The sequence below is a fragment of the Geomonas paludis genome (genome assembly GCF_014193585.1).
GTDB classification, from domain to species: Bacteria; Desulfobacterota; Desulfuromonadia; order Geobacterales; family Geobacteraceae; genus Geomonas; species Geomonas paludis.
Genome location: NZ_BLXY01000004.1, coordinates 229,395 through 271,611, shown reverse-complemented (window position 1 = coordinate 271,611; position 42,217 = coordinate 229,395). Strand labels below are relative to the sequence as shown.

The window sequence follows — 42,217 nt, the reverse complement described above, 5'->3', positions numbered from 1 at the left end:
TGTTGAGTGCCACGACATCGTGGACAGATTTTGATGCCAGGACATCGTGGACACTCGTTCCCTCAACGTAATTTGTAGTCGAATTCCTCGACCTGGATTCGGTCTTGGAAAACTTTCAGTTTCTGCTCTTTGACATCGATTGTAGCCACTGCGTATTCGCGCTTTAGCTCTGGCGGAACCGGAAACGTCTCGCCAAAGACGTTGAGTTTAAGGTCGCTCCGGATCAGGCGCACTAGATGGTAACGCCCCGTTTCCGGCTTCTTCAGCCGATGCCGGGGAGCCTCCTCCTCTACAGGAAACCGCAGTTTCTTATTGGAGGCTGTGAGCGCCGTCAGAGGCGTTTTGCCGCCGAGCTTGCTGTATCGGTAGCTGCTGTTGTGTCGGTGCTCAAATGCCAGTGATCCACTTCTGAGGTCTTCCTCCGTTGCCATGGTGACCTTGGCGAGAAACTTCTGCTGGTAGAGGTCATTGAACTGCTCCACTACTCCGTTTCTCCACGGTTCCGCCATGGGTATGAACCATGGCTCAACGTCATTGTTCAGGCAAAGCCTGATCAGCGGCCCCATGCCCCGGGGATGCGCAAGACTGCCAAAGAAAGACATGGCATTGTCGACTTGTACATTATCCGGTATTCCCAGCCGCCTCCATATGGCCCAGAAACCGTCGATGATGTCTTGGCCAGCCTTTGTAGGCGATGAATGCAAGCCACATCGGCCAGTCGCCGTATCGACGACATTTAGACCGTAGAAGCGAACAGGGCCTTTCAGGTAACAAGGGCCCACTAGATCGGCCTGATGAGTTTGGTTGGGCAACGACGACGGCAAACTAGGATACGGGGTTCCTTTAGCTTCATACTTGCCGGTGCGCCGATGGGTCAGCTCATTGCGGCTGAGGATACGATTGATGGTGCGGAGTGAAGGCAGCGGGTGGACGCTCAGGTCTTCCAGCTCCCACAGTATTGCCTGCGCACCACAGAAGAGACCACGNGATCGGCCTGATGAGTTTGGTTGGGCAACGACGACGGCAAGCTAGGATACGGGGTTCCTTTAGCTTCATACTTGCCGGTGCGCCGATGGGTCAGCTCATTGCGGCTGAGGATACGATTGATGGTGCGGAGTGAAGGCAGCGGGTGGACGCTCAGGTCTTCCAACTCCCACAGTATTGCCTGCGCACCACAGAAGAGACCACGGTTGTACAAGCTGAGCCGCACAAGCTTCACGCTTTCCTCAATCTCATGCGGTGTGCGGTTAGCAACGGTCAGAGGACGTGTGGATTTTGCTTCGCTCCAGGAATCATCCTCTTCATGATGGCGATCGACCCACTTGTACAGCCAGGCTCTCGATTTACTCAGTGATGCACAAATTGATTCGGGGCACTCCCCGTTGAGATATCGCTGTACCGCTAAGATCCGTTGCTGCGAAATTTCATCCTTCATGGACACCTCCAACGTGGTTTCGGTGTCCACAGGATTACGCGATGGCTATTCGATTGTCAGAGAACTTTGTCTACGATGTGGTGGCACTTATTTGTGTCCACGATGTCGTGGCACTCAACATCTAGGTTCTACGTTAACTGCCGAAACCGGAAGGCGGAACACGGAGGACACGGAGAAAGGCCACAGAGGACACGGAGGAAAGAATAGGTTTTGGTCCCCCCCCCAAAAAAGCCTTTCCTCTGTGCCCTCTGTGCCCTCTGTGGACCTCCGTGTCCTCTGTGTTCCGGGTTTAAAACGAAAAAGGGCGGAGTCATCGATTGACTCCGCCCTTTCTTTTTACCGTTGCCACCCGGTCTATTCGAGGTTGTCCTCGATCCTGATGTAGGTGCTCTTGGAGCGGATCACCTCAAAGGTGTCGATCTCGGCCAGGGCCTTCCTCACGTCCTCCTCGCGGGCATCGTGGGTCATGATCACGATGGGGACTTCATCGGCGCTTCTCGCACTCTGCAGCATGGAGGCGATGCTGATGCCGCGCGCCCCCAGGGCGCCGGCGATGCGGGCCAGCACGCCGGGACGATCGAGCGCCTGGAAACGGATGTAGTACTTGCTGATGATCTCGCCGATGGGCTTGATGGGCAGCGTGGTGACCTTGTCGTCCAAAAAGCCCAGCGGGGCGCAGCGGCGGGTGATGCCGGCGCACAGGTTGCGGGCCAGATCGACGATATCGCCAACGACGGCGCTGGCGGTGGCTTCCATGCCGGCACCGCGACCGTAGAACATGACCGGGCCGACGAAGTCGCCGGTAAGACGGATGGCGTTGAAGACGCCATGGACGTCGGCAAGCGGGTAGTCGATGGGGATCATGGTCGGGTGGACGCGCGCCTCGATCTGGCCGCCGTCCATCTTGCCGATGGCCAAGAGCTTGATGCGGTAGCCGAAGGTATGGGCGAAGTCGACGTCCTCGGAGGTGATCGAGGTGATCCCCTCGGAATAGACGTCCTTCAGATCGATCTTGGTGCCGAAGCACAGCGACAGGAGCAGGCAGAGCTTGTGCGCGGTGTCGACCCCTTCGATGTCGAAGGTGGGATCGGCCTCGGCGTACCCCAGCTCCTGGGCGCTCTTCAGTACTTCGGCGAAATCAGCACCCTCCTGGGTCATCCTGGTAAGGATGTAGTTGCAGGTGCCGTTGACGATGCCGAGCACGGTGGAGAAGCGGTTGCCCGCCATGTTCCCCTTGATCGCGGAGAGAACGGGGATGCCGCCGCCTACCGCGGCCTCGAAGAGGACCTCGACGCCGTTTTTCTTGGCCGCGGCGTAGATCTCCTCGCCGTGCACGGCCAAAAGCGCCTTGTTGGCGGTGACCACGTGCTTGCCGTTGCCGATCGCCTTGAGGGCGAAGCTGCGGGCCGGCTCGTAGCCGCCGATCAGCTCGATGACCACGGAGATCTCCGGGTCGGTCAGCACGTCGTCGGCATTCCTGGAGAGGGTGATCCCCTCGGTGCAGACGCCGCGATCGGTGGTGATGTCGAGGTCGACGATGGTTTTCAGAGAGATCCGGGCGCCGGTCTTCTCGGTGAGGAGGGCGGAGTTTTCCTTGAGCAGCTTCACGACGCCGGCACCGATGGTGCCGAAACCTAGCAGGCCTACCTTAATCTCTTCCATATTCCCTCTTTGGTCATTTCAGATTTTTAAAGCAAAGGCATTGAACAGGGATAAAAGGGATCAAAGGGATAACAACCGAAGCACATCACCTGAAGCAAATCCCCCCTGTCCCCCTTCGCAAAGGGGGGACCCTACGCCGACGGAGTTCAGCAGCACTTGGCATACCCGGCATGCCTGCTTCTGCAGTTAAGACGTGCCCGACGAGGGTGTAGGTGTTACATCCCCTTTATCCCTTTTATCCCTGTTTGTTTATGGTTTTATTCCTTGTCCGTCACCGTGGAGGCGATTTCGTCGAGGATGCCGTTGACGAAGGACGCGGAATCGTCGGCACCGAACTTCTTGGCCACCTCGATGGCCTCGTTCATGGTGACGTTCTTGGGAATGTCCGGACGGTACAGCAGCTCGAACACGGCCAGGCGCAGGATGTTCAGATCCACGCGCGCCATGCGGGCCATGCTCCAGTGCTTCGATTTCTCGGCGATGCGGCCGTCGATCTCCTGGAGATGGCTGGCGACGCCGGCAACCAGTTCGGCGGCAAAGGCATAGGCCTTGGAGTTGGCGGATAGGGTCGGGTCCTCGCCTTCGCCGAAACTCTCGACGATGCGTTTGAGCGTGGTGCTGGGGTCCTGGGTCACCAGGTCCTTGGAGTAGAGCGCCTGCAGCGCCAGTTCTCTACCTTCTCTGCGTGTGGTCAATTATTTCATCTCCCTGAACAGGTTTGCGGTCTCGATCACCGTCACGGCAGCCTCGAAGCCCTTGTTGCCGGCCTTGGTGCCCGCGCGCTCGATAGCCTGCTCGATGGTGTCGGTGGTCAGCACGCCGAAGGCGACGGGGATACCGGCGTCGAGCGAGACGTGGGCGATCCCTTTGGATACTTCGGATGCGACGTAGTCGAAGTGGGGGGTGGAGCCGCGGATCACGGCACCGAGGCAGATCAGGGCATCGAAGCTGCCGGTCTGAGCCAGTTTCTGTGCGGCAAGCGGGATCTCGAAGGCCCCCGGCACGCGCATAACGGTGATGTCCTGGTCAGCGGCGCCATGACGCAGCAATGCGTCCAGCGCCCCCTCGAGGAGCCTTTCTCCGATGAAGCTGTTGAAGCGACCGACCACGATGCCGACCTTGAGCCCCTCGGCGTTCAGTTTTCCCTCTAAATATTTAGGCATAATCACTCCAGTAAAATAGATTAAGATTGAGATTAAGATTGAGATTAAGACAAAGAGAACGGTTCGCAGTGTCACTGACCGAGGTCGTGGGGGTGCTCAACTCAATCTTAATCTTTGTCTTTATCTGCTTTTCAAATATTTTCCAGCAGGTGTCCCATCTTCTCCCGCTTGGTCTTCAGGTATTTCTCGTTGGCCTTGGACGGCTTGATCTCGATGGCAACCCGCTCCACGATGTTGATGCCGTACCCCTGCAGGCCGATCAGTTTCTTCGGGTTGTTGGTCATCAGGCGGATCTTCTTCACACCCAGGTTGACCAGGATCTGGGCGCCGATGCCGTAATCGCGCAGGTCGGCCTTGAAGCCAAGAGCCAGGTTGGCCTCGACGGTGTCGTGCCCCTGGTCCTGCAGCGCGTAGGCCTTGAGCTTGTTGGTCAGGCCGATGCCGCGACCTTCCTGGCGCATGTAGAGGATGATCCCCTTCCCTTCCTTCTCGATCTGCGCCATGGCGGCATGCAGCTGCTCCGCGCAGTCGCAGCGCACGGAACCGAACACGTCACCGGTCAGGCACTCGGAGTGGACCCGCACCAGGACCGGCTCGTCCCCTTTGACCTCTCCCTTGACCAGCGCCAGGTGTTCGAGCTTGTCGATGTCGTTTTCGAACGCGACGGCCCGGAAGGAGCCGAAGGAGCTGGGGAGCGCGACCTCGACGGAGCGGCGCACCAGCGATTCGTGCTTGAGGCGGTAGGCGACCAGGTCCGCAATGGTGCAGACCTTGATGCCGTGCTCCTTGGCGAACTTCTTCAACTCCGGCATGCGCGACATGGTGCCGTCTTCGTTCATGATCTCGCAGATGACGCCCGCCGGCTCAAGCCCGGCCAGGCGCGCGAGATCGACCGAGCCTTCGGTCTGCCCGGAGCGAACCAGGACGCCGCCGTTTTTGGCGCGCAGCGGGAAGATGTGCCCCGGGCGTGCCAGGTCGGAGGCCTGGGCGCCCGGCGCCACCGCGGTCAGGATGGTGTGGGCACGGTCCGCGGCGGAGATGCCGGTGGTGACCCCTTTCTTGGCCTCGATGGAGACGGTGAAGGCGGTGCCGAAGGAAGAGGTGTTGTCCTGCACCATGGGGGGCAGGTCAAGGCGGTCGCAGCGCTCCGCGGTCATGGTGAGGCAGATCAGGCCGCGGCCGAAACGGGCCATGAAGTTGATCGCCTCAGGGGTGACACACTGGGCCGCCATGGTGAGGTCGCCTTCGTTCTCGCGATCCTCGTCGTCAACCAGGATCACCATCCTCCCGGCTCTGATCTCCTCAATGGCTTCCTCTATGCTTGCTACAGACATTGCGTAACCTCTCCTCGTTCAGTATCGGTCGCCGGGATGCGAGGGTGTCCCACTCCAGCGGCCAAATTTGGTTGGACAACAAACTTTAGGGCGTTGACCATAACAAAATTTTCGTCGAAGTGGAAGCAAAAGCAGCTAGATGAAGCCGTTTTTAGCCAGCAGGTCCATGGTGACCCCGCCTTGATTTCGTTCCTTGCCCGCCAGGAGACGCTCCAGGTAGCGGCAGAGCAGGTCAGTCTCGATGTTCACCTCGTCCCCCACCCTCTTGGAGATGAGCGTCGTCTTGGACGCCGTGTGCGGGATGATGTTGACGCTGAAGCTGTCCGCGCCGACCTCGTTGACGGTGAGGCTGATGCCGTCGATCGCCACCGACCCCTTGGCCGCGATGTACTTGGCGAACTCGGCGGGGAACCTGAAGGAGAAGACGATGTTGTTGGCCACCTCGCGCCGTTCCGTGATGGTGGCGACGCAGTCCACGTGGCCGGAGACCAGGTGGCCGTCCAGGCGGTCCGACAGGCGCATGGCGCGCTCCATGTTGAGCGGCGCCCCGCTCTTCAGGTTCTTGAAGGCGGTGCGGTCGATGGTCTCGGGGGAGACGTCGAAGGTGACGGCGCCGCCACCTTTGCGCACCACGGTGAGGCAGGCGCCGTTGATGGCGATGGAGTCGCCGATCCTGATCTCGTCCAGGGGGAGCGAGGTCTTGACCGTGAGGCTCCCCGACGCGCCGCGGCGTTCGATGGAGACCAGTTCGCCTACTGTTTCAATAAGACCTGTGAACATAACACCTCAGAAGACGTTCAACGTTCAACGTTCGACGTTCGAGCGGCTGAATCTTCATATAGCAACGGCACGGGGACGGCACCTGCCCGGAGCACATGATTGGATGCACAGGCCGTCGCGCAGAAGCAGGCTGAAAAGTAATGGGGGGTCTAACGTCGAACGTTGAACGTTGAACCGGTTTGGGTTTTAGGCGTTCCTTCCACCAGGAGATCAACGCCGATCCGCTTTACCTTGACGTCTTCCAGCCGGATGGCGTCGGCCATGAGGTGCACGCCCTCGCCGGCGAAGAGCCCCGTGCCGGCGCCGCCCACGAGCTTGGGCGCCAGGAACAGCATGCAGTGGTCGATGAGCCCGCCCCGCACGAAGGCGCCGGCCAGGTGGTGCCCCCCTTCCAGCAGGATACTCTGCACGCCGCGATCTCCCAGCTTGGTCAGCAGGTCGTCCAGATCGACGCGCCCTTCCTTTTCCTTGCAGACCAGCACCTCTACGCCATGTGCTACGACCGCCTCAATTCCCGCTGTATCGGTGCAACAGGTGGCGATGACGGTCGGCGCCTGCGACTTCAGACTGAACAGGGCGGCGTGGCGCGGGATCCTGAGCGTCGAGTCCACGATGACGCGTAGCGGGTCCTTGCCGCCGGGGACCCGGCAGGTCAAAAGGGGATCGTCCTTGATGACGGTGCCGACGCCGACCATGATGGCGTCCAGCCTGCCGCGCAGTCGGTGCACCTCGCGCCGCGCGGCGTCCCCGGTCACCCACTTGGAATCGCCGCTGGCGGTCGCGCTCATGCCGTCCAGGGTGAGGGCGCTTTTGAGCACCACGTAGGGGCGCCTGGTCTGGATCCACTTGATGAAGGGGCGGTTCAGCTCCCGGCTCTCCGCCTCTAAAAGCCCCACCTCGACCTCGATGCCGGCTTCGCGCAGCATGCCGATGCCGCGGCCGGAGACCAGCGGGTTCGGGTCGACCATGGCGACGAAGACGCGCGCGACGCGGGCTTCGATGAGCGCCCTGGCACAGGGAGGGGTCTTGCCGAAGTGGGAGCAGGGCTCGAGTGTCACGTAGACGTCGGCGCCCTCGGCCAGCGCTCCGGCCGCACGCAGGGCATGTACCTCGGCGTGGGGGGTGCCCGCTTTTTTGTGCCACCCCTTGCCGACGATGGCGCCGTCTTTCACGATGACGCAACCGACCGCGGGGTTGGGGGCGGTCTTGCCCACGCCCTTTCTGGCTTCGACCACCGCCAGCCGCATCATGTTAAGGTGGTCCGCAAACATTTCGCTTCCTGACACTCGGTATCCCTACTCTCCCTCTCCCCCTGGGAGAGGGGCGGGGTGAGGGCGTTGCAATGGCCGCTTCAGTTTTCCTTTGTGGCAACTCCCTCACCCGCCTTCGCGGACCGAAGCGCTGCGGCGCGCAGGCCCGGCCTTCGGCCACCCTCTCCCGGAGGGCGAGGGGATGGACGGACAGGGCAGGGAGCCCGGGGACTACTTCTTCAACAGGTCCTGCAACTCGACCATGAACTCGTTGATGTCCTTGAAGGAGCGGTAGACCGAGGCGAAACGGACGTAGGCGACCTGGTCGATACCGTGCAGCTCGTTCATGATCCACTCGCCCAGGGTGGTGGTCGGGATCTCGCGCTCGCCGCTTTCCTGCATCCGGGTCTCCAGGCGGTCCACCAGCTTCTCGATGGTCTCCACCGAAACCGGCCTCTTCTCGCAGGCCTTCTGCAGACCATTCACCAGCTTGAGGCGGTCGAAGGGCTCGCGCCGGCCGTCACGCTTGGTCACCAGGGGGAGCACTTCCTCGACCCGCTCATGGGTGGTGAAACGCTTGCCGCAGGACTCGCACTCGCGCCGGCGACGGATGGCGGCGCCCCCCTTGTCGGGGCGGGAGTCGACCACCTTGCTGTCGCTGAAACTGCAGAAGGGGCATTTCATGGCTGCGGCTCCTCGTACTTCTCGACGGTGATGCCGGACTCGCGGATCATCTCCTCGGCCAACTGGTCCGGATACCCGGAGAGGTAGACCACCCGCTTGATGCCGGCGTTGATCACCATCTTCGAGCAGATGATGCAGGGCATGGTGTTGCAGTACAGGGTCGCCCCCTCGATGGAGGTGCCATGCTTGGCGGCCTGAATGATGGCATTCTGCTCGGCGTGCAGGCCGCGGCAGAGTTCGTGACGCTCGCCGGAGGGGATGCCGAGCTTTTCGCGCAGGCAGCCGATATCCAGGCAATGGGCGGTTCCCGACGGTGCGCCGTTGTAGCCGGTCGCCAGGATGTTCTTGTCCTTCACCAGGACGGCGCCGACCTGCCTCCTCAGGCAGGTGGAGCGCTTGGCAACCAGCCGTGTGATCTCGATGAAATATTCATCCCAACTCGGACGCACCATAACGAGCCCCTCTCATTTGAAATTTGGCCAGAATAGCTGTTTTCGCGAGCCCGGTCAAGCGGCGTGAGAATACGGGGGGATGGTTTCACATGAGGAGGATTCCGCCGCGGAAGCCACCGGGATCATTTTGGGGGACCCGCAGAGAGAGCCCTCCATCTCTGACCCGCTGCCGTGCAGGGCAAAGAGTACGACGGCGCCCAGCCCGACGGTACCGGCGGCGTGAAACACGGCGGCAATGCCGAGGCTTCCCTGCAGCAGCGCGCCGCAGAGCGGGCCCACGGCAAAGCCCAGGTTCAGCGCCGCGTTGAAGGTGCCGACCGTCACCGCCATGCCGTGGCGCATCCCCTCTTCCACCAGCAAAGCGCTGCTCGCAGGCTGCGAGAGCACGCTGCAGGCGCCGATGGCCAGGGTGAGCAGCAGCATCTGGTAAAATCCGGGCGCGGCCGGGACCAGGAAATAGAGCACCGACACCGCGCTCCCCCCCGCCACCACCAGGAGACGGCGCGGGGCACGGTCGGAGAGCATCCCCATGGGACGCAAGAGCAGCGTCATGGCGACGGTGCCGGAGGCGAGGATGACGCCGCTGCGCAGGCCGGTCAGTCCCAGCTTCGCCGTCAGCAGGATGGGGAGAAAGGAGCCGGTGAGTGAAATACCGAAGGCCCTGCCGAAGATGAAGGCGAGCAGCGCCCGGTAGCTGCCGGTGCGATCCTGACGCAAAAACCCGGGAGCGGCCGGCCGGGCGTGGCCCCGGGCGTTGCCGCTGCGGTCGCCGCCGGGGATGCCGCGCAGTGCGGCACAGAGGGCGATCAGGCACAAGATGGCAACGGCTGCGAAGACGCCGGCGAAGCCGGAAGCGTCCTTGAGCAGGCCGCCGACGAGCGGCCCCAGGCATAACGCTCCGTAAAAGGAGATGTCGAAGGTGGCCAGGACGGTGCCCCGCCTCTTCTCTGCCGCGCAGCTCCCCACCAGTGACAGGAGCACCGGGCGGAACAGTGCGCAGCTCACACCCTGCAAAAGGCGCAGCACGGTGAGTGTCGGTACGCAGAGATTGAAGAGGTAGCCGGTCGAGACCGCGAGGTAAAGGGCGAGACTTACCAGTACCGCGCGGCGGTAGCCGACCCGTTCGGACCAGGCGCCCAGCGCGGGGCTGCAGAGGATCTTGGCGAGGGAATAGCAGACCAGCGGCAGCCCGAGCATGAGGCCGCGGGCGCCGAGGCTGAAGAGATAGGTCGAGAAGAAGGCGTCGGCGATGCCGAAAGCCAGCGTCACGGCGAAGTTGACCAGGAACAGGGTTCGCAGCAGGTTGCGCTCCGGCATGATGTTTACCCCCGTGCAGTCAGGAACGTCTCGAAGAGCCGGTCGTGCACCTCGATGTGCTCCAGCCAGAGCCGCCGGATCTGCTCCAGCTCGTCGGCCGGCGTACCCTTCCCCAGCGCCAGGCGGTAGCGCAGCTTCGCGGTCCCGATGCTGATGGATTGGTGGCACAGCCGGTGTTCCCTCACCTTGGGAAACGCCACCAGCTCCATGTAGCGCTCCTCCGGTACGATCTGGGTCAGCGTCGCGGTCACCAGTTGATCGAGCTCGCCGGTTACGTCGGACAAGGGGTGGCGGCGCAACTGATCGAGCATCCGGTTCAGGCGGCCGATGATGCTGCGGTAGCGGCTGTCCCACTTAAACGGTTCGTCGTGCAGGATTGCTGTTTCCATCGGTTTCCCTTGCCGGCGGGGATATGCCCCCGCCGGCGAGAAAGGGGGACAGGCACCTGACGGAGCCCAGTCCCCGAGTAGTAGTGCTGCTCTGGGCAAGAAAGGGGACAGGCACCTGACGGAGCAGTCCCCAACTACTGCCGCTCGTTTTTAGAAGGTCATCTGCCACTTGGCGCCGGCGATCAGGGAGCGCGGCTCTTTCTGTCCCAGGGAGTTCTTGAAGTCGTTCAGGTAGTCGATCTCCGGGACGATGTTGATGTGCTTGCCCAGGGCGTAGTTCAGGTTGACGAAGGAAGCCATGCGGGCATCGGCGTGGGCGATCTTGTTGTCGTCCCTTACGTAGGAAACGCCGGTGTAGAGCATGGCCCGGTCGCTGGCCCGGTAGCCTACCTGGCCGAAGCCGCCGTAGGTGTGCGAGTTCTTGCCGTGCAGGGTATCGAAGTAGGCGCCGTTGGCCTGGCCGGGGTTGGCCAGCGTGTTGCCGGTGCCGTTGCCGGTCGCGGTGCTCATCAGGTCGCCGACGTTCTGGCCGGTGAAGACGTTGTAGCTCAATTCGACCGGCGCGAGCTCCACCTTGCCGTGGAAGAAGGCGAGGTAGGAGTAGATGTCGTGCTTCACCGGCGTCGAGTTGTTGGTCGAGCTGGTCACCTTGTACCAGTTGCCGGCTACGCCGCCGCCGTAGCTCCAGTTGTTCAGTTTCCCTTCGTAGCCGACCACCATCTTGGGGAGCATGGTGTCGTAGTCGGTGTAGGTCGCCGCGTAGCTGTTGCCGGTCTGGCTGTAGGCCGCGGTCACGTCGGCGTTGGGGGAGACGTTGGTGGTGTTGTTAGCCTGGTTGCCGACGCGCGGCTGCATGGCGTCGACGTAGAAGCCGTTGTTCATGGTCACCTTGATGTTGGCGTAGCGGCCGTCCCAGAGCGAGCCGTAGCCGTTGAAGCCGCCGTCGCTGTCCCAGACCTGCTGGGAGCGGAACACGTAGGGGCTCGGCGTTTTACCGATGCGCAGTTTCCCCTCCCCGAAGTCCCACTCGCCGTACAACAGCCGGACCTCCACCCCCTTGGAATAGGCTTTCGGGTTGTAAAGCCCCACCTCGGCCACGCCCGAGTACTCGCCATCCTTCACCTTGACGCCGATGAAGCTGTCCCCGAAGTTGTCCAGGCTGAAGTCGCTGTCGTGCCGGGCGGCACCGGTGGCGCCGCTGTAGAAGGAGTTCTGGGTCCAGAAGGTCCCCAGCTTGATGTTGCCGTAGGCGTTGAGGTCGATGGCCAGTGCGGGTGCGGAGCACGCCAGGGCGGCGATGCAGGTCATGGCGGCGATGTTGATCTTCTTCATGGTACTGTTCCCTTTCGATTGGTAGTCGTTGAATTAGTTGCAATACCTGCGGCTGCCGTGGCGGCGTCACCGCCACGGCAGGTATGACGCTACTTCTTCATGCCGGCGTACTTGAGCGCGTTCTCCGCGGCGATACGTCCGGAGTTGATGGCGTAGCCCGCCGTTCCCCCTCCCAGGAGCAGGTCGTAGCTGTCGCCGTACATGCCGCCTGAGTCGGTGCCAACCGCGTAGAGGCCGGGGATCGGCTCGCCTTTGGCGTTCAGCGCCTCGGTGTTGCCGGAGATCTTGACGCCGCCCAGGGTACCCAAGTGCCGCGGCAGGAGCTTGACCGCGTAGAAGGGACCGGTGGCGATGGGGCGCAGGTACTTGGACTTCTTGTTGAACTCGCTGTCCTCACGTACCGCGGCGGACTTGTTCATGGTCTCCACACTCGCCTTCAGGATCTTCGGATCCATGTTGAGCTGCTTGGCGAGGTCCTCGATGGAGTCGGCCTTGAAGGCGAAGCCGCGCTTTTTGGCCAGTTCCTTGTTGAAGGAGTCGTCGAACTTGGCAAGCTTGGTCCCCTGCAGCACCCACTCGCCCAGCGGCATCTCGATTCCCTTCTCGACTGCCAGCTTCCTGGTGGACTCGTCGAAGATGGAATAGGCGGTGCCGCCGATCCTGGTGATGGCGTTGCCGGCGTAGGGCCAGAACTCGACGCTGGACTCGTCCACGTAGCGCTCGCCGCGCGGGGTGACCCAGAAGTAAGGCTGCACCGCGAGGGCGATCATCTGGTCGGCGGGGTGGAAGCCGGGGAGGCCCGGGCGGTACGCCTCGACGGTGCCCATCCCTTCGAGCTGCGCGCCGGCCTTCTCGGCCATCCTGATGCCGTCGCCGTCCTTGCCGATGTTGCCGACCGGGATCACCTCCGGGTACGCGACGTACTTCTTCATCATCTCCTTGTTGTTGGCGAAGCCGCCGGTGGCGATGATCACGGCCTTGGCCCTGATTTTCAGCTGCTCGCCGGACTTCTCCTTGGCAATCACGCCGACCACCTTGCCGCTCTCGGTGATGAGGTCGGTGCCCGGGGTCTCGAGGAGGATCTTGCCGCCGTGATCCTGCACGTACTTCTCGAATACGTTGATCATCCTCTGGCAGTGGAAGTCCCTGGGGTTCTTGTCCGGGTAGTCCGGACCCGGGGCGATGACGTGCCAGGTGAGCGGGCCGCCGAAGCCGCCGACGCCGACGTACTCGATCTTCACGCCCAGGTTGTCGAGCCAGTCGATGGTCTCGGCGGACTTGTCCACGAAGTTCTTGGCCAGGGCGCCGTTGGCCTTCCAGTGGCTGTAGTTCATGATCAGCTTGAAGGCGAAGTCCTTGCTGACGTCGATGCCGATGCGCTTTTGCGGCTTGCTCTCGGCGGCGAAGACCCCTTCACAGAAGCTGCCGGTGCCGCCGACCTTGGCCTGCTTCTCGAGCACGACCACCTTGGCGCCCAACTGCAGTGCCTGGACTGCGGCCGCCAGGCCGGAAGTGCCTGCGCCCACCACTACTACGTCGGTGTTCATTTCCTTCTCAGCCAGCGCCGGAGCGGCAAAGGCGAAAAGGGCCACGAACACCATCGCGATACCTCGAACTCTTCTCATCGATTCCTCCTCTTTGATTTCCCCTAAGGGGGTTGGTGAGACGCGCTGTTGCCGCGTCCTGAACAGTTCGAGCTACTTGTCCTTGAATTCGAAGTCGCTGTGGCACTCGATACACAGGTACTCCGAGGAGGCATGCACGCGATGGCACTTGAGGCACGCCATCCTCCCCAGGTGGGAGTCGTGCGGGTTGTTGTGCAGCGCCTTGGTACGCTGCGCCATCTTGTCGTAGCCCTCGTGACACTCCAGGCAGACCTCGACGCCGGCCGCCGCCGTCGGCTTGTCCGTCTTATGGCAGTCGGCGCAGCCAAGCCCCTCCGAGCCATGCTTCCCTTTGATGTTGGCAGCCGATGCCTCGCGTTGCGCCGGGGACATTCCCGCCCCCAGTGCAACCAGCAGTGACAGCGCTGCGAAAAATTTCCTTCCCACGTTGATCCTCCCATTGATGGTTGTTGACCGACCGCACCGGGCCCGTTACTGTGCTGCCGGCTCTCTCGGGTCGAGATTTCGGTGATAACTCTGCTTTCGGGGTGGGAATAGCAGCGACCGTGCCAGCGAAAAAGAAATCGGATTACAAGCACTTACCGGAAAGCCTCGTATACAACGTGAAAATAACCTATCATTATGATATGGTGGCTTCTTATTCTGGTACGGTGCGAGGAGGCACGCATGCAATCGGCGGATCTGGATTTACGGGAGCTACTTTCCTTCCGTCCCGACGGGGGGACCATGTTCTTCATGGGGCGCAGGGCCATCATCTTCGATGCCATCGCCCTGGGGCTTTTGCGCAAGGAGCTGATCGGTTCGCTGGGCATGGCCGCCGCGCGCAGCATCCTCACCAGGTTCGGCTACGCCCATGGCCGGATGACGGCGGAGAGCCTGAAGCTGGAGTTTCCCGACCTCTTCGCGGACAGCTGGACCGGTCCCAAGCTGCACATGCTGCAGGGGATGGTCCGGGTCGAGGAGAACAAGCGCAGCGACGGCAACGAGGACGAACCGCTGGTCCAGTCGTTCTGGTACGACAGCTACGAGGTGGAGCAGCACCTTTTGCACCTGGGCCTTTCCGAGGACTCGGTCTGCTGGACCTTGACCGGCTTCGCCAGCGGCTACGTCTCCTACTGGAGGGGTGAGAAGGTCTATTTCATCGAGGACCGCTGCTGCGGCAAGGGGGACGCGGTCTGCCACGTCGAGGGGCGGACCAGGGAGCAGTGGGGCGAGGCACTGGAGCCGTACCTGCCCTACTTCGAGTCGGAGAGCGGCGACGAGGTGTTCCAAAACCTGGCCAAGGCACTGCGGGAAACCGAAGAGCGCCTGAAGAAGCAGCGGCGCCAGATGTCGTGTCTGAGCGCCGGGGCGGAGGAATTCGGCTGCATCACCGCGCGCTCCAGCGCCATGCGCCAGGTGGTGGAGTTGACCCGGCGCATCGCCCGGGTGGACTCGTCGGTGATCGTGACCGGCGAAAGCGGCGCGGGTAAGGAGCGCATCGCCCGGCTGATCCACGAGGAGTCGGCGCGCTCGGGGCGCCCATTCGTGGCGGTGAACTGCGGCGCGCTCACCGAGACCCTCCTGGAGAGCGAGCTGTTCGGGCATGCCAAGGGGGCCTTCACCGGTGCGGACCGGGACAAGATGGGGCTCATCGAAGCGGCTCACGGCGGCACGCTCTTTCTGGACGAGATCGGCGAGGTTTCCCAGTCCATGCAGGTGAAGCTGTTACGCGTGCTGCAGGAGCGGGAAGTGAGGCGGGTCGGGGAGAACAAGTCGCGCCAGGTCGACATCAGGGTGGTCGCCGCCACCAACAGGAACCTATCCGACGAGGTGAGCAAGGGGAACTTCCGGCGCGACCTGTACTACCGGCTGAGGGTGATCGAGGTGCGGGTCCCGCCGCTTAGGGAGCGCAACGAGGACATCCTCCCCTTGGCGCGCATCTTCCTGGAGCAGGCCTCCCGGCGCGCCGGGCGCAAGGTGACCGGATTCACCCCCAAGGCGGCCGATCAGCTCCTGCGCTACGGCTGGCCGGGGAACGTGCGAGAACTGCAGAACGCGGTGGAGCACGCGGTGGCGTTGTGCCTGGACACGAGGGCCGACCTTGAGGACCTGCCGGAAGAATTGAGATCGGCGTTGCCCAGGGCGGGCATCGTGGAATCGGTACGTCCGCTGGAGGAGATCGAGCGGGAATACATCCTCGCGGCATTGAGGGCCACCGGCAACAACAAGGCACGCACGGCGGCCGAGCTCAACATCGGCGTGGCCACGCTGTACCGGAAGCTTGCCGACTACGAGAAACAGGGATTTGTTGCCTAGGCGTCCGGCGGGAAAGTTCTTGCCCCCGGCTCCCAAAGAGTGTAAGAAATACCCTCTTTTTTTGCCGACAGCAGAAGGGACTGGCTCCGTTAGGTGCCTGTCCCTCTAGCGGAACGCACCTTTCAGCTCAGCCAGCGTCCTCAAGCGACTAAGGGGACAGGCACCTGACGGAGCCAGTCCCCGCCTGAGGCGGAGATCGTCGGTATCAGTTTTTTTTGAGGAGAGCCTTTGAACATGCAAGACACACCGCAGTTACTGGAAATAGTTGTAGAAGAAAGCGGCCTGCCGCGCGGCGGGGTGCTGGCCACGGTGGCGCTTCTGAACGAGGGGGGCACGGTCCCCTTCATCGCGCGCTACCGCAAGGAGCAGACCGGCGAGCTGGACGAGGTGCAGATCCGCGAGATCGAGGACCTGCTCAACTACCACCGCGAAGTGGCCGAGCGCAAGGCGACCGTGCTGAAAAGCATCGAGGAGCAGGGGAAACTGACCCCGGAGCTTTCGGCGCGCATCGCGACCTGCCGCAAGAAGACCGAACTGGAAGACCTCTACCTCCCCTACAAGCCCAAGCGCCGCACCAAGGCGACCATCGCGCGCGAGCGCGGCCTGGAGCCGCTGGCCCAACTGGTCCTGGCCCAGGAGTTGACGGCAGGCTCGGCGACTGACGCCGCGGCGCCGTTTATCAACGACGAACTGGGAGTCCCCGACGCGGCCGCCGCACTCGAGGGAGCGTCGCATATCCTGGCGGAACAGCTTGCCGAGGACGCCGACCGGCGCGCCATGGTGCGCGACCTCACCCGAGAGCAGGGGATCTTCGCATCGCAGCTTTTGGGCGAAGGCGCCGACCGGGAAGGCAAGTTCAAGATGTACTACGAGTACCAGGAGCCTCTCAAAACGATACCGTCGCACCGGATGCTGGCGATGAGGCGCGGGGAGAAGGAAGAGGTGCTGCGCCTCACCCTGCTCGCGCCGGAAGAGGAGATCGTGGCACGCCTGAAGGGCGGGCTGATCAAGAGGGAAAGCATTTTCAGGAGCGTGCTGGAAGCAGTCGCAGCCGACGCCTACAAGCGCCTCATAGCACCCTCCATCGAGGTGGAGCTGAGGCTGGAGGCGAAGACCAAGGCCGACGAGGCCGCCATCGCGGTCTTCGCGCAGAACCTGAGGAACCTGCTGTTGCTGCCCCCTGCCGGTGGGAGGCGCGTGCTGGGCGTGGACCCCGGGTTGCGGACCGGGTGCAAGCTCGCTGCCATCAGCGAGACGGGGCGTTTCCTGGAGCAGACCACCATCTACCCGCACACCGGCGGGCCTAAGGCGGAGAGCGCAGGAGCCGAGCTGGTGCGGCTCGTGGAGCGCCACGACCTGCGCCTGATCGCCATCGGCAACGGCACCGGCGGCCGCGAGACGGAAGTATTCGTGCGCGAGGCGCTGCGCTCGGCCGGCGTCAAGGCCGAGACGGTCATGGTGAACGAGGCGGGCGCGTCGGTGTACTCCGCTTCCGAGATCGCACGCGAGGAGTTCCCGGAGCTCGACCTCACCATCCGCGGCGCCATCTCCATCGGACGGAGGCTGCAGGACCCGCTGGCGGAACTGGTCAAGATCGATCCCAAGAGCATCGGCGTCGGGCAGTACCAGCACGACGTGAACCAGTCACTGTTGAAGAAGGCGCTGGACGCGGTGGTCGAATCCTGCGTCAACTACGTCGGCGTCGACCTGAACAGCGCCTCCTGGGCGCTCCTCTCCTACGTCGCGGGTCTCTCCGAAAGCCAGGGGCGCGCCATCGTCAAGTTCCGCGACGAGAACGGCGCCTTCCCGACGAGGCAGGCGCTCTTGAAGGTGCCGCGCTTCGGCCCCAAGGCGTTCGAGCAGGCGGCCGGCTTCCTGCGTATCCGCGGCGGCGAGAATCCCCTGGACAACACGGCGGTGCACCCGGAGAATTACGCGGTGGTCGAGCAGATGGCGGCGGATCTTAAGGTCACCGTGGCGCAACTCGCCTCCGATCCAGCCCTTTCCGCAGGGATCAAGCTGGAGCGCTACGTAACCGACAGCATCGGCCTCCCCACCCTGAGAGACATCCTGGCCGAACTGAAAAAGCCGGGACGCGATCCGCGCGAGCAGTTTCAGACCGCGGCCTTCCGTGACGACGTGGTCACTATTGCCGATTTGAAGGAGGGGATGATCCTGCAGGGGGTGGTGACCAACGTCGCGGCCTTCGGCGCCTTCGTGGACATCGGCGTGCACCAGGACGGACTGGTACATGTAAGCCAGCTGTCGCACCGCTACTGCAAGGACCCTAACGAGGCGGTCAAGGTCGGCGAGATCGTCAAGGTGAAGGTGCTCTCGGCGGACCCGCAGACCAAGCGCATCTCGCTCTCCATCAAGCAGGCGATGCCGGAGCAGGCACCAAAGAGCGCGACGCCGAAAGGGCAGCCGAAAGCGAAGGAGCAAAAGCCTGCCAACGACCTCTCCGGGTGGGAGAGGGCCGGGTTCAGGGTTAAGAAATAAACAAAACCATTGGCCACGGAGAACTTCTGAGGAAATCTGAGAAAACAAAACCTCTTGTTTGGTTTTCTCCGAAGTTCTCAGATTTTCTCCGTGGCCAGTGGTTTGCTTTTTTTGAATAAAAAAAGGGGCTGCCGGATGTGGAAACCGGCAGCCCCTTCTTATTTCATGCTCCTTGTGATGCTAACTAGCAGGCGCTTCTCAACAGCTTGCGGCCGGTCTTGAAAACGACTTCGACCTTGCCGGTCTGGCACGACGCGACGACGCCGGTCCCGAAGGTGGGATGGCTGATCAGCGTGTTGGCCTTGAACTTTCCGTCCATGCTGTAGGGAACGGCAAGATCCGGATCGAGCGGCTGGATCATCTCCTCCCAGACGGCCTCGTCGGATACCGCCGGTGCCTTGGCGGCCCTGGTACGGGGCGCCTTTACCTCTTTTTCAGCCTTTGCTCCCTTCACGGTGGCGGCCTTTGGTTCTTTTGCGGGACGATGGTTGTGCTCGCTGCCGCAGGTGTTGCATTTTACCCGCACCACCTGCCCCGCCACCATCGCTACGATGGTGTGGTTCAGCAGCGCCTTGCAACGCGTGCATTGCGAATCTACCATGTCTCCTGCAGTTAAAGCTCTTCTTTCCATTGGGCCTCCCTGACCTTTTTATGCTCAAACAAAAAGGGCTTAACCGTCGGCGGCTAAACCCTTTCCATGCGTTATCTGATTGCGGTGGCAATTCCCCGCTCATCTGCTACGTATCGTTGGTTTAAGCGTTCCTGCTATCTTCTATGTGCTGTTGAAATATAAGGGATTTCGGCCTGCGATGCAAGGGAAAAAACCGGGTAGAGAGCCCCGCTGGGTGCGCTGTTACGGGGAGCGCCGCTGCTCAGTTCGGTGAGCTGTGGCGACGGCAAAAAAGCAGGCGGGCGATTACCAATTCAACCACGATGGCAAGGTAGGCGCCGACAACGACGTCGCTGAAAAAGTGGTAGTTGGTGGCGATCAGGGCGATGCCGAGCAGGACCGAGAGCATGATGCCCAAGGGGCGGGCTTCGGGGTAGAACCGCCACCCCGCAGCCAAGAGGGCGACGATGACCAGCATGTGGCCGGACGGGAATCCCTCGCAGTGCTCTTTCATCTGGAACCAGTGAAAGCCGTAGGCACCGGGCTCGCTCAGCCAGTGACGCGTGTTGGACCGGCCGAAAGCCATCTTCAGCAGCGCCTTGGCAAGGTAGGAGGCCGGTGCGAGCCACACGATCTCTTTGGCCAGGAGTGTGGCGCGGTCGAGGATCCCCCTTTCGGAGCGGAACAGGTAGAAGAAACAGGAGACGGCGGTGGCGGCGATCACCACGCCCAGCAGCAAGTCGGGAAGATCCGAGGTGGCCCGGAGCCAGTGCCGGTTGGCGTAAAGGTAGTCCCTGACGAAAACGGCAACCGGAATGTCGAGGTAGAGAACGCAAACAGCGGTGAAGGGGAGCAGAAGAGCCCCGATCACCGCCAGCCTGCGGGATGTCGCGTCAGTCACATCGGTCATGCAGATCCTGCCGTATCGTCTTGATGTCGAACACGGCTACACCTACCACAGATGCCGTTCAATATGAAGTGCAATCTGCAGCATCCGCCCTAGTGACAGTTGTTGGCGAGGCATTGCAGGCAGTTCCTGAAGGTGCAGACGCCGCAGGCATGTTCCATCAGCACCGGGATGTTGTTGGCCTTGGCCACCTGCATCGCCTCGATCTTGACGCGGTGGGAGACCTTGTTGGTGAAGATGACCATGGCGTCAGCTTTTTTGAGCTTGGCTGCTATGTTGTTCTCGGAGGTGCTGAAAAACTGAAGTTTCACCCCGGCGCGTTGCGCTTCCTCCAGGTAGTGTTTTCCCAAGCGATCCATTCCGCCGATCAGAGCTATGCACATCTTGCCCTCCCCCGGGCGCCAAGGCCCCGGCTTTGATATTCACTTTCACGATGCTGCCAAAAAAGGGGCGCCTTGCTGCTGGTACGAATCAGCAACAGTACCAAGGCGGTCTCTCAGGCAGTCGAGCGGGTTGCATCCGGAAGCGAGACGCTGTGACATCCGGCTGCGGCACTCGCGGTGGCATTCAGCAAGGCGCAGGCTCTGCTCGGGCTTGCCGAAAATTTTCCAGGGCCCCTGGCAGGTGAAGGCCAAGGGGGCCCACCCCATGAAGCCGATCACGTCCTTGAGCGGGTACCCGAGGAACACCCCGATCTCGTGAGGAAAGCCCTCTCCCGTCACGCGCGCTTCCAGTTCGTCCAGCACCGCGTCGAAGTCGTGGACGTTGTCATAGCCGGCTTTGTCCAGGATGCTGCGCACGCTTTTCTGGGCGAGCAGAGCGCCGAGTGCCTCCTGCGAGTAGAGCAGGAGCAGGATGGAAGAGCCGCGGTCGTCGAGAACCCGCACCTTGAGCCCGCTCTCTTCCAGCAGCGCGGCGCCGTGCTCTTTCCAGAGCAGGTACAGGTTGCGCCCGCAGGAGCGGCGCTTGTTGGAAAGACAGACCAGGTTTGCGGGTTTGGCGCCTTGCAGCACCTCGGCAAGCTCCAGCGCCAGGAAGGAGGCGAGACATGCTTCGTCGGTCGGGTAAAGACCGGCGAAGTCCTGCCAGGCAGCCCTCGTCATGCGGCTTGAAGATGCTGCATCGGCGCCGTTTGCCGCTGACAAATCCTCTTTCACTCCAACAGCACTGCTCATGTCCCCTCCAAACTCCTGTCAGCGGTTGCCGCCGACTCTCAATGCCTTAAGCGATCTTTAAGTTTCTTTTACAAAAGCAGCCGCAACAGCGATAATGAAAACTGTTATCAGTTTTATAAAGAAGATCCAGTGAGATGTCAACAGCTAAATTGTGCGAGGTTTTTCGGGTGGGAATTGTTGAGACAGCGGCGGTAAAAAGTTGGGGGTTAAGAGCAAGTCGGCCCCGACCTCTGTTCCACCAGGGGCCGGGGCGTGGCTCCGTTATGTCAGTTACCCCAGGGTTCAGTGAGTTGCAGTGATTTTGTCAAAGCTTCGTCCGCGGCTGCTATGTTATCCGGATCACCCAAAACCGTCTCCACCCACTGATTAAAAGCGTGGACACGGCGCACTTCAGGGAGCGGGGAAACCAAGAGAGTCTCAAGCGCAGTGCTCTTCTCCTCGAAGTCGATGTCCAGGTACCACAGGGCCAGGACGTAGGACGCCATGCCCTGCTCCGACTTGAACCCCTTGTTCTCCGCCAGTTCGACCGCGGCCGCCAGGAACTCGCGGCGCTGATCCCGCCCGATTTTGTAGTAGTCGCTCAGGTCGCGCATCAAGGCCGCGTCCAGCCTCTCGATAAACTCCGCGCGCGCCACCTCGTTCATCTGCTCTATTCGAATTTCCATGATGTCGCCTCCACATTTGGTAATCGTCTAGTCATCACGAGTGCTGCGGATCTTTGGGCGCCTTTGGGCTCTTTGGGGACGCCCGGGTGCAACTCGCGGCAGTACCACCTTCGTTGATCTGCACGCTACTGCCGACGATGGTCACTCCTGTCGGGCTGATTTTGATGAAGTTCTCACCCACTTTCAGCGATATCTCGGTCAACGATTCGAACACGGCGCTCTGGCCTGACAGAAAGAAGATGCCCTCCCCTGCCTCCAAAGCACATTTTGCCGCCACCCTCACGTGCAGATCTGCGCCCACTGAAACGGACATGGTACCATCGACTTTCTCCTTACAATCTCCGACTACCTCCAGGTGCTGATCGCCACACACCTGCTCCAGCCGGTCCCGCTTCACTATCAGGTGCCGGTCCTGCCCCACCCACTCCAGCGAGTCCTCATTCACCCTGTTCACCAGTTCCCGCTGCGCATGAATGCACAACTGCTCCGCCCCCTTCTTGTCTTCGAAGCAAAGCTCGTTGTGCCCTTGCGCACCCGGTGTGGAACAGGACTTTATGCAAGTCATTGTTTTTGCCGCAGGCAACTGGTACGGCGGCAGGTTTACTCCGTTGTGGAGCTGACCGATGATGACGGGGCGATCGGGATCGCCTTCCAGGAAATCGACCACGACCTCATGCCCGACACGCGGGAGAAACATCGCTCCCCAGCCGTTGCCGGCCAGCGGCTGGCTCACCCGGATCCAACAGGAGCTGCTGTCATCGGCTTTTCCCGCGCGATCCCAGCGAAATCTGACCTTGACGCGTCCGTACTGGTCGGTGTGGATCTCCTCTCCTGGCGGCCCCACCACCACGGCCGTCTGCGTTCCCTGCACCACCGGCTTCGGAGTCAGACGTGCCGGCCTGTACGGTGTCTGATGAGGAATGCACTCGAAACTGTTGTGGTAACTGGAGATGGAATCGGTGGCGTATGCTTCCATTGCATTATGCTTCACGGAGACCAGGAGGAACTCCTTACCATCCAGTTCGGGGCTGCAGTGATCTCTGAGTCTGAAGCGATAGCCACTGGCAAAGGCACGGCAGTCGCTACTGCCGACGAGGACGGTGGCCATAGCTTCTTCTTCCTCCATCCGGATCCTTGCCAGTCTGTCGCCTGCGGCCCTGCTGCCGTAACACCCCGGAGCGTCGTACAGTTCGCATTTCGTCCCCTGTGACTGGGCTGCACCGGGAGCTTCCGCCTTTAATCCTGCCCTTGGAATGGCGAAGTTGTAGTCGTTAAGGGAGTATCTGGTGGGATGTATGTAGCGCGTGATTTCCAGGGCGGTGATGACGTCTTCCGTCCTGGTACCGATCGGGCTTGAAAGCGATGAAGCGCTGTGCTGAAACTGACAAGGCGGATTGGCATCGGGAGAATCCGCGATGATCATCGTATGCTTACCCTCCTCGTGCCGGAAGAAATAGAAGAGACCTTCTTCCTCGAAAAGGCGGCAGACAAAATTGAAGGCTGTTTCCCGGTACTGGACACAGAACTCTCTCTTGTCGTAACTCCCGCGCAACTCAAAGCGGTACCAGGACGGACCAAAATCGTTGAATACCTGCTCTACTATTTCCGGTGTTGAGCGGTTCTGGAAAATCCTTATGTCGGCAGATTTGCTGAGGGTCCAGAACCAGGGAACAAGGGTACACCTGTAAAAGGAGAAGCGGCAATCTTCGCCATCCTCGCCGCTCGATCTGCCTTGGGTGAAGCTGGAAATGATCCCGTTCAGGTACCTTTTGTTGCCGTTGGCAAGAGTAATGACAACCGTGGCATTACTGCCGAGCAAGGCTTGGGAAGGAATACTGGTGCGCTCAGACTGCAAAGACAGTTCAAAACTGAAGCTGCGTGAGATGCCCTCCTCGCCGCTGAGCTCGGTCAAAAGCAGGGCGTCCTCGCCAAGCGAGGTCTTCAGGCACATGACCCTGTCACGCTGTGTGAACGCCATGACTACACCTCACAAAAGGTAAGCTTTCTGCTTTCGCACCTAACCGGCGACGGTCACATAGGGGTCTGCATCAAGAACGGAGTTTGGAGCTTTGAGCCACGTGGATCGGCCGAGCCTTGGTGCGTCGAAAGTTGCCTCGCCGAGCCTGCACCCAGGGACTTCCTCTCTTCTTAAAACGAGCCGTATTTCAAACTCGTATTCCGGTCCCACAAGGAACCTGACCAGCGACACCAGATGCTCCAGTCCCTGTCCCGTCGATAGCTCGAGAAATTGTTGGTAGCCCATCGCCCCCAGAGAGAGCCGGAAGTTTGATTGGATGTCGCAGGTCTTGGCCCCACAGACAGCGTCGATGCCAAGGTGGCAATTGTTTTGCCCCAGCATAGTCAGGTCGGCGGGCTCCAGGTCAACCGTACGGGGCACGAACTGCTCGACCTCGGCATCCACGCCGAATACATGTTGAACGAGCTCAGTAATCGTGCTAGCCGATGCTACCTGTCGACTTGCTTGACCGCAGAAGTGCAGCAATGCCTCCGTTGCTGAGAGCTTTTCCCGCAGCCCCTCGGTCCCTAGTCCCAGAAAGCTGAAGAGATGATTGGAGAAGACATCGCTGTTGTCGATTTTCTTCTGTGGCAGAAGCGAGTTGCGCTTCCAAGCATGGTAAAAAATGGAAATCAGGCGGTTGTGGAAGATGTCGTAGAAGTCACCCATGGCATGATCATCGGCCCGCTCCCGCTCCAAAAGCAGTTCATGGTACCAATGCGGCAATACCCCGGAGGGACCGACGAGCCCCATCACGGCAACTTCGACATGCGCGACGCCGTCGTCACCGAGCACAATTCGGGTTACATCAGCTGCTGGGAAGGCAAACCCTTTCCTCACCGTGAAGCTGACCCTTTCCTCGTCGGGTGGTGAGGCGCCCTCTACCTCCTGGCTGTCTAGGTGCAACCGTTCCAGTAGGCGGACAGTTTCAAAAAAACCGCGCGACCGTGTGAAATAATCACGCCCCTGTTTATTCAGCGCATTCCCCTTCACAGCAAGACCCTGTCGCCACTTCGGGGCGGCCACTGTTTGATGATGGTGTCGTCGCTGGCTCGCGCGGCCATAAGCTGCACGAATGAATTCACCGACACATACTGCCCCAGGAACCTTTCCAGAACGGAGGCGAAAAGGTACACGCCGCTGCCGACGTACTTCTCCTCGTCGAAGACAATCGTCACTTCCAATCCGCGACAGAAGCCGGCTCCTATTCTTCTGGTAACTGCTCGCGACCTCACCGAGACGATACCGGCTACCTGGTGCCGCGTGGTAGAGGACGAGGCGAAGTCGTACAGGGACAACAGTTGCCTCAGCGCGCCGGCACCGCCTTCGACGAGGGAAATGTAATTCAGGGAGAGATGGGAAATCAGGCGGCGTTGCAGTTCCCCGTCGAGCGACGGACGTAAAGAGTGCGTTGGTTTGAGAAGACATTTGATCGCGGCAAGCGGCGCGGCAGATTCCGTCTCGAAATCAGGATCGCCGCAAGGAAGCTTGGCAGGGAGGTCGCGATTGGAGCACGTGACGCGGATCAGAAGGGTTTCTTCCAGTGGAGCAGTCGCAGCCTCTGCAAGATCGCAAACGGAAAGAAAAACATCGGTGCCGCCGTGATGCGGGCGCGATGCCGGCCGCCGCTGCATCTGCCAGAAGCGGCCTGCACCATCCTCCCCTCCGCTCCCTGAGAATACGGGGCAGTAGTGCTTCACCTCGGCGGGTGAAGTCGCCCCGGCAGCCGTTACTTCATCGACACTAAGCACCTCGAAGGCACCCTCACGCCGAAGGTCAGGGACGACCCTGTACTCGCTCTTGCCGTGGTTGTGCCTGATCGGCTCTGCTATCTTTTGGAATACGTTGACCATGGGGGTCGCATAGAGGCAGAAGGTTTCTCGCCCAACCACTAAAGATTCCGGTGCTGCAGTGTCGAGGTAAAAGATAAGGTCGACGGAATGACTGAAAGCCGCACCTTTCCCCAGTACGGAAAGGCCACTGAGATCGATGAAAAGGAATTTGTGGGGGAAGGCGAAGTACTCGAGGAGCAGCCGATACCCAGGGAATGAGTGTTGCGGGTATTGAAGAAGCTCCTCATCTGCAGCAAAGCCGACGGGCCGCAGGCAACCGGGTGGCAGGTGCACGGCATCAGCGACCGCTGCACCGGCCGGCACACACTCCACAGAGCAGACGTGATTCAACAGCAACTGGTACAGCAGGAACACGTGCTGGGGCTGACCGTCCAGGTAAAAGCGCAACGTATCGCCCGGAAAGCCGGCGGCTCCGTGCAGCAACAAACGGACCCGCACCGCCTGCTGCGCGCCTTTAACCAACTTTACCGGCGCCTCGAGCGACGCATGGATGACCTCCACGGGCCAGAGCGTGACAGGATAGGCGGTTCTGAATTGGCAGGACACCCCGTCCACCGGCTTCGAGAAGAGAGGCGTCCCCTTGGCGATCTGGTAGCACCCCTCCGGCAGGTTCCTGTACAGAGGCGCGAACTTCACCACCGCGCAGGACGGGATCGGGGCCGTAAGTTGCGGATAGAGCACCTGCAACAGCGACTGGGTGATCTCCGGCAGTCCGTCGTCGATCTTGCGCTGGATGCGCGCGCAGAGGAAAGCGAACGCCTCGATGAGGCGCTCGGTGTGCGGATCCTCGCACTTGGTCGGCTCAAGCAGGAGCCGCCCCGCCACCTTGGGGTACTTCCTGGCGAAACTGCTCCCCGTGTGGCGCAGGTAGCTGAGCTCTCTTTCGAAGTAGTGAAGGATGTCATCAGGCATAGTCAATCACGAGAGGATGGTATAAGCGCCGCTGTTGATGTCGAAGTGAGTGTCGAAGACGGTGGGGAGCGCTACCGGCTCAACTTGCAGCACCGCCTCGATGCGAAAATTCAGGGTCCGCTCTCCCTGCGTCGGCCCTAAAGAGACCGTGACGTCCTTCAGCCGTGGCTCGAAGCAGTCGAGGAGTCTTATTATTTCCAGGCGTACCGCCTGCTGCACCCGGTGTGAGCGCGGGTTGTCCAGACTGAAATCACGGCTGCCGTAACTGATAATGGAGTTCTGCAGATATGAAGTGAGGGGGACTGGCACCTGCGGAGCCAGTCCCCTGAGCGGCAGTCCCTTGGTCGGGTTCAAAACCGAGAAACATCTGGTGTTGAAAAGGTTCTCCAGGTCGCGCAGCACCGAGTCGATCAGCGACCTCAGGCTGCTGCGGGAGGAGCGGGCGGTCTCAGCCGGACATTCCGGGTCACGGTCGGTGAGCCTGTCCAGTAGGGATTGTCTCGGTTCCGGCTGGTATCGCATGCGCCCTCCCGCCATCGTGCTGGTTGCCATCACACTTTCTTGTTGGTTTCCAGGTTCCATCCCGCGGCGACCTGGCCGCCGCCGGAGCCGTCGGCGCGGTTTTGCTGGGTGTAGGCGAGCTCGATCTTGCCGTAGTTGAAGGCGATCTCCTCGACGGGGATGGCTTCGCCGCCGTGGGCGCTGCCGCCGGGGCGGTTCAGGCTGATGATGACGTTGGAGAGTTTGTACTCCATGTACTTCAACTTATCCCCGCCGGCCCGGCAGATCTCCAGGGTGACGCTGGGGATGTGCCGACCGGTGGCGCAGGCCTCGAAGAGCTTGGGACTCGCCTTGTCCAGCACCTTGACGACGCTGAAGTCGGAGAAGCTGGCGCGCTCGGCGGAGGCGCCCCCCGCGCTGCTGGCGGTGCCGGAGGTGGGTTGGGTGACGGAGAAGTTGTAGGAGAGGACCTCGATCCAGTCCCTGTGCTTGTCGTCGCTGCTCTCTCCCGGTATCCCTTCTATCTTCAGGAATGCATCGAAGGCCATGATGTCCTCCCTTTCGTGGTGGTCTCAATATGGTCAATTCGTCCTTGGCGACGGCAGGTTGGCAACGAGTCTCAAGGATATGGTGAGTTCATCCAGCTGATAGTGCGGCTTCAAGAAGGCCACGGCCCGGTAGCATCCCGGCCTCCCCGGCTGGTCGAACACCTCGATGCGAGCCTCCCTCAGCGGGAAGCGGGCCTTCATCTCCTGCCCCGCATCGTCATCCAGCAGGACGTAGCGGCTGATCCACCGGTTCAGGTAATCCTCGACGTTCTTCCTGGTCCCGAAGCTGCCGATCTTGTCCCGCATCATGGCCTTCAAATAGTGGGCAAAGCGCGACACGGAGAGGATGTACTGCAGTTGTCCCGACAGTCTCGCGTTGGCGTTGGCGGCATCGGTGTCGTAGATCTTGGGTTTGTGTGCGCTCTGGACGCTGAAGAAGGCTGCCATGTCGGTTCCTTTGCAGTGCACCAGGGGCACGAAGCCGAGGTCGGCAAGCTCCTTCTCGCGCCGGTCGGTGATGGCGATCTCGGTCGGGCACTTGGCGGCCAGCCCGCCTTCACCGGTGTCGAAGGTGTGGATGGGGAGGTCGGCGACCGCCCCTCCCCCTTCGACGCCGCGGATGGCCGCGGTCCAGCCGTACCTGGAGAAGGCGTCGGTGATGCGGCCGGCAAGACAATAAGCGGCGTTGCCCCAGAGATAGTTACCGTGATCGCCGCCGCATTCCTCCTCGAACTGGAATGACTCTGCCGGGTCGGCATCCGGCCCGTACGGCAGCCGCATCAGCACGTGCGGCAGGCAAAGCGCCACGTACTTGGCATCCTCCGACATCCGGAAGGAACGCCACCGGGCGTAGTCGGCTCCCTGGAAGATCTTGGCCAGATCCCTCGGTCCGTCCAGCTCCGCGTAGCTGTCCACACCGAACAAGGTCGAGGAAGCGGAGGTGATCAGCGGAGCGTGCGCCGCTGCGGCGACCTCGGACATCCGCGTCAACAGCGCCAGGTCCTGCGGCGCGTTGCCGAACTCGTAGTCGCCGACGAGGCAGCCGTAGGAGGCGCCGCCGAAGCTGCCGAATTCTTCTTCGTAAACCTTCTTGAAGAGCGCGGACTGGTCGAACTCGGCCGCCTTTTCCATGTCCTTGGCGAGCTCCTGCTTGGAGGCATTCAGCACGCGGATCTTCAGATCGGTGCCGGTCTCGGCCTGGTGCACGAGGTAGGAAAGCCCGCGCCAGGACGCCTCGAGCTTCTGGAACTGGGGATGATGAATGATCTGATTGACCTGGTCGCTGACCAGGCGGTCGATCTCGGCGATCCTGGCGTGAATCATCCGCTCGACGTCGCCGCCGGGCACCATCTCACCTGCCACTACCTGCTGCACCAGTTCGACCAGCATCTCTGTCGCGTATGGCTTCTGGTCTTCGCAACGCGCCAGGCGCCCCTCGGTGACGATCAGGTCGAGTAGTTGCCGGCCAGGCTGCCGCTCGGCTAACCGCACTTCTTCTTTAGTGAGTTCTTCCATGCCTCCCTCCTTTTCAGGCGCTCTCGCCGCTTCCGTCACCGCTGTCAGGGGTGTGGCAGATTGCCTGCAGCGCCTCGCCACCGGCCAGTAGATCCCGCAGCAGTTCATCCAGCCGGTCGTTGCCGTCCAGCCGGTTCAGCAGGTCGGAGAGCCGCCCCCGCGCCTCTACCAGTTTCCGAAGCGGCTCCACCTGCTGCGCCACGCGCTCGGGATGGAAATCCTCCAGCGCGGCAAAGCGCAGGTCCACGCCGATTTGGCTTCCGTCGCCGCACAGCGTGTTGTCGGCCCTGAAGGCGAGTCGCGGTGCGACAGCTTCCATGACGCGGTTGAAATTGTCCCGGTCGATCTCCACGAACTTCCGCTCCTTGAGCTTGGGCAGAGGGGTGTCCGGCGTGCCCGACAGGTCGGAGAGCACTCCCACGACGAAGGGGATCTCTTTCACCTCCACGCCGTCATCGACCTCGACGTCATAGGTGATACGGACCCGAGGCGCCCTCACCCGCTCCAGCTTGCGTTGCAGACTTTCCGAAATGGACATGGTCTCTCCTTCTGCCGCCCCCTACTGGGGATACGGCATCGCCTTGGTGACGTCGAGCAAACAGATGCGCTTGAAGAGCGTCCGGGCAAGGTCGAGGTCGCTGTCGCGGGGGCCGCCATCCTGGAGACAGCGGTAATACGCGACCAGCACCTCGGCGACCCAAAGCGGCGACTCCCAGCGCTCCAGGTGCAGCTCCTCGATAATGCCGTGCAGTTCCTCCACGATCGGCCGGGCCAGGTCCGCCCTGCCCGCCTCCAGGCAGAGCCTGGCCATCAGGAGCCTGACCCGGTTACGATCACGCAGTGAGTCGGTGGCATTGGCGGCGCAGAGCAACATGGCCAGCGCCTCCTGTAACCGCCCCGCCCCGACCATGGCAAGTGCGTCTCCCCACAGCGAGCCCTCAGGGAGCTCGCCCCCGGAAATTCCGGAAACGGCTGCAGTGGCTGCATGAAGACCCGATGCCGGGCCAGGGGCGCCCCCCTCCCCGTACAGGTCGTTGCCCTCTCCACATCGCGCCGAGTTAGGCCCTCCTGTCATCGGGGCGGATGCTGCATTGCCTGCCTCCCGGCGATAGAGCGTGTCGGCGAGTGTACTGCAGCCGTCGATGGCAGCGGCAAGCTCGGCAAGAGTGGGCGCCGTGCCCGGGAACTTCGCTTCCAATACAGCAGCCAGCCGCTGCACTCTCCGGCTGCACTTGGCAGCCCCATCCCTGAGGGCCGCGGCATAGCGTGCACCGGAGCGTGCCACCGCAGCATCGAAATCCTCGGTGCTTACCGCGGACTCCGCCAGCAGTTGCTCGCGCCGGCTCTTCTTGTCCTCGTCGATCTCGCCATAGCGGTTCCTCACGTCCGCCTCGGATCCCACCTCCCGGGATTGCCGCCATTGCAGCCATGAGTAGCCGGGGGTGAGCTCCGGATCGGTCAGCGGAATCATCCTGACCTGCGAGGCGACTTTTCCATCCAGGAATTGAAAGGGGGTAGCGCGATATTCCAGGTCACCCTCTTCCATCTGCGGATAGACCGTATCCCAGAAGCGCTCGGCGAGGCCGGTGATCAGGTCCAGCCCCAGCGCCAGCCCCGGGAAGCCTTCGGTGACCGTGAGGGCTTCGGCTAGCCACGCCGCTATCTGCAGGTCCTTGCTCCTTTCGCCGAGGGCGGAGGTAGCGAGGGAAATCGCCTTGTCCCAGTTGGCCTGCTTGACGTCGTGTTGCCAGTCTCCCATGGCAACGGCATCCTCGCAGCGGCGTGCCTCCATGATTTCCTCGTACACGGTCGTGTAACGCAGGTCACTCCCGGCAGGACTTTCGGAAGAGATGGGCCGCAACAGCTTGTCGACGCAAAGATCCCTGATCATGGCGTCCCCCTAGTCCCAGCATTCCGCGATCTTCACCGGAACCCGCGCGGGGAGCGTCTCTGCGGGCTGGGCAGCCAGGTCCCCGGCGCCGAAGAGCTGGTAATTGACTTTGATGAAGCGCACACCCAATCGTTGCAGAGCTTCCTTTTCCTGCGGGAAGTTGCGGGGGTAAAAGGTGTGCCGCCCGGCCGGGAAATCGCGCAGGAACTCGGTGAAGCCGCTGCTGCCCAGATATCTCCTGGTAAGAGTGGTGTCGCCGACATCGATCTGCAGCACCACGTCGCTGCAGGCGTCGGGCAGGTACACGAAGGGCCTGCTCACCGGGTAGTTCATGTTGACGATGGACTGCACCCCCGTGGCGCAATGCAACTCGAGCCGCGTCCCCTGCGGCTTGACGCGGGCCTCGGCGTTGGCGTCGGTCGGCAGCCCCTTGATGGTGACGTGGTAGACCGGCTTGGGAGAACCGGCTGCGGCGGCAAGCTTGGCCTTACCTCCCTGCGCCAGGAACGAGTAAAATTCGGGCTTGAACGGGATGGAGCCCCCCAGGGCCGACTTGGGGAAATAGCCGCGTGCGGGGCTCCAGCCGATAAAGGGGTTCACGTAGTCGCCGACGTACTTCCACACCGGCCCGTCCTTGCCCAGCAGGTACTGCAGGCTCTGGGGATCCCTGCTTCCCTGCACCTCCTTCAACACCGTCTGCTCCCACTGTGCCTGCAGCGCGCATGCAGTCTCCATGCGGATGTAGGTGCCGTAGAAGGTTATGGGCCCGTAGATGAGGCGGGCGAAGGTGTCGTCTCCCTGCCCCTGCACGAGGAGCTGGTTCAGACGCTGGGCCGCCTCTGCTGCCTGGAACAGCGGGGACTTGCCGGACTCCGCCGAATCGCCGAAGGCCTGCAACGCCATCCGGTGCGCCAGCGCCCTCGATTTGGCCACCGGAGCGATCTGCGCCACGGCGTTCAGATACTCCCGGGCCAGGTTGGCGCTTTGTTCGTCGCCGGGGAGGTTTTCCTTCTTCCCCCCCAGCCGCCCGATGGTGCCGGCCACCCGGCTTGCCTGTCCCGAAAGTGAAGATGCGACCCCGGCGGGTCCGGCGCCCTTGAGCGCCTGGAACCGGTACAGCTCGGCGATCCAGACCGGCAGAGGCTCGGCCGGGTCGAAGGGCTGCAGTTCGGTCAGGGCGCGTCGCATGAAGTTGAAGTAAGGCCCCTGCTCTCCCGCCATGGCGGCCGCCGCGCTCTGCCACTCCTTCGGTGCCAGCAGCCGCAGCGCGCCGGCGGGGAGTTGTGCCGCAAAGCTCTGCCAGGCGTTGAAGGCGGCCTCCCGGTAGCTGCGCCAGAACTCCGCCCGCGCCCGCTCCAGGACCTCGCGCTCCGGGTAGGCTGTGCTGAGCTCGCCCAGCACAGCGGTGATGCGCTCTCTTCCGTTGCGGGTGAAGCAGGCGGCCAGGGACGGCTCGCCCTGGAGTGCCCTCGATCCTCCCCAGAACTCCTGCAGGGAGATCGGCGCCGCCGTTTGCTCCCGGTCCACGTACCCTAGCACCCAACTGAAGTCCGCTCCCTTCAAGAGCACCAGGCGCTTGAGCAGCTGCTGCAGCCGTTGCAACTCCTCCGACATCTGGGCGGGATCGGCAAGCCAGGCGACGTAGGCGAGGTAAAGGTTGCCGGCGGCGGGGTCGGACCATCCCTGCGCCGGTGCTGCCAGCACCCGGTAATCCGGCACGGGATGGGAGGCGAGCCCCGTTTCATCCTCACCCGCGAGCCTCCCTTTGAGGAGGTTGCAGCGCCGGCTCAGGTGCAGCACCACCCCCCCGAAAGCGGAGTCGGGCAGGGCTGGAGAAAGGGCGTCCAAGGCCCCCGCCATCTCCGCATCGAAAGGCGCCAACAGGTGCTTTCTGTATTCCTGGCAGTAACGGGCCTTGAGCGCCTGCTCGACCTCGCGGCTGCGGCTCAGGCCGAAGCGCGGCAGCCACCAGTTGCGGTTCTTTAGTTCCACCTCCACGATGGCCCGGCGCATAGCTTCCAGCGCGGCAAGATCGGCGGCGGTATCGCCCTGCAACCGCGGCATGCCGGCCGCCGCATAGGAAGCCAGCCGCAGCACGCCGATGTTCTTGACGAAGGCGCCGGTGAGCATGGCGCAAAGCGAGATGCCGATCAGCAGCCAGCAGACCAGGGCCAGGTTGTCCGATAGACGCCGCCATTTGAGCGTCCGGGCGCTTAGAGCACACAGCCCGCGGTCCCGGGGCAGTACCTTCTCGAAAAGATCGTGCAGAAACGGTGCGTGAGCGGCGGCAACGTGCTGCGGGTCGCCGGGAAGATGCCGGGAGAGGGGTCGGACCGGCAGCGCGCTGCAAAGGTAGATGCCGCGCAAAAACGGGGTTTCCTGGTAGTGGTTCTGCCCGAAGGCGGCTGGCATGAAGAGCTCGAGACCGGGGCGCAACTCCCGCAGTTGATCCGGGAAGAGCAGCAGGCGACCGTTGGCAGGCGCAGGTGCTCCATGGTGCAGCAGCAAAAGGCGCAGCATCCGCATCCTTTCGTCGACCAGGTCGCAGAACCGCTCCAGCAAGCGCGGCAGATCGGCATCGAGCTCCCGGTTCAAGAGCCCCACGGGCTGGTCCAGGGTCCCGGAAGGGAGCGCGCCGCAGAACTCGCTCATGCCGCTTACCAGGTCGCACTTGGTGATGAGCAGGTATACCGGGAAGGTGACCCCCAGGTGACGGATCATCTCCTCAATCCGGCAGCGCAGTTGCCGTCCCTGCTCCTCGAGCTGCGCGGGGTCGGCGGCCAGCAAACTGTCTGCAGCCACCGTGACCATGACCCCGTTGATGAGCTCGGTCCTCCGATACCTTTTCAGTAACGACAAGAAGGTCAGCCACTCGTCATGATCGCCGCCCGCGTCCGCCGGCACTGCGTAGCGCCCCGCGGTGTCGATGACGATGCCTTGATCATAGAAGTGCCAGGAGCAGTTCGCCGTCGCCTCATGTTCCGGCCGCTCGGAAAAGGGGGACAACAGGCGGGCGCCCCGCACCGCGCTGGTCTTGCCGGAACCGCCGGCGCCGAGCAACAGGTACCAGGGGAGCACATGCAGGGGGTCGCCTTCCTGCTTGAGATGCGACCCCTTCAGGGTGCGCACCGCCGCCCGGAAGTTTTGCTGCAGTTCCAGAATCCGGTCCTGCCGCGCCGGCTCTACCGGGGACGGATCGAGCTGGGCCGATTCCGCGCGGGGGGGATGTGCCGGCTGGTCTTGTGCTGCTTCCGCCCCCTGCGGCACCGGCTGCTCTTTGTCCTGCTGCGCGCGCTGCACAAGCTTTTTGAGCCACTCCAGCGCTCCCCACAGCAGCAGCACGATGAAGGGAAGGAAGATGCCTATGCGCCACGGCCAGGTAAGGAGCGGGATCATCACGAAAGCGACCACCGTGATGGGAAGCAGGGCCGCGCCGAAGAGCAGATATTTACAGCAGGTGAGCACGGTGTACTTCTGCACGACGCACCTCCTCCGCTAGAGGTTCGGCAGGGCCAGACCGTTCAGGACGTACCGGAACACGAGGTACATGAGGGCGAAGATGATGACCGGCGCCGCTATCAGGACCGCAGACAACGGGGTCAGGGTGAAGGCGGGTTGGCGTGCCGGGAGTTGGCTGCCGGGAAGTTCCGGCAGGGACTCGGGAAAGAGGGCGAGGCCGTCCAGCGCAGGAACCGTATCCGCCGTGCCGAGAAACCGCTTCAGCTGCGCGCCCCTCAACTGCTCCAGCAGAAACTCCCCCTGCTCACCGATGTAGCGTCCCTTAAAACCGAGGGCGAGGCAGGTGCAATAGACTTCGTGCACCTCCTGCTGCTCCCCCAGGCTCTCCAGCCGCTGGAACGCTTCCACCCCGGCATCGGTGGTCCTGTAGAAAAGACGCTGCAACTGCTCATGCTGCCAGAGTTGCCGGTCGGGCCACTGCGAGGCGAGCAGGGTCTCGTCGACCCAGGCACAGACGATGAAGCGGGCCTGGTCGAACTGGTCGGGATCACAGCCGCACTGCTTGGACAGCGCTTCCGATTGCGCCAGCAACTGCCGGATTTCCCCTTTCACCTCGGAATAATCGGCCGCTCCGTGCGGCAGCGCGTTACGGAACTCGACGACGTGGGCCAGCAATGGCATGAAGCAGTCGATCAGTCTCATGGTCAGCACCTGGTGACGATCATCAGCTCGGCCTCCAGGTCATCAGGCGCCTGATCCCAGAAGAGGGCGATGTTGTGCCACTTCTGCACGAGGTCCCAATGTTCGGAGCGGCTGTCGATGGAGAAGTACAGGGTTGATGAGCGGCGCGGCAGCTCATGGGGCGGGTTGGGCAGGTGCTCAAGGGCGATACCCGGCAAGGCCTGCGCGATCAGGAGAGGAAGCCTTTCCCGGGCTGCCAGCTTGGCGAGGCAGGTGAGGGATGCAAGCACTGCAGCGGGGTCAGCCTCGGTAGTAACCGCCAGGTAGAAGCGGTTTCTCCCCTGGAAGTGGGCGGCGGTGAGGTCGGCATTGTACTGGGTGCCGTCGAAGCAGAGCCTGAGGGCGTATTCCGGCCCGGTGCAAACCTGGTCCAGGAGCTTCAGGACCAGATCATGGGCCTGGGCGAAACAGCCGCCGAGATCGAGGTGGTTGTACTCCGGAAGGAAGGCAGGCCCCTCGGCCACGGCGTCACCCGAGCAGGCGACGGACTCGGAAAAGCAGGAGAGTTCGGCCACCAACTGCGCCAGCACGCCGTAGAGCTGCCAGGGGTGGACCCGGGCCAGGATGAGGTGATCGATCTGGGCGAGGTAGCGGTTCACCGTCCTCAGGGCCAGGAGGTAAGCCAGGTCCTTGGAGCCGAACTCCGCACCCTGGATACCGCGCTGCCTCTTGCAACTTTCCATGCGACGGGAACGTACCGCGACCAGGTCCCGTATCCCCTGCACCAGGTCGGCCAGCAGCGGCACCGCGGCGATGGTGAGACAAGGGGGGATGAAGTCAGGAGCTATCCCGAGTTCCTCGCCGCGCAGCTCAAGCTTCGCCAGGGGGAGCAGCAGGTAGTCGCCCAGGAGGTCCAGCTCGCTTTCCCAGAAGAGCTTCAGGACGTGGTCCAGTTGCCGGACTTCCGCGTCGGGCCCACCGGCGTGCAGGTCCGGATAGGAACTGCCGTCCGCGGCTGCCAGGTACCGGGTGTTGCATCTGGCCGCCTCATGCCCCTGCTGCAGGACGGCCACGTTTTCCGCCCGTGCCTGCCATTTCTTAAGCCCCAGGTACACCGTCAAGGGAGCGCCCTTGCCGACCGCCCCTTCGGGGACCAGCCGCGGCTCTACGACCGCATTGCCGGGGAACTCGATGTAGGTGCCGTCGGGAAAAAGGAAGGCGCCGCTGACAAGTTCGACGGAGGGCACCCCCCTGGAAAAGGTCCGGACGACACCCCGGGAGACGCCCCAGAAGTGGGGCATCAGGTGGCTGTGGTACGGGATCAGCAGGGAGTGTGCGCCGCGCTCGGCAAGCTGGAAATGCTGCGGCTGCAGGAACATGCCCTGGTGCCAGAAGATAGGACGCAGCGCCGTGTTCATTCGACCCTCGCATTGGTTATCTCCTGGGCCCCGAGGTCCAGATGCAGTGCCCCCTGCGGTCCGTTGGCCGCGCCAGAAGGAATGGGGAGCAGTTCCGTCACCTTCCTCTTGCCGAAACTGTAGTAGCCGGTGGCCAGCCCCAGGTAGCGCGTGCCGGCGCCCTTGTCGCAACTGTGGCTGAGTTCCTGGCCCGGCTGCACGACCATGAGCTGCGCATGAACCACCGACGGGTCGAAACGGCCGCATTCGAGCAGTTTCGGCACCCCGTCCCTGTTCTGCGCCAGCTGCCGGAATCCTTCCGGCTCCTTGAGCTGGTACAGGCAGAGCAGCAGCGCGTGGGAACTCCGGTCGTAGCGGTTGAGCTGGGGATCCGCCTGGACCTTGAGCGTGATCACCTCGCCCGGCCGGACGGACGCGCCGCTTTGCGCGAGCCGCATGTTCATCGTGCAGCCTGCCAGCAGGCCCAGGAGTGAAGCAGCGAGAAGTACCCTGTACATGGCCACCCCCATCGCGCTCGAGCATGCCCGGAAGGCAGGCTTCGGATGTCGCGCCCAAGGACAACGCACAGGTTAGCATAAATTTATTAGCTGCAAACACCGCGGCAGGATTTTAATTTGTGCCACCGCCGGCGGGACTTATGGTATAAACGAGGCTGGTTTCGGGGACAAAGAAATGGAGCAAGCGGAGTCAGCAGTGACGGCGGATTTCGTGGCGGACGACATAACGGGCGTCATCCTGGTGGGGGGCAAAAGCCGTCGCATGGGGCGGGACAAGGCGTTCCTGCAACTGCTGGGGAGGCCCCTTTTCGAGCGGGTGCTCGACCTGTTCGCGGAGTCTTTCCCGAAGGTCGTGCTGGTGGGTGACCGGGGGGAGCGCTTCGCAGGCTACCCGCTGCAGGTGCTCCCCGACCTCGTCCCCGGCAGTTCCCTGGGCGGGGTCTACACCGGGTTGTGCGGTGCCGACAGCGAGTGGATCTTCGTGGCTTCCTGCGACCTTCCGTTCCCGAGCAAGACGATCCTGCAGCATCTGTGCTCGCTCAGGGCGGAGTGTGACGCGGTGGTCCCGAAGACCAGGCAGGGGTACGAACCTCTTTTCGCGCTGTATTCCAAGCGTTGCCTGGAACCGATCCGGGAACTGCTGGAGGGTGGTGATTGCTGCGCCTACGCCTGGTATCCGCGGGTCAGGGTGAAGGAGGTCGGCGCCGATGAGATCGCGCGCCTGGACCCGGCAGGCACCGCCTTTCTCAACCTCAACACACCGGAAGACGTTATCAATACAGGAGGAATTACATGACGGTCAAGGCAGTATCCTTTGTGGCAAAATCCGGTACCGGGAAGACGACCCTGCTGGAGAAAGTGATCGTGCACCTGAAGGCGCGCGGGTACAAGGTGGGGGTAATCAAGCACGACGCACACCGCTTCGACATCGACCATCCCGGCAAGGACAGCCATCGGCTCACCGCGGCCGGCGCAGACACCATGCTGATCTCGTCGCCCGAGAAGCTCGCCATCGTCAAGAAACACACCCAGTCCCCCCCCATCGAGGAACTGATCGAGACCTATTTTTCCGACATGGACATCGTGGTCACCGAAGGGTTCAAGAAGAGCGGCATGCCCAAGATCGAGGTGAACCGCCAGGAGCGGAGCACCACCCTGCTCTGCCGCGGCGAGGCCTACGACCCCACCCTCATTGCGGTAGCCAGCGACGCCGATCTCGACCTCGACGTGCCGGTGCTGGACCTGAACGATCCCGCCGCCGTCGCGGACTTCATCGAGGAGACCTTCCTGCAGTAACGGGCCATCTTCTACTGCCAGTTCAATGAAAAAGGGGGACCTGCCGGTCCCCCTTTTCTTTTGCTGCTCCGGCATTTGGGGCTCGCTCGGCCATCACGCCTCTTCCATGAGTTGCCATTCCGCGTACCCATCTTTACGCTCGTCCACATGCCGGCCTGAAAGTGCAACGCGCTCCTGGACAGGATCGGTTTTGACCGTGACGTAAGCACGCACTATGGCTGCCACGGTCGCCTCCTGCAGCGTTATGGAACTGCCATCCGCCAGCTGCAAGGTGGTGCGCAGGTGCCGGTGCCCTTTGGGCACCTCCATCACGACGCGGGTCACGTCTTGGGTCCTCAGTATCGTCTCACCACCGATTTTTTCCATGACACGCCTCCGCACAGCCTGAATGCAGCCCCAATGCAAAAAACCCCGGTAGCGGAAGCTACCGGGGTTTTATTAATTAATTGGAGCGGGAAACGGGGTTCGAACCCGCGACTTCAACCTTGGCAAGGTTGCACTCTACCACTGAGTTATTCCCGCTCAACAGAGATCCTGTTTATAGCAAAACAGGCTTCCCCAGTCAACCTCTTTTTTTAATGACACGAAAAATTTCATCCGCCAATGTGCCAAATGTCGTATCATATCGCGCACCATCGGCTATACTGCTCCCATGAGAAGAGACGACAGGGACCGAAAAGGAGATGTACATGGAGAACAGAAAGGCGGAGCTGATCGAGACGCTGCTCCCTAAGGACACCAACTCGTACGGCAACATCTTCGGCGGCGTGATCATGAGCATCATGGACAAGACCGCCGGCGTGGTCTGCTGGCGCTATTCCCGCAAGCGCGTGGTCACCGCCTGCGCCCAGCGCATCACCTTCCACACCCCGATCAACGTGGGAGAGGTAATTTACTCCCGGGCCACCATCATCCACGTCGGACGCAGCTCCATGGAGGTGGAGGTGATGGTGGAAGCGGAGAACGTGACCGACGGCGCCAAGCGACTGGCTGCCAGCGGCGCATTCACCATGGTGGCGGTCGACGAGAACTGGCACCCGGCGCCGGTGCCGCAATGGCAGCCGGTGACCGAGGCGGAACTGGAAAAATGGCGCGAGGTGGAAAAGAGGAGAAAGAAAGGATGAGCCTGCGCATGCTCCTGCTGCTGCCGGCGCTGCTGCTGCCCGGGTGCGAGACGCTGAACGACGCCATGGTCCGGCACATGCTCAAGGAACCCGGGATGAGCGGAAGGATCAGCGACCAGATCCGCGACGGTCTGCAGAGGCGTGAGAAGGCTCCGCCGGCGACGGTGCCGGAGGCCCCTCCCCCCTTCCTCGATCAGGGGTAGAGAAAGGGCGCCGGCGTGCGCGGGATGGCGCAGATGTCGAGGTGGGCGACGCCCCACTCCAAGATTTCCGCCGGCGCCGCGCCCTGCAATTCCGGCGGGGGGGACTGGCCCAGAAAACGAAGTGCCGCCAACAGCAGCCTTCCCCCCTCCTGCTCCAGGTCGCGCCCGGCGGCAAGGGAAACCGCGTTGTCGCGCTTGCTGAGCTTGGCGCCGTCGGGTCCGGTGACCAGCGGCAGGTGGAAGTAGGCGGGCGTGGGGAAGTCGAAGATGCGCTGCAGGTAGATCTGGCGCGGCGTCGAGGCCAACAGGTCTGCCCCCCGCACCACCTGGTTCACGCCGGAGGCGGCGTCGTCGACTACGACCGCCAGGTGGTAGGCGTAGGGCCCGTCGGCCCGGTGGATCACGAAATCGCCGCAGGACGCGGTAAGGTGCTGGCTGTAACGTCCCATGATCCCGTCATCGAAGGAAATCACCTCGTCATAGACCTTGACCCGCAGCGCCCGCTCCACCTTCTCGGGCGGTAAGCCGTCGCGGCACAGTCCCGGATAAACCAGCCCCTCTTCATGGGGCGCCGAAGCGATCTGGGCAATCTCGCTCCTTGTGCAGCCGCAGGCGTAGGCCAGCCCGCGCCGTTGCAACTCATCCGCGGCGGCACGGTAATGCTCGGTGCGCCTGCTCTGGTACAACACCTCTCCATCCCAGTGCAGGGCGAGCTTCTCGAGGGTGGCCATCATGTCGTCCGCGATGCCGGGCACCACGCGCGGCAGGTCGAGGTCCTCCATGCGCAGCAGCCACTGCCCCCCCGCGTTCCTGGCGACCAGGTAGCTCCCCAGCGCGGCGACGAGTGACCCCACGTGCAGCGGCCCGGTTGGCGACGGTGCAAAACGGCCGACGATCATGTCCTTGTCCGATACGGTAGTCATCGAGGAGTACCAGAAAAGCCCCTGGCCAGGACCAGGGGCTTCGTCGTTAGAGGAAGGAGCAGCAGTAGTCAGAGACGGCGGTTACCTTCAGCTTGAAGCTGGAGTTCTCCGGCACCTCGAAGGCCTCGCCACCCTTGATGGTGACCCAGTCGGGGGAACCGGGGAGCAGCACGGTCATCTCGCCGGACATGATCTCCATGAGTTCCGCGGAACCGGTGTTGAAGGTGTACTCGCCGGGCATCATGATGCCCAGGGTCTTGCGGGACCCGTCGGCGAAGAAAATGGTACGGCTGGTAACGCCGCCGTCGAAATAGACATTGGCCTCTTTGACCACCGTTACGTTGTTGAATTCAGACACAGCTACCTCCTCAATGGTATGAAATTGGGTGCAAACCCTTATTAACGCACTCCCTCAGAGGCCGGATGCCTCTACGACTCCCACTCGCCGCTCTCCCAGCGCTCCAGGGCGGTCTGGGCACGAAACCCGATCAGCCCAGGCTCTCTGGCGATGACGGTGAGGGTTGCCACGCAGCGCTCGGGAGCTTCCCGCATGGCGTACACCGCTACCATCCCGGCAACGACCGGGTTGGGGTCTTCGAGCAGACAGAGCAACTCGGCCACCCCGCCCTCCCGCTGCAGGGCACGGTAGTAACGGGTCAGATCGGCAACCTCGGCGGCAGCCAGATCCTCGGCCATGACCTCCAGGGCCTCGGCATGGCGCACGGCGGCCTTGGCAAACCAACCCACCAGCTTTGTCACCTTCTCTTGCTGCAGCAACCGCTCCTCCCGGACCTGCGCCTGCCGTCTGCCGGCGCGTGAACGGTGAAGGTATCAGTTTTCCCGCATGTCTTCAAGGATAAACACCGCGCCCGGCACACGTGGAGCGGGACCGCCGCCGGCATGAGACGCGAAAAAGGCGGGGGAGATCCCCCGCCTTTTTGCTGCCCATAGGAGCAGAACTGCCTAGATGTCGAAGTACAGGGCGAACTCGAGCGGTACCGGACGCATACGGACCGGGTTGACTTCGGCTTCGGTCTTGTACTCGATCCACTTGTCGATGACGTCCGGGGTGAAGACGTCGCCCTTGAGCAGGAACTCGTGGTCTTCCTTGAGGGCGTTGAGCGCCTCCTCCAGGCTGCCCGGAGCGGACGGAATGGTGGAGAGCTCTTCCGGGGACAGACCGTAGATGTCCTTATCCAGCGGCTGGCCCGGATCGATCTTGTTCTCGATACCGTCGAGGCCAGCCATCAGCATGGCGGCAAAGGCGAGGTAGCCGTTGCAGGACGGGTCCGGAGTACGGTACTCGATCCTCTTCGCCTTCGGGTTGTTGGAGAACATCGGGATGCGCAGGGAGGCGGAACGGTTACGGCTGGAGTAAGCCATGTTCACCGGAGCCTCGAAGCCCGGCACCAGACGCTTGTAGGAGTTGGTGGTCGGGTTGGTGAAGGCGCACAGGGCGCGGGCATGCTTGATGATGCCGCCGATGTAGTACAGAGCCATCTGGGAAAGCCCGCCGTACTTGTCGCCGGCGAAGAGGTTGGTGCCGTCCTTCCACAGGGACATGTGGCAGTGCATGCCGGAACCGTTGTCGCCGTAGAGCGGCTTCGGCATGAAGGTTACCGTCTTGCCGTTGCGGTTGGCGACGTTCTTGATGACGTACTTGAACCACTGCAGCTGGTCAGCCATGTCGACCAGCGAGGAGAAACGCATGTCGATCTCGGCCTGGCCGCCGGTGGCGACTTCGTGGTGCTGGCACTCGACGCGGATGCCGACCTTCTGCAGTTCCATCACCATCTCGTTGC

The 42,217-nt window shown here is 62.3% G+C and carries 42 protein-coding genes, 1 tRNA gene and 1 pseudogene (1 of these 44 running past the window's edge); 6 read left to right on the top strand and 38 right to left on the bottom strand.

Annotation, left to right across the window (positions count from 1 at the left end; translation table 11 throughout):
- Window positions 1–62: 62 nt before the first annotated feature.
- The 15 genes and pseudogenes from H7687_RS13285 to H7687_RS13215 all read right to left on the bottom strand — a co-directional run.
- A pseudogene (locus H7687_RS13285) lies at window positions 63–986 on the bottom strand (transposase family protein); the annotation flags it as partial.
- Window positions 935–1,435 carry a helix-turn-helix domain-containing protein gene (locus H7687_RS22210; protein WP_183348126.1) on the bottom strand — a complete coding sequence of 167 codons (501 nt, stop codon included), beginning with the start codon at window positions 1,433–1,435 and terminating at the stop codon, window positions 935–937. The pseudogene H7687_RS13285 and the gene H7687_RS22210, both read right to left, overlap by 52 nt.
- 354 nt (window positions 1,436–1,789) lie before the next feature.
- The gene (locus tag H7687_RS13275; protein ID WP_183348124.1) at window positions 1,790–3,097 is read right to left on the bottom strand and encodes a homoserine dehydrogenase; all 1,308 of its coding nucleotides are present in this window, start codon (window positions 3,095–3,097) and stop codon (window positions 1,790–1,792) included.
- A 257-nt stretch (window positions 3,098–3,354) separates the two neighbouring features.
- On the bottom strand, window positions 3,355–3,792 hold the full coding sequence (nusB, locus tag H7687_RS13270) for a transcription antitermination factor NusB (RefSeq protein ID WP_183348122.1): 438 nt from the start codon (window positions 3,790–3,792) through the stop codon (window positions 3,355–3,357).
- Window positions 3,793–4,260 carry a 6,7-dimethyl-8-ribityllumazine synthase gene (gene ribH, locus H7687_RS13265; protein WP_183348120.1) on the bottom strand — a complete coding sequence of 156 codons (468 nt, stop codon included), beginning with the start codon at window positions 4,258–4,260 and terminating at the stop codon, window positions 3,793–3,795.
- Between the two features lie 131 nt (window positions 4,261–4,391).
- Entirely contained in the window at window positions 4,392–5,594 is a 1,203-nt protein-coding gene (locus tag H7687_RS13260; RefSeq protein WP_183348118.1) for a bifunctional 3,4-dihydroxy-2-butanone-4-phosphate synthase/GTP cyclohydrolase II, read from the bottom strand.
- A 135-nt stretch (window positions 5,595–5,729) separates the two neighbouring features.
- Window positions 5,730–6,374, bottom strand: coding sequence for a riboflavin synthase (locus tag H7687_RS13255; RefSeq protein WP_183348116.1), 645 nt, complete (start codon window positions 6,372–6,374; stop codon window positions 5,730–5,732).
- A gap of 149 nt (window positions 6,375–6,523) precedes the next feature.
- The gene (ribD, locus tag H7687_RS13250) at window positions 6,524–7,645 is read right to left on the bottom strand and encodes a bifunctional diaminohydroxyphosphoribosylaminopyrimidine deaminase/5-amino-6-(5-phosphoribosylamino)uracil reductase RibD (RefSeq protein WP_183348114.1); all 1,122 of its coding nucleotides are present in this window, start codon (window positions 7,643–7,645) and stop codon (window positions 6,524–6,526) included.
- Between the two features lie 210 nt (window positions 7,646–7,855).
- Window positions 7,856–8,308 (bottom strand): transcriptional regulator NrdR, encoded by a 453-nt coding sequence (nrdR, locus tag H7687_RS13245; protein ID WP_183348112.1) that lies wholly within the window; start codon window positions 8,306–8,308, stop codon window positions 7,856–7,858.
- Window positions 8,305–8,760 carry a deoxycytidylate deaminase gene (locus tag H7687_RS13240; protein ID WP_183348110.1) on the bottom strand — a complete coding sequence of 152 codons (456 nt, stop codon included), beginning with the start codon at window positions 8,758–8,760 and terminating at the stop codon, window positions 8,305–8,307. The genes nrdR and H7687_RS13240 overlap by 4 nt, the downstream gene beginning before the upstream one ends.
- Before the next feature lie 54 nt (window positions 8,761–8,814).
- Window positions 8,815–10,077 carry an MFS transporter gene (locus tag H7687_RS13235; protein WP_183348108.1) on the bottom strand — a complete coding sequence of 421 codons (1,263 nt, stop codon included), beginning with the start codon at window positions 10,075–10,077 and terminating at the stop codon, window positions 8,815–8,817.
- Window positions 10,078–10,082: 5 nt separating this feature from the next.
- Window positions 10,083–10,466 carry a hemerythrin domain-containing protein gene (locus H7687_RS13230; RefSeq protein ID WP_183348106.1) on the bottom strand — a complete coding sequence of 128 codons (384 nt, stop codon included), beginning with the start codon at window positions 10,464–10,466 and terminating at the stop codon, window positions 10,083–10,085.
- 150 nt (window positions 10,467–10,616) lie between these two features.
- On the bottom strand, window positions 10,617–11,798 hold the full coding sequence (locus tag H7687_RS13225) for a hypothetical protein (RefSeq protein WP_183348104.1): 1,182 nt from the start codon (window positions 11,796–11,798) through the stop codon (window positions 10,617–10,619).
- A gap of 89 nt (window positions 11,799–11,887) precedes the next feature.
- The gene (locus H7687_RS13220; protein ID WP_246404851.1) at window positions 11,888–13,423 is read right to left on the bottom strand and encodes an FAD-dependent oxidoreductase; all 1,536 of its coding nucleotides are present in this window, start codon (window positions 13,421–13,423) and stop codon (window positions 11,888–11,890) included.
- Window positions 13,424–13,495: 72 nt separating this feature from the next.
- Window positions 13,496–13,849, bottom strand: coding sequence for a cytochrome c3 family protein (locus H7687_RS13215; RefSeq protein WP_183348102.1), 354 nt, complete (start codon window positions 13,847–13,849; stop codon window positions 13,496–13,498).
- Window positions 13,850–14,089: 240 nt separating this feature from the next.
- Between H7687_RS13215 and H7687_RS13210 the strand changes: the two genes are divergently transcribed.
- Window positions 14,090–15,721 carry a sigma-54-dependent Fis family transcriptional regulator gene (locus tag H7687_RS13210; protein ID WP_183348101.1) on the top strand — a complete coding sequence of 544 codons (1,632 nt, stop codon included), beginning with the start codon at window positions 14,090–14,092 and terminating at the stop codon, window positions 15,719–15,721.
- Window positions 15,722–15,955: 234 nt separating this feature from the next.
- Window positions 15,956–18,220, top strand: a complete 2,265-nt coding sequence (locus H7687_RS13205; protein ID WP_183348099.1) for a Tex family protein — start codon at window positions 15,956–15,958, stop codon at window positions 18,218–18,220.
- Between the two features lie 184 nt (window positions 18,221–18,404).
- On the opposite strand, the gene H7687_RS13200 is transcribed toward H7687_RS13205, so the two are convergent.
- The 17 genes from H7687_RS13200 to tssJ form a co-directional block, all read right to left on the bottom strand.
- Complete coding sequence (locus H7687_RS13200) at window positions 18,405–18,821, bottom strand: hypothetical protein (protein ID WP_246404849.1); 417 nt, start codon at window positions 18,819–18,821, stop codon at window positions 18,405–18,407.
- Window positions 18,822–19,092: 271 nt separating this feature from the next.
- Complete coding sequence (locus H7687_RS13195; RefSeq protein WP_183348095.1) at window positions 19,093–19,740, bottom strand: phosphatase PAP2 family protein; 648 nt, start codon at window positions 19,738–19,740, stop codon at window positions 19,093–19,095.
- Window positions 19,741–19,829: 89 nt separating this feature from the next.
- Entirely contained in the window at window positions 19,830–20,120 is a 291-nt protein-coding gene (locus H7687_RS13190) for a DUF2325 domain-containing protein (RefSeq protein ID WP_183348093.1), read from the bottom strand.
- A 45-nt stretch (window positions 20,121–20,165) separates the two neighbouring features.
- On the bottom strand, window positions 20,166–20,912 hold the full coding sequence (locus H7687_RS13185; protein WP_183348091.1) for a DUF3793 family protein: 747 nt from the start codon (window positions 20,910–20,912) through the stop codon (window positions 20,166–20,168).
- 266 nt (window positions 20,913–21,178) lie between these two features.
- The gene (locus H7687_RS13180) at window positions 21,179–21,577 is read right to left on the bottom strand and encodes a hypothetical protein (RefSeq protein WP_183348089.1); all 399 of its coding nucleotides are present in this window, start codon (window positions 21,575–21,577) and stop codon (window positions 21,179–21,181) included.
- A 34-nt stretch (window positions 21,578–21,611) separates the two neighbouring features.
- Entirely contained in the window at window positions 21,612–23,555 is a 1,944-nt protein-coding gene (locus H7687_RS13175) for a type VI secretion system Vgr family protein (RefSeq protein ID WP_183348087.1), read from the bottom strand.
- A 39-nt stretch (window positions 23,556–23,594) separates the two neighbouring features.
- Complete coding sequence (tssG, locus tag H7687_RS13170) at window positions 23,595–24,587, bottom strand: type VI secretion system baseplate subunit TssG (RefSeq protein WP_183348086.1); 993 nt, start codon at window positions 24,585–24,587, stop codon at window positions 23,595–23,597.
- On the bottom strand, window positions 24,584–26,359 hold the full coding sequence (gene tssF / locus H7687_RS13165; RefSeq protein WP_183348084.1) for a type VI secretion system baseplate subunit TssF: 1,776 nt from the start codon (window positions 26,357–26,359) through the stop codon (window positions 24,584–24,586). The genes tssG and tssF overlap by 4 nt, the downstream gene beginning before the upstream one ends.
- 6 nt (window positions 26,360–26,365) lie before the next feature.
- A complete protein-coding gene (gene tssE / locus H7687_RS13160) occupies window positions 26,366–26,911 on the bottom strand; it encodes a type VI secretion system baseplate subunit TssE (protein WP_183348074.1) in 546 nt (181 codons plus the stop codon).
- Window positions 26,911–27,408, bottom strand: a complete 498-nt coding sequence (locus H7687_RS13155; RefSeq protein WP_183348072.1) for an Hcp family type VI secretion system effector — start codon at window positions 27,406–27,408, stop codon at window positions 26,911–26,913. The genes tssE and H7687_RS13155 overlap by 1 nt, the downstream gene beginning before the upstream one ends.
- 33 nt (window positions 27,409–27,441) lie before the next feature.
- Window positions 27,442–28,923, bottom strand: a complete 1,482-nt coding sequence (tssC, locus tag H7687_RS13150) for a type VI secretion system contractile sheath large subunit (RefSeq protein ID WP_183348070.1) — start codon at window positions 28,921–28,923, stop codon at window positions 27,442–27,444.
- A gap of 13 nt (window positions 28,924–28,936) precedes the next feature.
- Window positions 28,937–29,461 carry a type VI secretion system contractile sheath small subunit gene (gene tssB / locus H7687_RS13145; RefSeq protein ID WP_183348063.1) on the bottom strand — a complete coding sequence of 175 codons (525 nt, stop codon included), beginning with the start codon at window positions 29,459–29,461 and terminating at the stop codon, window positions 28,937–28,939.
- A gap of 21 nt (window positions 29,462–29,482) precedes the next feature.
- The gene (gene tssA / locus H7687_RS13140; protein WP_183348055.1) at window positions 29,483–30,814 is read right to left on the bottom strand and encodes a type VI secretion system protein TssA; all 1,332 of its coding nucleotides are present in this window, start codon (window positions 30,812–30,814) and stop codon (window positions 29,483–29,485) included.
- Between the two features lie 9 nt (window positions 30,815–30,823).
- The gene (locus H7687_RS13135; protein WP_246404847.1) at window positions 30,824–34,294 is read right to left on the bottom strand and encodes a type VI secretion protein IcmF/TssM N-terminal domain-containing protein; all 3,471 of its coding nucleotides are present in this window, start codon (window positions 34,292–34,294) and stop codon (window positions 30,824–30,826) included.
- Between the two features lie 15 nt (window positions 34,295–34,309).
- Window positions 34,310–34,975 (bottom strand): DotU family type IV/VI secretion system protein, encoded by a 666-nt coding sequence (locus H7687_RS13130; RefSeq protein WP_183348053.1) that lies wholly within the window; start codon window positions 34,973–34,975, stop codon window positions 34,310–34,312.
- A gap of 2 nt (window positions 34,976–34,977) precedes the next feature.
- On the bottom strand, window positions 34,978–36,372 hold the full coding sequence (gene tssK / locus H7687_RS13125) for a type VI secretion system baseplate subunit TssK (RefSeq protein ID WP_183348051.1): 1,395 nt from the start codon (window positions 36,370–36,372) through the stop codon (window positions 34,978–34,980).
- A complete protein-coding gene (tssJ, locus tag H7687_RS13120) occupies window positions 36,369–36,869 on the bottom strand; it encodes a type VI secretion system lipoprotein TssJ (RefSeq protein ID WP_183348044.1) in 501 nt (166 codons plus the stop codon). The genes tssK and tssJ overlap by 4 nt, the downstream gene beginning before the upstream one ends.
- Window positions 36,870–37,065: 196 nt before the next feature.
- On the opposite strand from tssJ, the gene mobA reads away from it, so the two are divergent.
- Both mobA and mobB read left to right on the top strand, forming a co-directional pair.
- Window positions 37,066–37,665, top strand: a complete 600-nt coding sequence (mobA, locus tag H7687_RS13115; RefSeq protein ID WP_246404846.1) for a molybdenum cofactor guanylyltransferase — start codon at window positions 37,066–37,068, stop codon at window positions 37,663–37,665.
- Entirely contained in the window at window positions 37,662–38,165 is a 504-nt protein-coding gene (gene mobB, locus H7687_RS13110; RefSeq protein WP_183348040.1) for a molybdopterin-guanine dinucleotide biosynthesis protein B, read from the top strand. Before mobA ends, mobB begins: the two co-directional genes overlap by 4 nt.
- Before the next feature lie 93 nt (window positions 38,166–38,258).
- On the opposite strand, the gene H7687_RS13105 is transcribed toward mobB, so the two are convergent.
- Both H7687_RS13105 and H7687_RS13100 read right to left on the bottom strand, forming a co-directional pair.
- A complete protein-coding gene (locus tag H7687_RS13105) occupies window positions 38,259–38,531 on the bottom strand; it encodes a hypothetical protein (protein ID WP_183348038.1) in 273 nt (90 codons plus the stop codon).
- Between the two features lie 81 nt (window positions 38,532–38,612).
- Window positions 38,613–38,687 (bottom strand) — tRNA-Gly (locus tag H7687_RS13100).
- 167 nt (window positions 38,688–38,854) lie between these two features.
- Between H7687_RS13100 and H7687_RS13095 the strand changes: the two genes are divergently transcribed.
- Both H7687_RS13095 and H7687_RS13090 read left to right on the top strand, forming a co-directional pair.
- Window positions 38,855–39,289 (top strand): acyl-CoA thioesterase, encoded by a 435-nt coding sequence (locus H7687_RS13095; RefSeq protein WP_183348036.1) that lies wholly within the window; start codon window positions 38,855–38,857, stop codon window positions 39,287–39,289.
- Window positions 39,286–39,492, top strand: a complete 207-nt coding sequence (locus H7687_RS13090) for a hypothetical protein (protein ID WP_183348034.1) — start codon at window positions 39,286–39,288, stop codon at window positions 39,490–39,492. The genes H7687_RS13095 and H7687_RS13090 overlap by 4 nt, the downstream gene beginning before the upstream one ends.
- Here the strand turns inward: H7687_RS13090 and gluQRS are convergent.
- The 4 genes from gluQRS to glnA all read right to left on the bottom strand — a co-directional run.
- Complete coding sequence (gluQRS, locus tag H7687_RS13085; protein WP_183348032.1) at window positions 39,483–40,415, bottom strand: tRNA glutamyl-Q(34) synthetase GluQRS; 933 nt, start codon at window positions 40,413–40,415, stop codon at window positions 39,483–39,485. The genes H7687_RS13090 and gluQRS overlap by 10 nt on opposite strands.
- A gap of 46 nt (window positions 40,416–40,461) precedes the next feature.
- Entirely contained in the window at window positions 40,462–40,773 is a 312-nt protein-coding gene (ppnP, locus tag H7687_RS13080) for a pyrimidine/purine nucleoside phosphorylase (RefSeq protein ID WP_183348030.1), read from the bottom strand.
- Between the two features lie 71 nt (window positions 40,774–40,844).
- The gene (locus H7687_RS13075; protein WP_183348028.1) at window positions 40,845–41,192 is read right to left on the bottom strand and encodes a hypothetical protein; all 348 of its coding nucleotides are present in this window, start codon (window positions 41,190–41,192) and stop codon (window positions 40,845–40,847) included.
- Between the two features lie 186 nt (window positions 41,193–41,378).
- Window positions 41,379–42,217, bottom strand: partial view of a type I glutamate--ammonia ligase gene (glnA, locus tag H7687_RS13070; protein ID WP_183348026.1) — the 3' portion only. It continues 574 nt past the right edge of the window; 839 of the gene's 1,413 nt are visible here — the last part of the coding sequence; the start codon falls outside the window, past its right edge; it ends in the stop codon at window positions 41,379–41,381.

What these genes read in the sequence shown, in the direction of transcription:
- H7687_RS13235 (WP_183348108.1), bottom strand. Translation starts at nt 10,077, where the DNA reads ATGCCGGAGCGCAACCTGCTGCGAACCCTGTTCCTGGTCAACTTCGCC.
- tssC (WP_183348070.1), bottom strand. Translation starts at nt 28,923, where the DNA reads ATGGAAGAACTCACTAAAGAAGAAGTGCGGTTAGCCGAGCGGCAGCCT.
- mobB (WP_183348040.1), top strand. Translation starts at nt 37,662, where the DNA reads ATGACGGTCAAGGCAGTATCCTTTGTGGCAAAATCCGGTACCGGGAAG.
- H7687_RS13190 (WP_183348093.1), bottom strand. Translation starts at nt 20,120, where the DNA reads ATGTGCATAGCTCTGATCGGCGGAATGGATCGCTTGGGAAAACACTAC.
- tssJ (WP_183348044.1), bottom strand. Translation starts at nt 36,869, where the DNA reads ATGTACAGGGTACTTCTCGCTGCTTCACTCCTGGGCCTGCTGGCAGGC.
- H7687_RS13205 (WP_183348099.1), top strand. Translation starts at nt 15,956, where the DNA reads ATGCAAGACACACCGCAGTTACTGGAAATAGTTGTAGAAGAAAGCGGC.
- H7687_RS13240 (WP_183348110.1), bottom strand. Translation starts at nt 8,760, where the DNA reads ATGGTGCGTCCGAGTTGGGATGAATATTTCATCGAGATCACACGGCTG.
- tssA (WP_183348055.1), bottom strand. Translation starts at nt 30,814, where the DNA reads ATGATCAGGGATCTTTGCGTCGACAAGCTGTTGCGGCCCATCTCTTCC.
- H7687_RS13175 (WP_183348087.1), bottom strand. Translation starts at nt 23,555, where the DNA reads ATGGCGTTCACACAGCGTGACAGGGTCATGTGCCTGAAGACCTCGCTT.
- H7687_RS13180 (WP_183348089.1), bottom strand. Translation starts at nt 21,577, where the DNA reads ATGGAAATTCGAATAGAGCAGATGAACGAGGTGGCGCGCGCGGAGTTT.
- ribD (WP_183348114.1), bottom strand. Translation starts at nt 7,645, where the DNA reads ATGTTTGCGGACCACCTTAACATGATGCGGCTGGCGGTGGTCGAAGCC.
- H7687_RS13155 (WP_183348072.1), bottom strand. Translation starts at nt 27,408, where the DNA reads ATGGCCTTCGATGCATTCCTGAAGATAGAAGGGATACCGGGAGAGAGC.
- tssB (WP_183348063.1), bottom strand. Translation starts at nt 29,461, where the DNA reads ATGTCCATTTCGGAAAGTCTGCAACGCAAGCTGGAGCGGGTGAGGGCG.
- H7687_RS13220 (WP_246404851.1), bottom strand. Translation starts at nt 13,423, where the DNA reads ATGAGAAGAGTTCGAGGTATCGCGATGGTGTTCGTGGCCCTTTTCGCC.
- H7687_RS13105 (WP_183348038.1), bottom strand. Translation starts at nt 38,531, where the DNA reads ATGGAAAAAATCGGTGGTGAGACGATACTGAGGACCCAAGACGTGACC.
- H7687_RS13185 (WP_183348091.1), bottom strand. Translation starts at nt 20,912, where the DNA reads ATGAGCAGTGCTGTTGGAGTGAAAGAGGATTTGTCAGCGGCAAACGGC.
- ribH (WP_183348120.1), bottom strand. Translation starts at nt 4,260, where the DNA reads ATGCCTAAATATTTAGAGGGAAAACTGAACGCCGAGGGGCTCAAGGTC.
- tssE (WP_183348074.1), bottom strand. Translation starts at nt 26,911, where the DNA reads ATGGCAACCAGCACGATGGCGGGAGGGCGCATGCGATACCAGCCGGAA.
- H7687_RS13225 (WP_183348104.1), bottom strand. Translation starts at nt 11,798, where the DNA reads ATGAAGAAGATCAACATCGCCGCCATGACCTGCATCGCCGCCCTGGCG.
- H7687_RS13255 (WP_183348116.1), bottom strand. Translation starts at nt 6,374, where the DNA reads ATGTTCACAGGTCTTATTGAAACAGTAGGCGAACTGGTCTCCATCGAA.
- tssK (WP_183348051.1), bottom strand. Translation starts at nt 36,372, where the DNA reads ATGAACACGGCGCTGCGTCCTATCTTCTGGCACCAGGGCATGTTCCTG.
- H7687_RS13130 (WP_183348053.1), bottom strand. Translation starts at nt 34,975, where the DNA reads ATGAGACTGATCGACTGCTTCATGCCATTGCTGGCCCACGTCGTCGAG.
- H7687_RS13260 (WP_183348118.1), bottom strand. Translation starts at nt 5,594, where the DNA reads ATGTCTGTAGCAAGCATAGAGGAAGCCATTGAGGAGATCAGAGCCGGG.
- H7687_RS13095 (WP_183348036.1), top strand. Translation starts at nt 38,855, where the DNA reads ATGGAGAACAGAAAGGCGGAGCTGATCGAGACGCTGCTCCCTAAGGAC.
- nrdR (WP_183348112.1), bottom strand. Translation starts at nt 8,308, where the DNA reads ATGAAATGCCCCTTCTGCAGTTTCAGCGACAGCAAGGTGGTCGACTCC.
- H7687_RS13195 (WP_183348095.1), bottom strand. Translation starts at nt 19,740, where the DNA reads ATGACCGATGTGACTGACGCGACATCCCGCAGGCTGGCGGTGATCGGG.
- H7687_RS13275 (WP_183348124.1), bottom strand. Translation starts at nt 3,097, where the DNA reads ATGGAAGAGATTAAGGTAGGCCTGCTAGGTTTCGGCACCATCGGTGCC.
- H7687_RS13200 (WP_246404849.1), bottom strand. Translation starts at nt 18,821, where the DNA reads ATGGTAGATTCGCAATGCACGCGTTGCAAGGCGCTGCTGAACCACACC.
- H7687_RS13090 (WP_183348034.1), top strand. Translation starts at nt 39,286, where the DNA reads ATGAGCCTGCGCATGCTCCTGCTGCTGCCGGCGCTGCTGCTGCCCGGG.
- gluQRS (WP_183348032.1), bottom strand. Translation starts at nt 40,415, where the DNA reads ATGACTACCGTATCGGACAAGGACATGATCGTCGGCCGTTTTGCACCG.
- H7687_RS13230 (WP_183348106.1), bottom strand. Translation starts at nt 10,466, where the DNA reads ATGGAAACAGCAATCCTGCACGACGAACCGTTTAAGTGGGACAGCCGC.
- H7687_RS13210 (WP_183348101.1), top strand. Translation starts at nt 14,090, where the DNA reads ATGCAATCGGCGGATCTGGATTTACGGGAGCTACTTTCCTTCCGTCCC.
- tssF (WP_183348084.1), bottom strand. Translation starts at nt 26,359, where the DNA reads ATGCCTGATGACATCCTTCACTACTTCGAAAGAGAGCTCAGCTACCTG.